This is a genomic window from Pseudomonas sp. JC1203 (assembly GCF_056175065.1).
The window spans coordinates 155,565-198,029 of sequence record NZ_JBWCAM010000016.1; the positions used below are offsets into that span (position 1 = coordinate 155,565).

39 protein-coding genes and 1 pseudogene are annotated in these 42,465 nt (G+C 62.6%); 18 read left to right on the top strand and 22 right to left on the bottom strand.

Going from position 1 to position 42,465, the window contains the following annotated elements; all coding sequences use genetic code 11:
- Positions 1 to 104: 104 nt before the first annotated feature.
- Complete coding sequence (locus tag AC0SZ7_RS22845) at positions 105 to 956, bottom strand: MurR/RpiR family transcriptional regulator (protein WP_475506528.1); 852 nt, start codon at positions 954 to 956, stop codon at positions 105 to 107.
- A gap of 213 nt (positions 957 to 1,169) precedes the next feature.
- Here AC0SZ7_RS22845 and zwf point away from each other — a divergent pair, with 213 nt between their 5' ends.
- Genes zwf through AC0SZ7_RS22860 form a run of 3 tightly spaced genes read left to right on the top strand, consistent with a single transcriptional unit; the run spans position 1,170 to position 4,034 of the window.
- A complete protein-coding gene (gene zwf / locus AC0SZ7_RS22850; RefSeq protein WP_475506488.1) occupies positions 1,170 to 2,639 on the top strand; it encodes a glucose-6-phosphate dehydrogenase in 1,470 nt (489 codons plus the stop codon).
- Positions 2,626 to 3,339 carry a 6-phosphogluconolactonase gene (pgl, locus tag AC0SZ7_RS22855; protein ID WP_475506489.1) on the top strand — a complete coding sequence of 238 codons (714 nt, stop codon included), beginning with the start codon at positions 2,626 to 2,628 and terminating at the stop codon, positions 3,337 to 3,339. The genes zwf and pgl overlap by 14 nt, the downstream gene beginning before the upstream one ends.
- Positions 3,340 to 3,356: 17 nt before the next feature.
- Positions 3,357 to 4,034: a bifunctional 4-hydroxy-2-oxoglutarate aldolase/2-dehydro-3-deoxy-phosphogluconate aldolase gene (locus tag AC0SZ7_RS22860; protein ID WP_416422676.1), complete on the top strand. Its 678-nt coding sequence runs from the start codon at positions 3,357 to 3,359 to the stop codon at positions 4,032 to 4,034.
- Between the two features lie 89 nt (positions 4,035 to 4,123).
- On the opposite strand, the gene AC0SZ7_RS22865 is transcribed toward AC0SZ7_RS22860, so the two are convergent.
- Positions 4,124 to 4,360 (bottom strand): DUF3820 family protein, encoded by a 237-nt coding sequence (locus AC0SZ7_RS22865; RefSeq protein ID WP_475506490.1) that lies wholly within the window; start codon positions 4,358 to 4,360, stop codon positions 4,124 to 4,126.
- Positions 4,361 to 4,564: 204 nt separating this feature from the next.
- Between AC0SZ7_RS22865 and AC0SZ7_RS22870 the strand changes: the two genes are divergently transcribed.
- Entirely contained in the window at positions 4,565 to 5,020 is a 456-nt protein-coding gene (locus AC0SZ7_RS22870; RefSeq protein ID WP_455922273.1) for a PA2169 family four-helix-bundle protein, read from the top strand.
- Positions 5,021 to 5,125: 105 nt separating this feature from the next.
- Here AC0SZ7_RS22870 and AC0SZ7_RS22875 read toward each other — a convergent pair whose 3' ends face one another.
- From AC0SZ7_RS22875 to AC0SZ7_RS22905, 7 genes are all read right to left on the bottom strand, one after another.
- Positions 5,126 to 6,631 (bottom strand): sensor domain-containing diguanylate cyclase, encoded by a 1,506-nt coding sequence (locus AC0SZ7_RS22875; RefSeq protein ID WP_475506491.1) that lies wholly within the window; start codon positions 6,629 to 6,631, stop codon positions 5,126 to 5,128.
- 241 nt (positions 6,632 to 6,872) lie between these two features.
- Positions 6,873 to 8,219 (bottom strand): OprD family porin, encoded by a 1,347-nt coding sequence (locus tag AC0SZ7_RS22880; RefSeq protein WP_475506492.1) that lies wholly within the window; start codon positions 8,217 to 8,219, stop codon positions 6,873 to 6,875.
- A gap of 205 nt (positions 8,220 to 8,424) precedes the next feature.
- Positions 8,425 to 8,646 carry a hypothetical protein gene (locus AC0SZ7_RS22885; RefSeq protein ID WP_475506493.1) on the bottom strand — a complete coding sequence of 74 codons (222 nt, stop codon included), beginning with the start codon at positions 8,644 to 8,646 and terminating at the stop codon, positions 8,425 to 8,427.
- Positions 8,647 to 8,769: 123 nt separating this feature from the next.
- Entirely contained in the window at positions 8,770 to 10,134 is a 1,365-nt protein-coding gene (locus tag AC0SZ7_RS22890) for a heavy metal sensor histidine kinase (protein WP_475506494.1), read from the bottom strand.
- Entirely contained in the window at positions 10,124 to 10,801 is a 678-nt protein-coding gene (locus AC0SZ7_RS22895) for a heavy metal response regulator transcription factor (RefSeq protein WP_475506495.1), read from the bottom strand. The genes AC0SZ7_RS22890 and AC0SZ7_RS22895 overlap by 11 nt, the downstream gene beginning before the upstream one ends.
- Before the next feature lie 9 nt (positions 10,802 to 10,810).
- Positions 10,811 to 13,912, bottom strand: coding sequence for a multidrug efflux RND transporter permease subunit (locus tag AC0SZ7_RS22900; RefSeq protein WP_475506496.1), 3,102 nt, complete (start codon positions 13,910 to 13,912; stop codon positions 10,811 to 10,813).
- Positions 13,909 to 15,072, bottom strand: coding sequence for an efflux RND transporter periplasmic adaptor subunit (locus AC0SZ7_RS22905; RefSeq protein ID WP_475506497.1), 1,164 nt, complete (start codon positions 15,070 to 15,072; stop codon positions 13,909 to 13,911). The genes AC0SZ7_RS22900 and AC0SZ7_RS22905 overlap by 4 nt, the downstream gene beginning before the upstream one ends.
- Positions 15,073 to 15,310: 238 nt before the next feature.
- Here AC0SZ7_RS22905 and AC0SZ7_RS22910 point away from each other — a divergent pair, with 238 nt between their 5' ends.
- On the top strand, positions 15,311 to 15,601 hold the full coding sequence (locus AC0SZ7_RS22910; RefSeq protein ID WP_475506498.1) for a hypothetical protein: 291 nt from the start codon (positions 15,311 to 15,313) through the stop codon (positions 15,599 to 15,601).
- A gap of 3 nt (positions 15,602 to 15,604) precedes the next feature.
- On the opposite strand, the gene AC0SZ7_RS22915 is transcribed toward AC0SZ7_RS22910, so the two are convergent.
- From AC0SZ7_RS22915 to norR, 4 genes are all read right to left on the bottom strand, one after another.
- Positions 15,605 to 15,928, bottom strand: coding sequence for a hypothetical protein (locus AC0SZ7_RS22915; protein ID WP_475506499.1), 324 nt, complete (start codon positions 15,926 to 15,928; stop codon positions 15,605 to 15,607).
- Positions 15,929 to 16,007: 79 nt separating this feature from the next.
- On the bottom strand, positions 16,008 to 16,472 hold the full coding sequence (locus AC0SZ7_RS22920) for a GNAT family N-acetyltransferase (protein ID WP_475506500.1): 465 nt from the start codon (positions 16,470 to 16,472) through the stop codon (positions 16,008 to 16,010).
- A gap of 6 nt (positions 16,473 to 16,478) precedes the next feature.
- Positions 16,479 to 17,378: a chemotaxis protein gene (locus AC0SZ7_RS22925; RefSeq protein ID WP_475506501.1), complete on the bottom strand. Its 900-nt coding sequence runs from the start codon at positions 17,376 to 17,378 to the stop codon at positions 16,479 to 16,481.
- A gap of 154 nt (positions 17,379 to 17,532) precedes the next feature.
- Complete coding sequence (gene norR, locus AC0SZ7_RS22930) at positions 17,533 to 19,074, bottom strand: nitric oxide reductase transcriptional regulator NorR (RefSeq protein WP_475506502.1); 1,542 nt, start codon at positions 19,072 to 19,074, stop codon at positions 17,533 to 17,535.
- 153 nt (positions 19,075 to 19,227) lie between these two features.
- Here norR and hmpA point away from each other — a divergent pair, with 153 nt between their 5' ends.
- The 8 genes from hmpA (at position 19,228) to alaC (ending at position 28,160) form a co-directional block, all read left to right on the top strand.
- Positions 19,228 to 20,397 (top strand): NO-inducible flavohemoprotein, encoded by a 1,170-nt coding sequence (hmpA, locus tag AC0SZ7_RS22935; protein WP_475506503.1) that lies wholly within the window; start codon positions 19,228 to 19,230, stop codon positions 20,395 to 20,397.
- 248 nt (positions 20,398 to 20,645) lie between these two features.
- Entirely contained in the window at positions 20,646 to 21,152 is a 507-nt protein-coding gene (locus tag AC0SZ7_RS22940) for a disulfide bond formation protein B (RefSeq protein WP_475506504.1), read from the top strand.
- A gap of 588 nt (positions 21,153 to 21,740) precedes the next feature.
- Positions 21,741 to 22,694: a ubiquinol oxidase subunit II gene (cyoA, locus tag AC0SZ7_RS22945; RefSeq protein WP_475506505.1), complete on the top strand. Its 954-nt coding sequence runs from the start codon at positions 21,741 to 21,743 to the stop codon at positions 22,692 to 22,694.
- 3 nt (positions 22,695 to 22,697) lie between these two features.
- A complete protein-coding gene (gene cyoB / locus AC0SZ7_RS22950) occupies positions 22,698 to 24,719 on the top strand; it encodes a cytochrome o ubiquinol oxidase subunit I (RefSeq protein WP_475506506.1) in 2,022 nt (673 codons plus the stop codon).
- Positions 24,720 to 24,722: 3 nt separating this feature from the next.
- Positions 24,723 to 25,352 (top strand): cytochrome o ubiquinol oxidase subunit III, encoded by a 630-nt coding sequence (gene cyoC, locus AC0SZ7_RS22955; RefSeq protein WP_475506507.1) that lies wholly within the window; start codon positions 24,723 to 24,725, stop codon positions 25,350 to 25,352.
- Entirely contained in the window at positions 25,352 to 25,681 is a 330-nt protein-coding gene (gene cyoD, locus AC0SZ7_RS22960; protein WP_455922289.1) for a cytochrome o ubiquinol oxidase subunit IV, read from the top strand. The genes cyoC and cyoD overlap by 1 nt, the downstream gene beginning before the upstream one ends.
- Before the next feature lie 10 nt (positions 25,682 to 25,691).
- Complete coding sequence (gene cyoE, locus AC0SZ7_RS22965) at positions 25,692 to 26,579, top strand: heme o synthase (protein WP_158154427.1); 888 nt, start codon at positions 25,692 to 25,694, stop codon at positions 26,577 to 26,579.
- A 348-nt stretch (positions 26,580 to 26,927) separates the two neighbouring features.
- Positions 26,928 to 28,160, top strand: coding sequence for an alanine transaminase (gene alaC, locus AC0SZ7_RS22970; RefSeq protein ID WP_475506508.1), 1,233 nt, complete (start codon positions 26,928 to 26,930; stop codon positions 28,158 to 28,160).
- Here alaC and AC0SZ7_RS22975 read toward each other — a convergent pair.
- From AC0SZ7_RS22975 to AC0SZ7_RS22985, 3 genes are all read right to left on the bottom strand, one after another.
- Positions 28,154 to 28,405 (bottom strand): hypothetical protein, encoded by a 252-nt coding sequence (locus AC0SZ7_RS22975; protein ID WP_475506509.1) that lies wholly within the window; start codon positions 28,403 to 28,405, stop codon positions 28,154 to 28,156. The two genes, alaC and AC0SZ7_RS22975, sit on opposite strands and share 7 nt — an antisense overlap.
- 118 nt (positions 28,406 to 28,523) lie before the next feature.
- On the bottom strand, positions 28,524 to 29,153 hold the full coding sequence (locus tag AC0SZ7_RS22980) for a DJ-1/PfpI family protein (protein ID WP_475506510.1): 630 nt from the start codon (positions 29,151 to 29,153) through the stop codon (positions 28,524 to 28,526).
- A 96-nt stretch (positions 29,154 to 29,249) separates the two neighbouring features.
- Positions 29,250 to 29,660, bottom strand: coding sequence for a DUF4087 domain-containing protein (locus AC0SZ7_RS22985; protein ID WP_475506511.1), 411 nt, complete (start codon positions 29,658 to 29,660; stop codon positions 29,250 to 29,252).
- Positions 29,661 to 29,929: 269 nt separating this feature from the next.
- Between AC0SZ7_RS22985 and AC0SZ7_RS22990 the strand changes: the two genes are divergently transcribed.
- The 3 genes from AC0SZ7_RS22990 to ppk2 all read left to right on the top strand — a co-directional run bounded on the left by AC0SZ7_RS22990 (position 29,930) and on the right by ppk2 (position 31,523).
- Positions 29,930 to 30,184 carry a type II toxin-antitoxin system HicA family toxin gene (locus AC0SZ7_RS22990; protein WP_475506512.1) on the top strand — a complete coding sequence of 85 codons (255 nt, stop codon included), beginning with the start codon at positions 29,930 to 29,932 and terminating at the stop codon, positions 30,182 to 30,184.
- Positions 30,181 to 30,513 carry a type II toxin-antitoxin system HicB family antitoxin gene (locus tag AC0SZ7_RS22995; RefSeq protein WP_475506513.1) on the top strand — a complete coding sequence of 111 codons (333 nt, stop codon included), beginning with the start codon at positions 30,181 to 30,183 and terminating at the stop codon, positions 30,511 to 30,513. The genes AC0SZ7_RS22990 and AC0SZ7_RS22995 overlap by 4 nt, the downstream gene beginning before the upstream one ends.
- Before the next feature lie 92 nt (positions 30,514 to 30,605).
- Positions 30,606 to 31,523 (top strand): polyphosphate kinase 2, encoded by a 918-nt coding sequence (ppk2, locus tag AC0SZ7_RS23000; protein ID WP_475506514.1) that lies wholly within the window; start codon positions 30,606 to 30,608, stop codon positions 31,521 to 31,523.
- Positions 31,524 to 31,529: 6 nt separating this feature from the next.
- Here the strand turns inward: ppk2 and AC0SZ7_RS23005 are convergent, their stop codons facing one another.
- From AC0SZ7_RS23005 to AC0SZ7_RS23020, 4 genes are all read right to left on the bottom strand, one after another.
- Positions 31,530 to 33,713, bottom strand: a complete 2,184-nt coding sequence (locus AC0SZ7_RS23005; protein WP_475506515.1) for a putative bifunctional diguanylate cyclase/phosphodiesterase — start codon at positions 33,711 to 33,713, stop codon at positions 31,530 to 31,532.
- A gap of 12 nt (positions 33,714 to 33,725) precedes the next feature.
- Positions 33,726 to 36,542 (bottom strand): chemotaxis protein CheB, encoded by a 2,817-nt coding sequence (locus AC0SZ7_RS23010; protein ID WP_475506516.1) that lies wholly within the window; start codon positions 36,540 to 36,542, stop codon positions 33,726 to 33,728.
- 101 nt (positions 36,543 to 36,643) lie between these two features.
- Positions 36,644 to 37,039, bottom strand: coding sequence for a lysozyme inhibitor LprI family protein (locus tag AC0SZ7_RS23015; protein WP_475506517.1), 396 nt, complete (start codon positions 37,037 to 37,039; stop codon positions 36,644 to 36,646).
- Positions 37,036 to 37,764 carry a class I SAM-dependent methyltransferase gene (locus AC0SZ7_RS23020; protein WP_475506518.1) on the bottom strand — a complete coding sequence of 243 codons (729 nt, stop codon included), beginning with the start codon at positions 37,762 to 37,764 and terminating at the stop codon, positions 37,036 to 37,038. Before AC0SZ7_RS23020 ends, AC0SZ7_RS23015 begins: the two co-directional genes overlap by 4 nt.
- 639 nt (positions 37,765 to 38,403) lie before the next feature.
- Here AC0SZ7_RS23020 and AC0SZ7_RS23025 point away from each other — a divergent pair.
- Positions 38,404 to 39,582 carry a GGDEF domain-containing protein gene (locus tag AC0SZ7_RS23025; protein ID WP_475506519.1) on the top strand — a complete coding sequence of 393 codons (1,179 nt, stop codon included), beginning with the start codon at positions 38,404 to 38,406 and terminating at the stop codon, positions 39,580 to 39,582.
- Between the two features lie 119 nt (positions 39,583 to 39,701).
- Entirely contained in the window at positions 39,702 to 40,535 is an 834-nt protein-coding gene (locus AC0SZ7_RS23030; protein WP_475506520.1) for an isocitrate lyase/PEP mutase family protein, read from the top strand.
- 112 nt (positions 40,536 to 40,647) lie between these two features.
- Here AC0SZ7_RS23030 and AC0SZ7_RS23035 read toward each other — a convergent pair whose 3' ends face one another.
- Both AC0SZ7_RS23035 and AC0SZ7_RS23040 read right to left on the bottom strand, forming a co-directional pair.
- Positions 40,648 to 41,724, bottom strand: coding sequence for an acyltransferase family protein (locus AC0SZ7_RS23035; protein WP_475506521.1), 1,077 nt, complete (start codon positions 41,722 to 41,724; stop codon positions 40,648 to 40,650).
- A gap of 641 nt (positions 41,725 to 42,365) precedes the next feature.
- Positions 42,366 to 42,465: pseudogene (locus AC0SZ7_RS23040) on the bottom strand (IS110 family transposase); the annotation flags it as partial.

Genomic DNA, 42,465 nt, shown 5'->3' on the forward strand with positions numbered 1-42,465 from the left:
GGCGCGCCTGCTCAACTGACGTAGCAGCTGTCTTGTGGGAGCTGGCTTGCCAGCGAGCTTTTAGGGCCTCAACAGCTCGCTGGCAAGCCAGCTCCCACACCAGGTTACTCATCCATGGGGTAGCGGCTGGCGTTCAGGCTTTCCTTGATCTTGCGCAGGTGCGGCTGGAAGTCTGCGCCGCGACGAAGGGTCATGCCGGTGGCCAGTACATCGAGTACGGTTAACTGAATGATCCGCGAGGTCATCGGCATATAGATGTCGGTATCCTCGGGCAAGGGAATGTTCAGGCTCATGCTGCAGGCCTTGGCCAACGGCGAGTCCTTGGCGGTAAGGCCCAGCACCGAGGCGCCGTTTTCCCGCGCCACGCGGGCCACCTCCACCAGCTCGCGGGTACGGCCGGTGTAGGAAATGATCACGAACAATTCACCGGTGTGCGCCACCGACGCCAGCATTCGCTGCATCAGCACATCGGCGTGCGCCGACACGGCCAGGTTGAAACGGAAAAACTTGTGCTGGGCGTCCAGCGCCACCGGCGCCGAGGCGCCCAGGCCGAAGAAATGGATCTGCCGGGCCTGGATCAACATGTCCACGGCGCGGCTGATCAACTGCGGATCCAGTTGCTGACAGGCGCTGTCCAATGATGCAATGGCACTGCCAAAAATCTTCTGCGTGTAGGCGGCCGGATCATCGTCGGCTTCCACCGCGCGGCTGACATAGGCGGCGCCGCTGGCAAGGCTCTGGGCCAATTGCAGTTTCAGCTCGGGGTAGCCGCTGACGCCGAATGAACGGCAGAACCGGTTGACCGTCGGTTCGCTGACCGAGGCGGCCTGGGCCAGTGCGGCAATGCTGAAGCGGGTGGCTTGCTGGGGGTTGAGCAGGATGACTTCGGCGACTTTGCGTTCAGCCTTGTTCAGCTCTTCGAGGCGGCCCTGGATCTGCTCCAGGAGATTGCGCACGCGGTCCATGTTATGTCCTTGGGTCGAGGATGCAGCCAGTACAGCTGTCTGGCGCGGCTGTATTCACGGGTGGCCTATCGTACTGAGGGCTTGGTGCGATCACCACTCGAATCTGATCTACCGGGAAAATGTTGTGTTTATTACTACATTTTCCCTTGAATGGTGCCTTGAAAAAAGGTATTTCTAGTCTAACTTGATAAAAGAACAAACATCATGCCTTCGACTTCCGTAGAACCGTGCACTTTTGCCTTGTTTGGCGCCTTGGGCGACCTGGCATTGCGCAAGCTGTTCCCGGCGCTCTACCAGCTTGATCGAGCCCAGTTGCTGCACGCTGACACACGCATCCTGGCGCTGGCCCGCGAGGCCGGCACGCCACAGCAGCACCTGGCCAATATCGAGGAACACCTGCGTCTTTTCGTTGCCAAGGCGCAGATCGAGGAAGAAACCCTGAGCCGCTTCCTGGCCCGGGTGACCTACGTGCATGTCGATTTCATGAACGAGGCTGACTACGTCAACCTCGCCGAACAGGTAGGCGCCAGCGAACAGCTGATCGCCTACTTCGCCACCCCCGCGGCCGTGTATGGCGCCATTTGCGAGAACCTGCACAAGGTAGGCCTGGCCGACCGTGCCCGCGCGGTGCTGGAAAAGCCCATTGGCCACGACCTGGCGTCGTCGCGCCGGGTGAACGATGCCGTGGCGCAGTTCTTCCCCGAGAACCGCATCTACCGCATCGACCACTACCTGGGCAAGGAAACGGTACAGAACCTGATTGCCCTGCGTTTCGCCAACAGCCTGTTCGAAACCCAGTGGAACCAGAACTACATTTCCCACGTGGAAATCACCGTGGCTGAAGAAGTCGGCATCGAAGGCCGTTGGGGCTATTTCGACCAGGCCGGCCAGTTGCGCGACATGATCCAGAACCACCTGCTGCAGCTGCTGTGCCTGATTGCCATGGACCCGCCCGCCGACCTGTCGGCCGACAGCATCCGTGACGAGAAGGTTAAAGTGCTGAAGGCGCTGGCGCCGATCAGCGCCGAAGGCCTCACCACCCAAGTGGTGCGTGGCCAGTACATCGCAGGCTACAGCCAGGGCAAGCCCGTGCCGGGCTACCTGGAAGAAGAAAACTCCAACACCCAGAGCGACACCGAAACGTTCGTCGCCCTGCGTGCCGATATTCGCAACTGGCGCTGGGCCGGCGTGCCGTTCTACCTGCGTACCGGCAAGCGCATGCCGCAGAAGCTGTCGCAGATCGTCATCCACTTCAAGGAACCGCAGCACTACATCTTCGCCCCCGAGCAGCGCCTGCAGATCAGCAACAAGCTGATCATCCGCCTGCAGCCGGACGAAGGTATTTCCTTGCGCGTGATGACCAAGGAGCAGGGCCTGGACAAAGGCATGCAACTGCGCAGCGGCCCGTTGCAACTGAACTTCTCCGACACCTACCGCAGCGCGCGCATCCCTGATGCCTACGAGCGGTTGTTGCTGGAGGTGATGCAGGGCAATCAGAACCTGTTTGTCCGTAAAGATGAAATCGAATATGCGTGGAAGTGGTGCGACCAGTTGATCGCCGGCTGGAAGAAGTCCGGTGATGCGCCCAAGCCGTACGCGGCGGGCTCCTGGGGGCCGATGAGCTCCATCGCACTGATTACCCGCGATGGGAGGTCCTGGTATGGCGATATCTGAACTCAAACTGCCAAGCGAAGTGGTCCCACGTGACTTCGCCAGCGCAGCGCTGCTGGCCGAAGGCCTGGCAGCCAATGTGGCCGAACAACTGCGCGGCGCCATCGAGCGCCAGGGTGTCGCGACCTTGGTGGTCTCGGGTGGCCGCAGCCCGGTGATGTTCTTCCAGTGCCTGGCGCGCCAGGCACTGGACTGGTCGAAAGTGGTCGTCAGCCTGGCTGACGAACGCTGGGTACCGGTGGAGCACGCCGACAGCAACGCCGGCCTGCTCAAGCGCTACCTGCTGGTAGGTGCGGTGGCCAAGGCGCGTTTCGTCAGCCTCTACAACCCGGCCCAGAACCTGGACCTGGCGGCAGAAGCCACCGACTCGCTGCTGGCCGAGCTGCCGCCGATCGACGTGCTGATTCTGGGCATGGGCGACGACGGCCACACCGCTTCGCTGTTCCCCAACAGCCCGAACCTGGCCCAGGCGCTGGAACCTGCCGGCGCCCGTCGCTGCCTGCCGATGCTGGCGCCGACCGTGCCGCACCAGCGCCTGACCATGACCCGCGCCCTGCTGGCCAGCGCCCGCTACACCGCGCTGTCGCTGCAAGGGGCAGGCAAATTGAACACGTTGCGCGACGCGCTGGCGGGCGACGACGTTGCCCAGATGCCGGTGCGCGCGTTCCTACACTCCCCACTGGATATCTACTGGTGCCCCTGAGCCAAGGATCAGCCGCTATGACGACACTCGAAAAACAACAACTGGTGCAAAACCGCATGGCGGACAAAGTCGCCCTGATCGACAAGCTGGCCGCCAAGGCGAAGATTCTTCCGGTGATTACCATCGCCCGTGAAGAAGACATTCTGCCGCTGGCGGACGCCTTGGCGGCCGGTGGCCTGACTGCACTGGAAGTGACCCTGCGTTCGGAATTGGGCCTCAAGGCCATTCAGATCCTGCGCCAGGAACGCCCCGAGTTGATCGTCGGCGCTGGCACCGTGCTGGACCGCCATATGCTGGCCGCTACCGAAGCTGCCGGTTCGCAGTTCACCGTGACCCCGGGCGTTACCCAGGACATGCTCGAAGCTGGCGTTGAAAGCCCGTTGCCGCTGCTGCCTGGCATCAGCAGCCCTTCGGAGCTGATGATGGGCTACGCCCTGGGCTACCGCCGCTTCAAGCTGTTCCCGGCGGAAGTCAGCGGCGGCGTGGCGGCTATCAAGGCCTTCGGCGGCCCGTTCCCGTCGGTGCGCTTCTGCCCCACCGGTGGCGTCGGCCCGGCCAACCTGAAGAACTACATGGCCCAGCCCAACGTAATGTGCGTGGGTGGTTCGTGGATGCTGGAAAGCGCCTGGATCAAGAACCGCGATTGGGCGCGCATCCAGGAGTGCACCGCCGAGGCGCTGGCCCTGTTCGACTGAATTTGTTGCTTGCTGTTGATTGTTTTACGGCTTTTGGGGGCGCTTGGTCGGCGCCCCTTTTTTTTGCCTGCGATTTTGTCTGGGGGCGGTCAGTGCCTTGGCGCAGGGCGGTTGTGTTTCTTGCGCAGTGGCTCCAACAGGTCGCTCAGGCCGTTGTGGTCGACCTCATGCATCAACGCCAGCAACCCGCCGAGCTCGCCGTTGGGAAAACCTTCACGGGCGAACCAGTTCAAGTATGGCCCGGGCAAGTCGGCGATGATCCGCCCCTTGTATTTGCCGTAGGGCATTTCGCGGGTAATCAATAATTCAAGTTTTTCCGGGTTCATGGGTAGCAAATACCGGGGTGCAAAACAACGGTGAACAGACTTGCATTCTGCATGAAGGCTAATTGATGTTTCATGCAGAACGCGGTGTAGTGAGATTTTAGATAATTTCTAATCTATTGATTTTAAACGATTTATTTTAATCGTGAAGCTGGCACGAAGTCTGCGATATACCTCTGTAACCTTTCAACCCAGAGGGAATCGAAAATGTCTAATCCAACCAAAGAAGTTATCTCGGTACTCAACGACCTGATTCAGACCAGCAAGGACGGCCAGGAAGGTTTCAAGACCTGCGCGGAAGATATCAAGAATCCTGAGCTGAAGGCATTGTTCGTCAAACGCTCCCTGGAATGCTCCGCTGCCGCAGGTGAGTTGCAACAGGAAGTGATCGCCTTGGGCGGTGACCCGGAAGACTCTACCAGTGTGGCCGGCGACCTGCACCGTCGTTGGGTGGACGTGAAGTCGCTGTTCACCGGCAAGGACGAGGAAGCGGTGCTGAATGAAGCCGAGCGCGGTGAAGACCATGCCATCAAGGCTTACAAGGAAGCGTTGGCCAAGCCGCTGCCGGCCAATGTGTACGCCATCATCGAACGCCAGTTCCATGGTGTGCAGCGTAACCATGACCAGGTCAAGGCACTGCGCAATATCGCGCGCGCCAGCTGATACCTGCCATGCCCAAAAACGCCGGCCCTGTGCCGGCGTTTTTTCGCGCCTGTAGCAGCAGCTCCCACAACAATGTTGTAGCAGCGGCCGCAAGGCCGCGTCCCCTCAGGCGACCACTTTCTCGCAGAAGCCCACCTGGTTGCGGCCATTGGCCTTGGCTTGGTACAGCGCCAGGTCTGCCGCAGCCAGCAGGTCTTCGAGCTTCATGCCCGCCCGCGTGCGCCGCGTGCCCACGCCAATGCTCACAGTCACCGGTCGTTCGTCATTGCCGAACGGCGCTTGGCCTTCGACTGCGTTGCGCAAGGTCTCGGCAATGATCAGCGCGCCGTTCAGGTCGGTCTCGGCCAGCACCACCATGAATTCCTCACCGCCGTAGCGCGCCACCAGGTCCGCGGGGCGGCGCACGCAACCATTGAGGACCTTGGCCACGCGCCGCAGCGCTTCATCGCCGCCGGGGTGGCCGTGGCGTTCGTTGAAGGCCTTGAAGTGGTCGACATCAATCATCAGCACCGACATGGGCTTGCCGTTGCGCAGCGAGCGCGCCCACTCGCTGCGCAACGTGCGGTCCAGGCTGCGACGGTTGGCAAGGCCGGTGAGGCTGTCGGTGGCGGCCAGGGTGGTCAGCTCGCGCTCGGCGCTGAGGCGGCGGCGCAGTTCGCGGCCCATCATCAGGCACAACCACGAAAGGGCGATGCACAGTGCCGCAGTGGCGGTGCCGACGAACATCACGGTGCGGCGCCAGGGCGCGTACACCTCTTCGGTGGACAGGGCGACGATCACCACCATGGGCAACTGGCCCACCTTGGCGAAGGTGTACAGGCGCTCCTTGTGGTCGAAGCTTGAAATGGACACGAAGCTGCCGCTGCCCTCGCGTACCACGCGCTTGAAGTTGGGGCGCTGGCTGAAGTCCTGGCCGGTCAGGTCCTGCCCAGGCACTTGCGGCTCGCGGGCGAGGAACAGCCCTTGCTCGCTGATCAGGTTGACGCTGCTGTCGCGGCCGATGGTCAGGCTGTTGAACAGCTCGGCGAAATAAGCCAGGCGCAAGGCACCCGACGCTACGCCCAGAAACTCGCCGTCGGGGCCGGAGATGCGCCTGGCGAAGCTGATGCACCAGCCCAGGTTGCCGATGCGGTCGTGGAACGGATCGCTGATCTGCAGGCCGGCATCGGGGTGGTCACGCAGGTACTGGAAGTTGGGGCGGTCGCTGAAGTTGGCCTTGCGCGGCGGGTAGGCGCGCGAGTCGGCAACGATATCGCCCTGGGGGCCCAGCCACAGGATGTTGCCGCGATAAGGCCCGGCCACTACCGCATCGAATAGCACGCGCTGGCGCAGGGTTTCCGGAATACGGCGAAAATCGGGATGCTGCGAAGCCTCTATAAGGCGCTTCAGCGACAGGTCATAGAGCTCGACGTTGCGCTGCACGTCGGTGTTGATCAGTTGCACGATGTTGTTGGCCGCCCGTGCGGCATCGCGCTCGGCGTTGGCGTGCTCGCGCGCCAGCAGGAACGTGACGATGGCAATGATTGCCACTATGGTCAGCCCGCAACCGATATTCAGATACCGTTGGGGGGCGCGGGACTGCGGCCGCAGGGGAGGATGGGAATGGCGCAAGGTGGCGAACTCTGATCATTATTGTCGCCACGGATACCGGCGTGGGGTGCGCGAGGCGGCGGTATTCTAGGGGTGTGTATCAGAGTGGACAACCCACCAAACCGAATGATGGCACTTTGCCAGATGAACGGTTTGACTGATCGATCAGTTTATTTTCGAGGTTTCTCAAGCCTTTCCGCAGGTTATGTGGAAAACAAAAAGCCGGCATCAAGTGCCGGCTTTTTTGCAAACAAACGTTTGATTAGAAGATGTTGATCGGGTAGTCGACGATTACACGGTATTCGTCGGCGTTGTGGTCGACAGTCTTGTAGCCGTCGCCGCCGCGGTTGGTGGCCCAGCGCAGGCGCACGCCCAGGTTTTTCGCCGGGCCTTCCTGCACCACGTACTTGAGATCGACGTCGCGTTCCCAGTGCTTGGCGTCCTTACCGTCGGCGTTGTAGTAGTTGTAGCCCGAATCCGCATTCTGTGTAGCTTTGGTCAGGTCCATGGTGCCGCGGGTGTAGGACACCGCCGATGTCAGGCCTGGCAGGCCCCAGCCGACGAAGTCATAGGCGTACTGCAGTTTCCAGGATTTCTCGCCCGGGGCGTTGAAGTCCGAGTATTGCTGCGAGTTGTCGAGGAAGATGCTGTCGCCGTCCTGGATGTAGTCGAACGGCGTGTTGCCGTTGACCTTCTGCATCGACGCGGTGACCGTCTGGTGGCCCACGGTGACGCCCAGGTGCAGGCTGAAGGTGTTGTTGTCGATCGGGCCCAGCAGCGCCTGGCCGCTGTCCTCGGTGTGGTAGTAGTGGAAGCCGGGGTTCAGGCTGACCAGGTCATTGAGCGCCCAGGTGTAGTCCAGGTCGTAGTAGTACTGGTTCCAGATGTCCTTGAGCTGCGAGGCGTAGAGGCTGGTGGTCACGCCCGGCAGGCCGGTGTAGGTGCCACCGGCCCAGTCCATGTGCTTGCTTTCCTTGCCGTCGGGCAGGGTGCCGTAGTAGGTGCCGATGCGGCCGTTGCCGCTCTGGTTGAACAGCTTGTCGAAGCTGACCTGGCCGGCATCGATGGTCAGGTGGTCAATGCTGGTGTTGGTCGCTTCCACGCCACGGAAGGTCATTGGCAGCAGGCGGGTGGAGCCGCCGGCGATTACCGGGTTGTTGAGGAACAGGTCACCGGCGCGGACGATGGTATTGAATGCACGCATTTTCACTGCGCCGCCGGCGGACGAGAAGGAGCCCGGAGCCTTGTCGTACAGGTTACCTTCCTTGTCGGTCGGCGAGGTGGGCAGGATGCTCGAACCGCTGGTGCCGCCACCACCGTCCAGTTTCAGGCCGAGCATGGCGTTGGCGTCGATACCAAAGCCCACGGTGCCCTCAGTGAAGCCCGACTGGAAGATGCCGATGAAACCCTGGCCCCATTCCTTGCTGTCATTCTGGCCGTTGTGCCGATCATGGTTGAAGTAGTAGTTCTTCAGGTCCAGGGTCAGGCTGGAGCCGGCGATGAAGCCGTCCTGGTTGTTGGCCGCTGGGGCGTCGTCTGCGAACGCGGCACCGGACATCGTTGCAGCCACTGCAACGAACAAAGGGCTGAAGCGGAAAGTGGATTTCACAGTTTCTAAACTCCTTGGTAAATGTTTTTTAACTTTGGCAGTTATTATTTTCATCGGCGCAGTTTTTTATTGTGGGTAAAATCATGAGTATCTGTGTGTTTTTATCAGACGAAAAAAAAGCCGCTGATAGCAGCGGCTTTAAGATCAATCGCTTGGATAACTATCATCTAAGCAACGTCGAGGGAAATGGGGTTCAATTCCAATTTCAGCTGTCCTTGGCGTCGCTCTGAGGCTTTGCAGCCTGCGCCTGCTGAATATTTTGATGTTGCTGGGCCTTGAGCGCCAAAGCCTCCTGGTGCTGTTCGAAGTTGGCCTGAATGGCCTCGTTCCGCGCCGCGAAAGCCGGCGATTCTTCCGCCATGGCCAGCGGGGACAACATCAAGGAAGACAGAATAATAGCGCCGGCAATACCCAATGATTTGGACATTTTGGAAAACCTTCTTGCGTCTGCAAGTTCGTTGGTGTGCAACAAATATATAAAGCGACGCGCCACGGAACAAGTGAAAATAAAGATAAGAGCCTTTACAAAACTTGTAACAGTGGCGCGCAATCAGGCGGGAAGGCTTATGCCAAAGGTGTTGGCGCCCTGTTCACTGCGCACGAAAACGCTGCCGCCGTGCATCAGGGCGATGGCCTTGACGATGGCCAGGCCCAGGCCATGGTTGGCGCCGCTGTTGCTGCGCGAGGCGTCCACGCGGTAGAAGCGTTCGAACAGTTTGGGCAGGTGTTCGGCGGCGATGCACGGGCCGGGGTTGCTGACCTCGATGTGCACCTGGTCGCCGTGGGGGGTGATGCGCACGTCAATCTGCTGGCCGGCAGCGGTGTGCTGCACGGCATTGTTCAGCAGGTTGATCAGCGCCCGGCGCAGGTGCGCGCGCTCGATGTGCACCTGGGCGTCGCCGCTGACATGCACGCTGATGTGTGCGTCCTCAAGGATGAATTCCAGGTAGTCGACGGTGGTAGCCACTTCTTCGGCCAGCGAGCTGGCGGTCAGTTGCGTGGCCTTGCTGCCCTGGTCGGCGCTGGCCAGGAACAGCATGTCGTTGATGATGCTGCGCAGGCGCTCCAGTTCTTCGAGGTTGGACTGCAGCACCTCGAAGTAATGTTCGGCCGAGCGGCCGCGGGTCAGCGCCACCTGGGTCTGGCCGATGAGGTTGGTAAGCGGCGAGCGCAGTTCATGGGCGACGTCGGCGTTGAACGCCTCCAGGCGCCCGTACGCCTGGTCCACCCGTTCCAGCGAGGAATTGAAGGCGCTGACGAACTCGTTCAGCTCGGGCGGCAGCGGCGACAGTTGCAGGCGCCCCGACAGGCGCGGCGGCGCCAGCTTCTGCGCCTCGCGGGACAGGCTGACCAGCGGCCGCAGCCCCACCCGCGCCACCCAGTAGCCCAGCCCGGAAGCCAGTAGCACGCCCAGGGCGGCGAAGCTGATCAGGGCAATCAGCAGGGTGTGCTGGGTTTGCGAAAAGGTGTCGGTCTCGATGCCGGCCAGGAAGCGCAGCGGTGGGCGCTGGTCTACCGCGGGCAGGGCGTTCACCAGCACCTTCAATGGGTAGGTGTGCTCGGGCAGCACCAGGTCGCGCTTGCCCGGCTTGCCCAAGGCGAAGTCGCGTATTGGCTGGCCGGGGTGGCCGTATTCAAACGCCGGGTTGCCGCTGACCACCCAGAAATGCAGGCGCCGGTCTTCCTCTTCCAGCAGGTGCAGCTTGGCGACGATCTTGGCCCAGCGCTCGGGCGAGCCGTCGCGGGTCAGCACCGATTCCAGCACGCTGTAGCGGGCGTCCAGTTCGGCCTCGGGCAACAGGCCCAGGCTTTTGTCGACCTGGCGGTACAGTGCCCAGCCAATCAACAGGAAGATCAACACCGCCACCAGGGTGAACAGCGCGCTCAGGCGTACGGCGATGGAGTTAGTACTCACGCCGGCTCTCCAGCACATAGCCCATGCCGCGGATGGTGTGCAGCAGTTTTTCCTCGAACGGCCCGTCGAGCTTGGCGCGCAGGCGCTTGATCGCCACTTCGACGACATTGGCGTCGCTGTCGAAGTTGATGTCCCACACCAGTTCGGCAATGGCGGTTTTCGACAGGATTTCGCCCTGGCGCCGGGCCAGTACGCTGAGCAGCGAGAATTCCTTGGCGGTCAAGTCCAGGCGCTGGCCGGCGCGGCTGGCCTTGCGGCTGATCAGGTCGATCCACAGGTCGGCGACGCTGATCTGCACGGGTTCGTGGCCGCCACTGCGGCGGGTCAGGGCCTGCAGGCGCGCCACCAGCTCCAGGAACGAGAAGGGCTTGCCCAGGTAATCGTCGGCACCTTCGCGCAGGCCGCGAATGCGGTCCTCCACGCGTTCACGGGCGGTGAGCATGATCACCGGGGTCTGCTTGCGCGCGCGCAGGGCGCGCAGCACGCCATAACCGTCGAGCCCGGGCAGCATCACGTCAAGGACGATCACCGCGTAGTCGCTTTCCAGTGCCAGGTGCAGCCCCTCGATGCCATCGGGGGCTACATCGACGGTGAACCCTTGTTCGGTGAGACCGCGGTACAGGTAGTCCGCCGTCTTTTCTTCGTCTTCGATAATCAGGATACGCATGGTCCGCTCTCAATGGCCGGCTGGCAGCGCCGTGGCAGGTGCTGCCTGGCGCCGATGGAACAGCCGCTCCAGCTGCAAGTATATGACCGGCGTGGTGAACAGTGTCAGCGCCTGGCTCACCAGCAGGCCGCCGACCACGGCCATGCCCAGCGGCTGGCGCAGTTCGGCGCCGGCGCCAAAGCCGAACATCAGCGGCAGGGCGCCGAGCAGCGCCGCAAGCGTGGTCATGATGATGGGCCGGAAGCGCGTGAGGCAGGCCTTGAAAATGGCGTCCTGTGGCGACAGCCCTTCCTGGCGCTGGGCCTCCAGGGCGAAGTCGACCATGAGGATGCCATTCTTCTTGACGATACCGATCAGCAGCACCAGGCCGATCAGCGCCATGATGGAAAAGTCCTGCCCGCACAGCCATAGCATGATCAGCGCGCCCAGGCCGGCCGAGGGCAGGGTGGAAATGATGGTCAGCGGGTGCACGAAGCTCTCGTACAGCACGCCCAGAATGATGTAAACCGCCACCAGCGCCGCAAGAATCAGCCACGGCTGGCTGGCCAGCGAGCTCTGGAACGCCTGGGCGGCGCCCTGGAAGTTGCCGGTGATGGAGGCCGGCATGCCGATCTCGCTCTGGGCGCGGTTGAGAATTTGCACGGCGTCACCCAGGGCCACGCCCGGCGCCAGGTTGAACGACAGGTTGGCGGCCGGGAACATGCCGTCGTGGGCAATGGACAGCGGGCCGATGCTGGGCGGGTCGACCCGGGCCAGCGCCGACAACGGCACCATTTCATTGGTCAGCGGCGAGCGCAGGTAGAAGAAGTTCAGGCTTTCGGCCTTGCCACGTTGGGCGGCGTCCAGTTCCAGCACCACCTTGTACTGGTTGGTCTCGGTCTGGAATTCGTTGATCTGCCGTTGGCCGAAGGCATCGTACAGGGCCTGGTCGACGTCGGCGGCGCTGAGGCCGAAGCGCGCGGCGGCGCTGCGGTCGATGCTGATGTGGGTGATGCTGCCGCCCAGTTGCAGGTCGTTGGACAGGTCGCGGAACGCGGGCAGCGAGCGCAGTTTTTCCGTGAGGCGCTGGGCCCACAGGTTCAGCGTGGGGCCGTCGTTGCTCTTGAGTACGTACTGGTACTGGGCACGGCTGGGGCCGGAACTGAGGTTGATGTCCTGGCCGGCACGCAGGTACAGCACGATGCCCGGCACCTTGGCCAGTTGCGGGCGCAGGCGGTCGATGAACTCGCTGGCCGACACGTCGCGGTCGCCTCGGTCCTTGAGGGCAATCCAGAAGCGGCCGTTGGCGATGGTCTGGTTGCTGCCGGTCACCCCCACCGAGTGGGAATAGGCCTGCACGGCCGGGTCGGCGCCGACGATCTTCGCCAACTCCAGGTGTTTCTTGATCATGTCCGGGTAGGAAACGTCCGCGGCTGCCTCGGTGGTACCGAGCATGAAGCCAGTGTCCTGGATAGGGAAGAAGCCCTTGGGAATGAAAATGTAGCCGCAGATGGCCAGGCCTACGGACAAGCTGAAGATGCCCAGCATCAGCCGCTGGTGGGCCAGGGCCTTGCGCAGGTAATGCTCATAGCCGGCCAGCAGCCGCTCGCCGAAGCCGGGCTTGGCGTCTGGGTGGTGCACCGGCGCGCGCATGAACATGGCTGCCAGGGTAGGCGCCAGGGTCAGCGATACCACCACCGAGATCAGGATGGTGGAGGTGGCCGTCAGGGCGAATTCCTTGAACAGCCGGCCCACCACGCCGCCCATGAACAGCAACGGAATAAAGGCTGCCACCAGCGAGAAACTGATGGAGACCACGGTGAAGCCGATCTCCCCCGCGCCCTTTACCGCCGCGTCGCGCATGCCTTCGCCGGCCTCCAGGTGGCGGTGGATGTTCTCCACCACGACGATGGCGTCGTCCACCACAAAGCCGACGGCCACCACGATGGCCACCAGGGTGAGGTTGTTGAGGCTGAAGCCCAGCGCGTACATCAGCGCGAAGCTGGCCACCAGCGACACCCCCAGCACGCTGGAAACAATCAGCGTGGCCGACCATTGGCGCAGGAACAGCGCCATCACCGCCACCACCAACAGCACGGCGATCAGCAGGGTGGTTTCCACTTCATGCAACGAAGCGCGGATGGTGCGGGTGCGGTCGATCAGCGTGGTGACTTTCACCGAGGCCGGCATCATTGCCTGCAACCCGGGCATGGCGGCCTGCACCCGTTCCACGGTGTCGACGATGTTGGCGCCGGGCTGGCGGGTGATCACCAGGTTCAGGCCTGGCTGGTCGCCGGACCAGGCTTGCACGTAGGCGTTTTCAGACCCGTTGATGACTTTCGCTACGTCGGTCAGGTGCACAGGGGCGCCATCCTTGTAGGAAATAATCACCTGGGAATAGTCGGCCGGCTCGAACAGTTGGTCGTTGGCGGCAAAGGTCGACACGCTGGAATCGCTGTACAGCGCGCCCTTGGCCAGGTTCAGGCTGGTGTTCTGCAGGGCTACGCGCACGTCGGCCAGGGTCAGGCCAATGGCGGCCAATTTGTCGGCCGAGGCCTGTACGCGGATGGCTGGACGTTGCTGGCCGGTGATGTTCACCAGGCCCACGCCTTCGATCTGGCTGATTTGCCGGGCCAGCAACGATTCGGCGTAGTCGCTCAATTCGGTGCCGGGCATCTGTGCCGAGCTGATGCTGTAGATAAGCACCGGGCTGTCGGCCGGGTTGACCTTCTTCCAGGTGGGCAGGGTGGGCATATCCTTGGGCAGCAGGCCGGCAGCAGTGTTGATGGCTGCCTGCACTTCCTGGGCAGCGGTGTCGATGCTCTTGTCCAGAGTGAACTGCAGAATCAGGTTGCTGGTGCCCAGGGCGCTGGTGGAGGTCATTTGGGTCATGCCCGGAATGGCGCTGAACTGCACCTCCAACGGCGTGGCCACCGATGAGGCCATGGTTTGCGGGCTGGCGCCGGGCAGCGCAGCGCTGACCTGGATGGTGGGGAATTCAGCCTCGGGCAGGGGCGCCACGGCCAGCCGCGGGAAGGCGATGCAGCCCAGCAGCACCAGGGCGAAAGTCAGCAGCAGGGTGGCCACCGGGTGGTCGATGCACCAGCCTGAAACGCCGCCGCGCACGCTCATGGCTGCGGCTCCACGCGGGTGTCGGCAACCGCCGGTTGCCGCTGCTTGACCACTTCGACAGTGCTGCCCGGCTTGAGCCGCGACTGGCCGTCACTGACCAGGGTGTCGCCGGCGGCCACGCCCTGGACAACCGTGAGTGCGCTGTCCTGGTACACGACTTTCACCGGAACCGACTCGACGCTGTCGCCTTTCACCCTGTAGACGTAGTGGTTGTCGACCCCGCGCTGCACCACCTGCGGCGGCACCACCAGGGCGTTGCGCAGCAGTTCGCTTTGCAGGCTGACGTTCACCAACTGGCCAGGCCACAGGGTCTGGCCCTGGTTGTCGAACTGCGCCTTGGCGCGGATGGTACCGGTGGTGGCCGACACCTGGTTGTCGATCAGGCTCAGATGGCCGGTGCCCAGCAGGGTGCCGTTGTCGCTGTCGCCATCGACGAAGGCTTTTACCTGCGCCGGCTGGTTGCCGTGCACCAGCGCCTGCAGGGTGGGCAGGCTTTGCTGCGGCAGGGCGAATTCCACGGCGATGGGGTCGATCTGGGTCACGGTGAACAGGCCCTGAGTGTCGGTCACGCGCAGGAAGTTGCCTTCGTCCACGGTCCGAATACCCACGCGGCCGGTGACAGGCGAGCGAATCTGCGTGTAGGACAGCTGCACCTGGGCGGCGGCGATGCTGGCCTGGTTACCTTCTATGGTGGCTTTCAGCTGGTCCACCAGCGCCTGCTGCTGGTCCAGGGTCTGGCGCGAGACGCCGTTGTCGGTGCTCAGGTCCTTGTAGCGCTTGAGGTTGACCCCGGCCACCTGCAGCTGCGCCTGGCTCTGGCCCAGTTGCGCGCGCGCCTGGTCGAGGCTGGCGCGAATGGCGCGGTCGTCGATGCTGGCCAACAGGTCACCCTGTTTCACCCACTGGCCTTCCTTTACCGCCAGTTTGGCGAGGATGCCGTCGATCTGCGGGCGTACGGTCACGCTTTGCAGCGATTGCACGGTGCCGATGCCAGTGAGGTACTTGGCCACATCCTGCTGCTGCACCTGCACCACGCGCACCGGTATGGCGGCTGCCGACGCCACCTTGTGCGCCGGCTTTTTCCAGTACCACAGGGCTGCACCCAACAGGGCAATGATGATCAGGCTCAACAACAGCTTTCTTGTCAGGGGTGTGCGCATGCGGGTGAGACGCCAGGGTCGTGAGCAGGGAAAGGGGTAGTGCTTCTCTTTATATAGCGGCAATCGGGTCGCGAGCATGACGCTTCGCTGTCAGTTTTGTCAGGAAGGCGGGTGCGGGTTTTCAGGCATTGCTCGTAATCTCGGCTTTTTCCTACAGGTAAAAGGGAAACGCCCAATAGCGGTAACTTTTTGATACCGAGACACTTGGTTACGTCTTCGCTGCCGGCAGAGGTTGCCCTTGAATCACCGAAACGCGGGTAAATGGTTGAAGCCCGTCGCGCTCCTGCTGCTGATGCCTTTGCTGCTGGTGGTGCTGCACCATGTGCCCGTCGCGCCGGGCAGCAAGGCCTGGCTGGCGACCCTGGGGGGGCTTGCCGTTTGCGTGGTAGCCCTGGTGCAGAACAACCCGTGGTTCAAGGCGTCGATGTTCGCCAGCCTGCTGGTCAACGTGTTGTGCCTGGCGCTGCTGGGCAAGCGCGATGGGCTGCAGCCGTGGTTGGACCTGGTTTACCGGTTCGTGTGGTTGTGAAGCTCAGGGCTTGCGCACGCTGATGATGGAGTCCCATTCGCTGACCTGGGCACGTTGCTGTTTTTTATCGAACAGGCACAGCTCACGGCCCATGCGGTTCTTCATGTGCGCCTGGGGATAGTGGCCCTGCAACAGCAGCGCGCTGTAGCCGACGCTGTCGTCGAATTCCGCTGGCCGCCCCACGGGCTGGCTGTCCTTGAGCTGGCTGGCGGCAACGCAGGTGTCGATCACTTGCTGGTCGTGGGCGGCCCAGGCGTCGTCGCTGGAAGCCTGGGCCGTGGCGCACAGGGCCAGCAGGGTGAATGCGGACAGGGTAGTGGTGTTCATCGGTGGCCTCACTGGCGAAAGCGCGAATTATGCCCCAGGGCCAAGCCCGGCTGGCGGCCGGCATTGTTACCGGATGGTGCTACTGACTATAGCGACGAACCTCGTGCATGCCCGCGCGCGCATATAAACGCAGGGCATCGGCGTTGTTGGCCAGCAGGGTGAGGTCGACGAAACCTTCGTCACGACGGCGGTAGGCATTGAACAGCTCGTTGAGCAACGCCAGGCCCAGGCCTTGCCGGCGCGCGGCGGGTTGCACGGCCAGGTGGCGGATGAAACTGCTGGTCCAGCCCATGGCGAACCCCGCCAGCCCGTGGGGGCCATAGGCCAGGCGGCACAGGCGCGGGTCGAACTCAGGGTCGCTGGCCAGTTGTTCGAGCCAGGCCTGGGGGGTGCTGGCAGGTTCCAGTTGTTGCACGCTGGCCAGCAGGGCGTGCACCGCCCCCGCTGCCGCAGGCTCCCAGGGCCGCAGTTGCAGGCCAGGCGGCCAGTGCACGGTGGCCTCGGCGATGCCCAGGGCCTTGCGCATCAGGATGCACTCGGCCACGGCGGCTCAGTGCGGCAGGCCGGCCACCGCGCGGGCGGCGCGGATCAGGCATTGGGTCAGCTCGGGCGACGAGAATTTGGTCAGCACGGCGTTGGCGCCGGCTGCCTGGGCCTTGTCGCTGTTCATCTTGCTGTCCAGCGAGGTGTGCAGCAGCACATAGAGGTCCTTGAAGTCGGGGGTTTCGCGCAGGGTACGGGTCAAAGCGTAGCCGTCCATTTCCGACATTTCGATGTCCGACACCAACACGTTGATCTGCTCGGCGGTGCCTTGCAGCTCCAGCAGCCGGTCGATGGCTTCGCGGGCGCTGCGCGCGGTGTGGCAGTCGATGCCCAGGTTGCGCAAGGTCAGCAGCGATTGCTGCAGGGCCACCTGGCTGTCATCCACCACCAGGATGTTGGCCTGGGCCAGCAGTTGCGCGTCGTCTTCGCTGAGTTGCTCGTGGCTGGCCTCGATGGGCGCCGGGGCGATGCCGTGGATGACCTTCTCGATGTCGAGCACCTGCACCAGCGCGCCGTCCACCTGGGTGACGCCGGTGATGAACGACTTGACCCCGGCGCCATAGGGCGGCGGGCGAATGTCGGTGGTCAGGCAGTGGATGATCTTGCTCACGCCCTGCACGTGCAGGCCCTGCTTGGAGCGGCTGATGTCAGTGACAATCAGGCAGCCGCCACTAGGGTCCAGCAACGGCATTTCGCCGATGGCGCGGCTCAGGTCGATGACCGACAACGAGGTGCCGCGCAAGGTGGCCACGCCTTTCACGTGCGGGTGCGACTCGGGCAGGCGGGTCAGCGGTGGGCAAGGAATGATTTCACTGACTTTCAACAGGTTGATCGCCATCAACTTGCCGCTGCGCAAAGTAAACAGCAGGAGCGAGAGTGAATCTGCGCGGGCATTCTTGGACGACATGGTGACCTTCTCTGTCAGACCGGTTTCAATTCGATGCCAGGTTTATCGACCTTTGCGGGGCAGGCTTTAGGCCGGTGGGCGGTTGTTTGTCATGTTGGGCGTGTGGGGTGGGCATGACGCGGCCTGGCGGCCGCTGCTACGGGGCGCGCGAGGGTTATTTCAAGCCCAGGCGGCGGGCCAGGCGGGACAGGTTGGCGCGGTCCAGGCCCAGTTCGCGGGCGGCGGCCGCCCAGTTCTGCTGGTGGCGCGCCAGGCAGGCCTGGATCTGCTGGCGCTGGAACAGGTCGGTGGCCTGGCGCAGGTCGATATCAGGCGCCAAGGCAGGCACAGGGGCGGTCGGCTCGGTGGCCGACACTGCGCGCAGGTCGAGGTCCACGGCTGTCAGCGTGAGAATGTCCGGGCGCTTGCCCTGTTGGCCCAGGGCCTTCAACGCGGCCCGGCCGATCAAGTGCTCCAGTTCGCGCACGTTGCCAGGCCAGGCGTAGGTCAGCAGGGCGGCCTGGGCGTCGGCGCTCAGGCGCAGGCTGGCCAGGCCGAGGCGCGAGCGGTTTTGTTCAAGGAAATAACCACTGAGCAGCAGAATGTCGTGGCCACGTTCGCGCAGTGCCGGCACCTGCAACGGGTAGACGCTGAGGCGGTGGTAGAAGTCGGCGCGGTAGCGGCCCTCGCGCACTTCTTCGGCGAGGTCACGGTTGGTGGCGGCGATCAGGCGTACGTCCACCTGGTGGTCGCGGTCCGAGCCCAGGCGCTGCAGCTGGCCGCTTTGCAGCACCCGAAGCAGTTTGGCCTGCACGCTCAGGGACAGTTCGCCCACCTCGTCGAGGAACAGCGTGCCGCCGTTGGCGAGCTCGAACTTGCCGCGGCGCTCGCTGGTGGCGCCGGTAAAAGCGCCGCGCACATGACCGAACAGTTCGCTTTCCACCAGGGTGTCGGGCAGCGCCGCGCAGTTGAGGCTGATCAACGGCTGCCTGGCGCGCGGCGATGCCTGGTGAATGGCCTGGGCCACCAACTCCTTGCCCACCCCGGTCTCGCCGGTGATCAGCACCGTCAGGTCGCTGCCGCCCACCAGGCGTATTTCGTCGGTAAGCCGCAGCAGCGCCGGGCTCTGGCCGATCATTTCCTGGGGGTGCTGGCCGCTGGCCTGCCGGTACACCTCGGCGCGCTGGTGTTCATCTTCGGCGCGAATGGCCAGTTGCTCCATGCGTTCGGCCACGGTGACCGTGGCTGCAGCCATGCTGGCGAACGCCTCGAGGGCGTCCAGGTCGAGGCTGTCGAAGCGCTGCGGGTCCAGTGCGTCGAGGGTCAGCAGGCCCCAGGGGCGCTCGTCGACGAACAGCGGGCAGCCCAGGCAATCGTGTACGTGCAGGTCTTCGTGCAGGCCGTCCACCAGCCCGTCGTACGGGTCGGGCAGGCTGGTATCGCTGTCGAAGCGGGTGGGCCCGGGGTTGCCCAGCAGGATTTCGAAGCGCGGGTGTTCGCTGACCTTGAAGCGCCGGCCCAGGGTGTCGGTGCTCAAACCGTCCACGGCCAAGGGCACCAGCCATTCGCCGTCAAGGCGCAGCAGGGCGGTGGCGTCGCACGGCAGCAGGGTGCGCAGGCTCTGCAGCAGGCGGCGGTAGCGCTCACGTTCAGGCAGGTCGCGGGACAGGTCGGAGACCAGGGGCAGCAAGGCGGTGAGCAGCGGTTTTGCAGTCATAATGACCTCAGGTAGTCATTATGACTTTAAATCAGTTTGGTCATTTTGACTTGTCTATATCTTAAGTGATTGATAAATAACTAAAAAATAGTTGGCACGAAGCGTGAAATACCTTGGGCAACCTCTTCAACTTACGGTTCAAGGAGTCACCCCATGCTCAGTGCCCAGGATCGCGCTATCGTCAAATCCACCGTCCCGCTGCTGGAAAGCGGGGGCGAAGCGCTCATCACTCATTTCTACCGCACCTTGCTGGAAGAAAACCCCAGTGTGCGCCCGCTGTTCAACCAGGCCAACCAGGCCAGTGGCGACCAGCCCCGCGCCCTGGCCAACGGCGTGCTGATGTATGCGCGCCATATCGACCAGCTTGACCAACTGGGCGGTCTGCTGGCGCGCATCATCAACAAGCACGTGGCGTTGCAGATCCAGGCCGAGCATTACCCTATCGTCGGCGCCTGCCTGCTGCGCGCCATCGAGGAAGTGCTGGGCAGCGACATCGCCACCCCGCCAGTGCTCGCGGCCTGGGGCAATGCCTACCAGCAATTGGCCGACATCCTGATTGCTGCCGAGGCCGAGGTATACCAGCAGAAGGCCGATGCCCCGGGCGGCTGGCGTGGTGGCCGCGACTTCAAGCTGGCGGCGCGGGTGCAGGAGAGCAGCGAAATTGTGTCTTTCTACTTCGAGCCCGTGGACGGCCAGGCCATTCTCGATTTCAGCGCCGGCCAGTACATCGGCATCAAGCTGCTGATCGATGGCGAGGAGCACCGCCGCAACTACTCCCTGTCGGCCCTGGCGAAGCTGGGCCAGTACCGCATCAGCGTCAAGCGCGAGGAGGGCGGCAAGGTCTCCAACTTCCTGCATGAACACCTGCAGGTGGGCGACCAGGTGCAGTTGTTCCCGCCAGCCGGCGAGTTCGTGCTGCACGCCGGCAGCAAGCCGCTGGTGTTGATCAGTGGGGGCGTGGGCATCACTCCGACCCTGGCGATGCTGGAGGCAGCGTTGCCCAGCCAGCGGCCTATCTACTTCATCCATTGCGCGCGCAACGCCGCGGTGCATGGTTTCCGCGACTGGGTGGACAACCTGGCGGCGCGCCACCCGCAACTCAAGCGCTTCTATTGCTACGCCGAGGCGGGTGGAGCTGCAGATGCCGTGGGGCTGCTGGACCAGGCGCTGTTGAACCGCTGGTTACCCGCCGAGCGTGACCTCGACGCCTACTTCCTGGGGCCCAAGGGGTTCCTGAAGGCGGTGAAGGGTAACCTCAAGGCGCTGGGTGTGCCGGAAGGGCAGGCGCACTACGAGTTCTTCGGGCCGGCTGCCGAGATCTGAACCTCGTTGCAGCGGCGCAAGGCCGCTTCAGGGCCCGTTTGGTGCCTGGGACGCGGCCTTTGGCCGCTGCTACGCGAGGAGGGGGTGCGTTGGGGGAGGGGGTTAACGCAGGGTTAATTTCGCTGCGGTTTACTCTGTGGTCCCGCGCCAGTTTCGGAACCTTCCTGTTTTTTCAAGGTCTTGGTGAGCGTGTAGACTGGCGGGCGAAACGGCACGACAGCCTACCCATACCTATGAAGGGACAAGCAATGAGTGATGTGAAATCGCAGCTGAACCGCGAGAAGCGTTTCCTAGTCTTGCTGGGCATCATCTGCCTGGCGCTGATCGGCGGTGCGCTGTACATGCAGGTGGTGCTGCAAGAGGCGCCATGCCCGCTGTGCATCCTGCAACGCTACGCGCTGCTGTTCATTGCCTTGTTCGCCTTCATCGGTGCCGCCATGCCCGGCAAGCGCAGCCTCACGGTATTCGAGGGGCTGGTAGTGCTCAGCGCCATCGGCGGCATGGTAGCGGCCGGCAATCACGTCTACGTGCTGGCCAACCCTTCCTCAAGCTGCGGCGTCGATGTGCTGCAGCCCTTCGTCGACGGCCTGCCCCTGGCCGACGCCCTGCCCATGGTGTTCCAGGTCAGCGGCTTCTGCACCACGCCTTATCCACCCGTGTTGGGGCTGTCGCTGGCACAGTGGGCTCTGGTAGCCTTCGCGCTGACGTTCGTCCTGGTGCCGCTGGGCATCTACCGCAACCGCAAAAAAGGCTGAATCCGGGTTCGCCGAGGTCAAGTTACAAATCATTAATCGTGCCGATCTGGCCGGCGAATCGAGGCGTGACGGATAAGCACAGACCTTTTGTAAGGGCTTTATCCCTAGCAAATGCGGGCTTTCGAGGGTGCGGCAGGGGGTGCGACATCGTGTCGCAATCCCTTGAAAGTGAGGTTCATTGTTACACTAGCAGAAACTTATTGTTGCTAAATAAGCCATAGTCAATGAAACCTGAGGTATCTACAATCCCCGCAAAATCCGCTGGGCCAGGCTTTGCGAGACGCTGGAAAGGACGCAGAAATTGCTTCCCACAGGTGCTCCAAGCCACGTCAGGCGCGGGGTTGAGAGCCCACCTTGTGTTTCCGCACCCAAATGGATTTGGTCTGCAGACAGGCTATTGCCGACTAACCGACACTTAGCCTGCAAAGGCACAATAAGAAATTACCGTACCACACAGGTCTGCCAAACAGCAGCAGCTGATCTCTAGGCATGCCCGTATCCAACTCGATAAATGCTGACGCTTGGCAGGACGAAGTGTTGGCGATCAAAACACAATTGCACTGATGCAAGCTGCTTAGAGGTCGTGAGATGAGCAAAAAGCGTTACCCCAGACTGTTTGGCATATTGCCCTTTTTCGGCATGCTTTTTCTCGGTGGATGCAAGTGGACCCTGCTTGACCCGAAAGGGCCGATCGGTCTCGACGAGAGAAACCTGATCATTATCGCTACCCTGCTGATGCTGCTGGTAGTGATCCCCGTGATCGTCATGACCGTCGTGTTCGCGTGGAAATACCGCGCTACCAACACCTCGGCCAAGTACACGCCGGACTGGAGCCACTCCAACAAGATCGAAGCGGTCATCTGGGGTGTTCCCCTGTGCCTGCTGATCGTGCTTGGCGTGATCACCTACAAGTCCACCCACGCTCTCGACCCGTATCGCCCGATCGAGTCCGACGTCAAGCCAATCACCATCCAGGTGGTGTCGCTGGACTGGAAGTGGCTGTTCATCTACCCGGACCAGGGTATCGCCACTGTGAACAAGGTCGTGTTCCCGGCCAACACTCCGGTCAACTTCCGCATTACATCTGATTCGGTGATGAACTCCTTCTTCATCCCGGGCCTGGGCGGCCAGATCTACTCGATGGCCGGCATGACTACCCAGCTGCACCTGCTGGCCAGTCAGCCACACGAATTCGATGGTATCTCCGCCAACTACAGCGGCGAAGGTTTCACCGGCATGAAGTTCAAGGCACTCGCCACCACCCAGGCGGATTTCGATGCATGGGTCAGCGAAGTCAAGAATTCACCTAAACAGCTTGATTCGGCTGAGTACGCTGCCCTGGCCAAACCAAGCGAGAAAAATCCTGTCGCGCTCTACTCCGCATACGCGCCAAACCTGTTCCAGACCATCATCAACAAGTATGAAGGCATGAACCCAGGTCACGTCGCGCATGAAGGCAAAGAAGTCGCCGGCATGGAAGGTATGGAAGGTATGGAAGGTATGGACATGGGTTCGCATTCAGCTGCTGGGGCAGAGGAGTAAACGATGTTTGGTAAATTAACTTTGGAAGCGATCCCCTTCCATGTGCCGATAGTCATGGTGACGCTTGCCGTCATCGCGCTAGGCGGCATTGCGTTGGTCGGGGCGATCACTTACTTCAAGAAATGGTCCTACCTGTGGACCGAATGGCTGACTTCGGTTGACCACAAGAAAATCGGCGTGATGTACGTCGTCGTTGCCATGGTCATGCTGATTCGTGGTTTTGCCGACGCCATCATGATGCGTTCGCAGTTGGCGCTGGCCGCCAACGGCGGCGAAGGCTACCTGCCGCCTGAACACTATGACCAGATCTTCACCGCCCACGGTGTGATCATGATCATCTTCATGGCGATGCCTTTCTTCACCGGCCTGATGAACCTGGCTCTGCCCCTGCAGATCGGTGCCCGTGACGTTGCGTTCCCGTTCCTGAACTCCCTGAGCTTCTGGCTGCTGGTATCCGGTGTGGTACTGATCAACCTGTCGCTGGGCGTCGGTGAATTCGCACGTACCGGTTGGGTTGCCTATCCACCGCTGTCGGAACTGGGCTACAGCCCGGGCGTGGGTGTGGACTACTACATCTGGGCACTGCAGCTGTCGGGTATCGGTACGACCCTGACCGGTGTGAACTTCCTGGTGACCGTGCTGAAAATGCGCACCCCTGGCATGAAACTGATGGACATGCCTATCTTCACCTGGACCTGCACCTGGGCTAACGTCCTGATCGTGGCTTCGTTCCCGATCCTGGCCGCTACCATGGCACTGCTGACCCTCGACCGTTACCTGGACTTCCACATCTTCACGAACGAGTTGGGTGGTAACCCGATGATGTACGTGAACCTGTTCTGGGCATGGGGTCACCCCGAGGTGTACATCCTGATCCTGCCGGCCTTCGGCGTGTTCTCGGAAGTTATCTCCACGTTCTCCGGCAAGCGTCTGTTCGGCCACGTGTCGATGATTCTGGCATCGGGCTGCATCGCGGTACTGGGCTTCATGGTTTGGCTGCACCACTTCTTCACCATGGGTTCGGGCGCCAGCGTCAACTCCTTCTTCGGGTTGGCAACGATGCTTATTGCAATCCCGACGGGTGTGAAGCTGTTCAACTGGCTGTTCACCATCTACCAGGGCCGCCTGCGCTTCACCGCGCCGGTAATGTGGACCCTGGGCTTCATGATCACCTTCTCGATCGGCGGCATGACCGGCGTACTGCTGGCCATTCCTGGTGCTGACTTCGTTCTGCACAACAGCCTGTTCGTCGTGGCTCACTTCCACAACGTGATCATCGGTGGTGCTGTATTCGGTTACATCGCAGGCTTCGGCTTCTGGTTCCCGAAAGCGTTCGGTTTCACCCTGGACGAGAAGTGGGGCAAGCGCTCCTTCTGGTTCTGGATCTCGGGCTTCTACGTTGCATTCATGCCGCTGTACGCCCTGGGCTTCATGGGCATGACCCGTCGCCTGAACCACACCGACAACCCTGACTGGACCCCGTACCTGTACGTGGCCATGGGCGGTGCGGTACTGATCCTGTTCGGTATCCTGTGCCAGCTGATCCAGATCTTCGTTTCGATCCGCGACCGCGAGAAAAACCGCGACGTGACCGGCGACCCATGGAACGGCCACACCCTGGAATGGCAGACTTCGTCGCCACCTCCGTTCTACAACTTCGCTACCCTGCCGGTTGTAAACGACATCGACGCATTCACCGCTGCCAAGCGCAATGGTACCGCCTACTCGGTTCCGGCCAAGTACTCGGATATCCACATGCCTAACAACACCGCCAGCGGCCTGGTTATCAGCGCCTTCCTGACTGTGTTCGGTTTCGCCATGATCTGGCACATCTTCTGGCTGGCCGCCGTTGGCCTGGCCGGTGCAGTGATCTACTTCATCATCCACGCCGCGCGTGATGATCAAGGCTACATGGTCCCTGCAGCAGAAGTGGCTCGCATCGAAGGCGAACGTCAACAAACCTTGGCGAAAGCAAACGTGGCCGGTGTCTCCAAGACCCCAGTCAACGCGCTTGAACAGGCTTAAACAATGTCGAACATAGTATTGAACGCTGGAACTGCCCATGGTCACGACCATGGGCACGACGACCACGAACACCACGATGCGGGTCCGATGACCGTATTTGGTTTCTGGATCTACCTGATGACGGACTGCATTCTGTTCGCATCGATCTTCGCTGCCTACGCCGTACTGTCGGGCAACGTTGCCGGTGGGCCGTCGGGTCACGACATCTTCGAACTGCCGTACGTACTGGGCGAAACCGCCTGCCTGCTGCTCAGCTCGATTACCTACGGCTTCGCGATGCTGTCGCTGCACAAGGGTAACAAGGGCGGCGTGCTGGGCTGGCTGTTCATCACCTTCCTGTTCGGCCTGGGCTTCATCGGCATGGAAGTGAACGAGTTCCACAAGCTGATCGCCGAGGGCTTCGGCCCGTCGCGCAGCGGCTTCCTGTCGGGCTTCTTCACCCTGGTCGGTACTCACGGCGCGCACGTTACCAGCGGTCTGCTGTGGATGGCGGTGATGATGTACCAGGTCTCGAAACACGGCCTGACCCCGACCAACAACACTCGTCTGAGCTGCCTGAGCCTGTTCTGGCACTTCCTGGACGTGGTCTGGATCTGCGTGTTCACCGTTGTCTACTTGATGGGGACTCTGTAATGGCTAACGCTCATTCCCACGACACTGGCAGCCACGGCAGCTTCAAGTCGTACATGATCGGTTTCGTACTGTCGATCATCCTGACCGCGATTCCATTCGGTCTGGTGATGTACCCGACGTTCTCCAAGTCCGCCACCCTGGTGCTGGTCCTGGCGTTCGCCGTGATCCAGGTGCTGGTGCACCTGGTGTACTTCCTGCACCTGGACCGTAGCGAAGCACAGCGCAACAACGTGATCGCCTTCGTGTTCGCCGGCATCGTCATCGCGCTTCTGGTTGGTCTGGCGCTGTGGATCATGTTCAGCATCCATACCATCATGATGGCGCACTGAGGAAAACTGCATGTCCGTTAAGCACTTTATCCAAATCACCAAACCGGGGATCATTTTCGGTAACGTGCTTTCTGTGGCAGGCGGCTTTTTCCTGGCCTCGCAAGGGCATGTAGATTTCGCCCTTTTCCTGGCCACGGTGATTGGTACTTCACTGGTGGTGGCGTCGGGTTGTGCATTCAACAACTGCATTGACCGCGACATCGACGTGAAGATGGAACGCACCAAGAACCGCGCGCTGGTCCAGGGCCTGATCTCGTTGAAGGTCGCCCTGGCCTACGCCACCCTGTTGGGTGTGGCGGGCCTGGCCATGCTGTACAAGATGGCCAACCCGCTGGCGGCCTTGGGCGGCCTGATCGGCTTCATCATCTACGTGGGTTTCTACAGCCTGTACCTGAAGCGCAAATCGGTACACGGTACCCTGGTCGGCAGCCTCTCCGGAGCCATGCCGCCCGTCATCGGGTACGTGGCCGTCAGCGGTCACTTCGACATGGCTGCGTTGACCCTGCTGGTGATGTTCAGCCTCTGGCAGATGCCGCATTCCTATGCCATCGCGATCTTCCGCTTCAACGACTACCTGGCCGCATCGATTCCGGTGCTGCCAGTCAAGCGTGGCATCGTTGTAGCCAAGAAACACATCCTGCTCTACATCCTGGCGTTCCTGCTGGCCACCCTCATGCTGACCCTTGGTGGTTACGCAGGCATGAGCTACCTGGCAGTGGCGGCAGCGATGGGCATGTACTGGTTGTACATGGCCTGGACCGGCTACAAGGCAGTTGATGACAAGGTGTGGGCACGCAAGCTGTTCGTGTTCTCCATCTTCACCATCACGGCCCTGAGCGTGATGATGTCCCTGGACTTCAAGGCGCCGACGGAGCTGCTGCTGACCTACGCTCACTGAGTGTAGGAAGGCGATTCGATCGCTGTCCTGCTACACCGAAAACGCCCCGCACCGAAAGGTCCGGGGCGTTTTTGCATTCTGGAACGGTTGTAGCAGCGGCCGGCAGGCCGCGTCATGGCGCCGTGACGCAGCCTTCGGCAGCTGCTACGTGGATTTTTGTTTTTTAGGGGTATTCACTGAATAGTGTTTTGTTTTGAGGTGAAATATCTGGTTTTAACGTAAATAATTCAAATATCCCTGAATGGGGGCTGGACAGCCTTTGTTCCCCAGGCTTATTGTTGCCCCCAGGCCAGCGCACTGGCCGCGTCGCTCGGACGGTTCCGGGCGCTTACGTTTCGAGGTTTCAACATGGCTGACAACGCTTCTTCGCCGCGCCGCTTTTCGCGTATCGATCGTCTCCCCCCTTACGTCTTCAACATCACCGCCGAGCTCAAGATGGCTGCCCGCCGCCGTGGCGAGGACATCATCGACCTGAGCATGGGCAACCCCGACGGCGCCACCCCGCCACACATCGTGGAAAAAATGGTCAGCGTCGCCCAGCGTGAAGACACCCACGGCTACTCGACTTCGCGTGGCATCCCCCGTCTGCGTCGCGCCATTTCGCGCTGGTACGCCGACCGTTACCAGGTCGAGATCGACCCGGAAAGCGAAGCCATCGTCACCATCGGCTCCAAGGAGGGCCTGGCGCACCTGATGCTGGCCACCCTGGACCAGGGCGACACGGTGCTGGTGCCCAACCCCAGCTACCCGATCCATATCTACGGTGCCGTGATTGCCGGCGCCCAGGTAAGGTCGGTGCCGCTGGTGCCGGGCGTGGACTTCTTCGCCGAGCTGGAGCAGGCCATTCGCGGCTCCATTCCCAAGCCGAAGATGATGATCCTGGGCTTCCCCTCCAACCCCACCGCCCAGTGCGTGGAGCTGGACTTCTTCGAGCGCGTGGTGGCCCTGGCCAAGCAGTATGACGTGCTGGTGGTGCACGACCTGGCCTACGCCGACATCGTCTACGACGGCTGGAAGGCCCCGTCGATCATGCAGGTGCCGGGCGCCAAGGACATCGCAGTGGAGTTCTTCACCCTGTCCAAGAGCTACAACATGGCGGGTTGGCGCATTGGTTTCATGGTCGGCAACCCGGAACTGGTGAACGCCTTGGCGCGCATCAAGAGCTACCACGACTACGGTACCTTCACGCCGCTGCAGGTGGCGGCCATCGCTGCGCTGGAAGGTGACCAGCAGTGCGTGCTGGACATTGCCGAGCAGTACCGCCAGCGCCGCAACGTGCTGGTCAAGGGCCTGCACGAACTGGGCTGGATGGTCGAGAACCCCAAGGCGTCGATGTACGTGTGGGCGAAAATCCCCGAGCAGTACGCGCACCTCGGTTCGTTGGAGTTCGCCAAGAAGATGCTGGCCGAGGCCAAGGTGTGCGTGTCACCGGGCATCGGCTTTGGCGAGTATGGCGATGACCACGTGCGCTTCGCCCTGATCGAGAACCAGGACCGTATCCGCCAGGCGGTACGCGGTATTCGCCAGATGTTCCGCGCCGATGGTTTCGAAGGCCAGGGCAAGGCGCGCAAGCCTCAGTAGACCTGCACAGTCACCAGGGTGAGCCCGTCCTGCGGCTCGCCCACGGTTTCCATCTTCAATTCGCCGACCCTTCCTATGCCGGTGCACCCAGGGCTTTCGCTTTCAAGGCTGCCTGATGGGGCCACCGGGCAGGTGGGCGTGGTGACGGCGCCGCTGAACTGGAGCGTGCCATCGCTGGCCAAGGCTCCGAACGTTGCCGTAGCCAACAGCGTGATAAGTATGGCGCGGCTGCTGAGTGGGGGCATTGTCACCAACCGTTACTGAGTGTGGAGCGGTATTATCCGGGCGCCGTGCCATCACCGTAACCGGATGCTTCCAGTAGCACCTCGGAGCTTTCCCAAAACAACGTGGGAAATTTCTCCTTCATTCCCGGTCCTGCCATTCGTATTGCATCTGCCGCGCCGTACGCGCCGCCGTTTCGCCGCCGAGCAGGCGTGCTACCAGGTGCAGGCTCATGTCGATGCCGGCCGAGATGCCCGCCGACGTCACCAGGTTGCCCAGGTCGACGTAGGGTACATCCGCGACCACGGTAAGCGCGGGGAAGTCACGCTGCAGCAGTTCTATGTCATCCCAGTGGGTGGTGACCTTCTGGTTTGTCAGCACGCCGGCCTTGGCCAGCACGAAGGCGCCTGTGCATACCGAGGTCACTAGTGGCGTGCGCGCGGCGGCTGCGGCTACCCACGCCAGGGTGCGGGCATCGCCCAGGGGGTGGTCGACCACGCCGCCTGGCACTATCAAAATGTCGCAAGGGTTGGCGCTTTCCAGGCTGGCGTCGGCCTGCACGCGCAGGTTGTAGCGGGCGTGCACCAGGCCTGTCTCGGCTGCAACGGTGTGCACGCGAAACGCCGGGTGTGCCAGCACGCCATCGCGCAGCGCTACGCGGCTGGCGACGCTGAACACCTCAAAGGGGCCGGCGAAGTCGAGAATCTCGACGTCGGGGTAGAGCAGCAGGTTGATGTCGAGCGGGCGTTGGCGAATCAGTTCGGTGAGCATGATGGCTTCCACTATTCCACGAAGGGCGTGAAGCCATCATCCTCTGGCTGGGGTTTGGCGGGAATGACAACGAGCGCACATATCCTGCCAAATGCATTACATCACGATGGCCCCGACCACGTTCTTGCCCTTCAGCTCCGACGGTTCCCGAAGGCTGGCGTCCGAGCGGCATGCAGACAGGGTGCGCGCGGTGGCGGTAGCGATGGCGTTGACTGTGTGGGTCTGTTCATCAATGTCGCCGGACAGGCAAGCGCAGCCATAGCCGTAATCGCCATTGGTGCGAATCCACTGGCTGGCGCGGAAGATCGGCTTCTGCCCAGGGGCGCTGTAACCGTCGGCGGTAGCCACTTTCCAGCTGCCTTCGTGGTCGATCAGGTTGATCACCCGCGGCGTGGGGTTTTCATACCAGCCACACAGGCGTTCCGGAGTGGCGTCCTCGGCGTGGGCCAGTGGCATCAGGGAAACAACCAGCAGCGCAACGCTGCCTGAAATGCGAGAAAGGCGCATAAGACCTCCGTGTCTTGGGCGTGCCGCCTGTGAGGCGCGCAGCCAGATGAACAATGAGAATGGGATTGGCTTCCCAATAACCATATTATTAGTAACATTATTTTGACGGTTTTTGGTGTCAAAAATGTAGCGTCGTGAGTACGTTTGATGGCGTTGTGCTTAAAATGACGAGGCGGTCACAATTTTCATGATGGCGTTTTGAGCTGTATTTTACGGTTGGTAACACTCCAATTTGCGGTGGTGCTATCATAAAGTGATAGCTTGTTTCGATGAATAATCGATACCGTAAAACGCTGGTGTCCATCTGGCGCCAGCCCACGAGTGCCACTATCGTCTTCGCCGACATCGAGGCGCTTGTAGGCTATTTGGGCGGGACGATCCACGAGCGTGAAGGCTCCAGGATCAGGCTGAGCTTGAATGGGGAAACATGGCGTTGCCACAGGCCCCACCCAGGTAAAGAGGCGAAACGGTACCAAGTGGAACAAGCTCGGGAGTTCTTCAGCCGAGCAGGAGTGGACGCATGAATTGCATGACTTACAAAGGCTACACCGCACGGGTTGAGTTCGATCAGCGCGATGATATTTTCGTCGGGCGCCTGCTTGGCGTTCGCGACATCATCAGCTTCCACGCCCATTCAGTTGTCGAGTTGCATAGCGAACTTGCGCTAGCAGTTGATGATTACCTGGAAGACTGCGCCGAGCGCGGAGTGACCCCGGAGAAACCGGCTTCCGGTAAGGTCATGTTGCGAATCCGTCCTGAGGTTCACGCTGCTGCAACTATTGCTGCTCAAGTCGCTGGGAAAAGCCTCAATCAGTGGGCAGATGAAGTCTTCGAGCGTGCAGCCCACGGCTGACCCCGGCAGCGCAAGCGATCGAGCCTTAACCACCCGGTCACAAATTCTCCCTACCATCTCGGAAACGTCCGACATCCACGGGAGAATCCATCATGCACGCCAGCGCCGATACCCTGATGCACCGCATTCACCGCGAGCTGGTCGACCACGGTGACGAAGAGCTTGAACTCGAGTTGCTGGACGATGGCTTCGACTTCGATGCGCTGTTCGACAACAACATTCCCGAAAGCCCGGAAAAACACGCCCGCCGCCAGTATTTCGCCGAGCTGTTCCGCCTGCAGGGCGAGTTGGTGAAGCTGCAGAGTTGGGTGGTGAAGACCGGCCACAAGGTGGTGATTCTGTTCGAAGGCCGCGACGCAGCGGGCAAGGGCGGGGTGATCAAGCGCATCACCCAGCGGCTCAACCCGCGGGTGTGCCGGGTAGCGGCGCTGCCGGCGCCCAACGACCGCGAGCGCACCCAGTGGTATTTCCAGCGCTACGTGTCGCACCTGCCGGCGGCCGGCGAGATCGTGCTGTTCGACCGCAGCTGGTACAACCGCGCCGGCGTCGAGAAGGTGATGGGCTTCTGCAACGACGAGCAGTACGAGGAGTTTTTCCGCAGCGTGCCGGAGTTCGAGCGCATGCTGGCGCGGTCCGGCGTGCAGTTGATCAAGTACTGGTTCTCGATCTCCGACCAGGAGCAGCACCTGCGCTTCCTCAGCCGTATCCACGACCCGCTCAAGCAGTGGAAGCTCAGCCCTATGGACCTGGAGTCGCGGCGCCGTTGGGAAGCCTACACCAAGGCCAAGGAAGTGATGCTGCAGCGCACCCACATAAGCGAGGCACCGTGGTGGATCGTGCAGGCCGATGACAAGAAGAAGGCCCGGCTCAATTGCATCAGCCACCTGCTGTCGCAAATGCCCTACGAGGAAGTGCAGCAGCCGGCCATCGAGTTGCCCCAGCGCGAACGTCAACTTGACTACACGCGCAGCCCGGTGCCGGAAGAGCTGATCGTGCCGCAGGTGTATTGAACCGCGCTACCAGCGAGCCGTGGCGTGCCAGTGCTCGATCCAGCCCAGCACCGCATCGGCGGGCATGGGCTGGGCGATGCCGAAACCCTGGGCCAGCTCGCAGCCCATCTGCACCAGGCGCTGGGCCTGGGCGGCGTTATCCACGCCTTCGGCGATGATCTCCCGGCCAAAGGCGCTGGCCAGGCCAAGGATGGCCTGCAGGATGGAGATGTCCTGCGGCGCGTCGAGCATGCCCCGAATGAATGACTGGTCTATTTTCAACTGCGCCACCGGCAGCCGTTTCAGGTAGCTGAGCGACGAGTAGCCGGTGCCGAAGTCGTCCAGTGCGAAGCGCACGCCCATGGCCGAACAGGTGCGCAACGTCTGCGAAACGCCCTCGATATCTTCCAGTGCGCTGGTTTCCAGAATCTCGATCATCAGCATGCTCGGGTCGACGTCCGGGTGCGCGGCCAGGCGCTCCATCAGGTTGGCGACGAAGTCGGGGTGCTGCAGTTGCCGGGCGCCGACATTGACGCTGACCGGCACCTTCGCCCCTTGCTGCTGCCACGCCTGGATCTGCTTCAGGGCGCTGTCCAGCACCCAGTCGCCGATCACCTCCGACAAGGCATTGCTCTCCACCAGCGGCAGGAAACTGTCGGGCAGCAACAGGCCTTTTTCCGGGTGCTCCCAGCGCAGCAGCGCCTCGGTACCCACCACGGCGCCGGTGCGCAGGTTCACTTTCGGTTGGAAGTACAGGCGCAGTTCCTGCTCGCGGATGGCACGGTCGATGCGGTCGAGTCGCGCGTTGTGGCCACGCAGGTCGAGATCGTGCTGGGCGTCGAAGACGTGGAAGCGGTTCTTGCCGGCCAGCTTGGCCTGGTACATGGCCTGGTCGGCCTGGCGCAGCAACTGGTCGGCGCTGACCTCGCCCTCCTGGGGGTAATAGCTGACGCCGATGCTGGCGGACAGCTCGATGGGCAGCGCACCCACCTGCACCACCTCGCTGGCGGCGGCCAGCAGGCGTTCGAGCATCAGCGCGCTGTCGCAGACATGGTCGAGGTCGACGATCAGCGCCACGAACTCATCGCCGCCCAGGCGCGCCAGGGTGCAGGCGTCGCGCAGGGTGTGTTTCATGCGCCGGGCGACGGTGGTCAGCACGCGGTCGCCGGCTTCGTGGCCATGCACGTCATTGATGGCCTTGAAACCGTCCAGGTCCAGGTACGCCAGCGCCAGCTTGCTGCCTGCCTGCAAGGCCCGGGTCATGGCCTGTTGCAGGCGGCTGGCGAGCAGCACGCGGTTGGGCAGGTGGGTCAGCGGGTCGTAGTGGGCCACGTATTCCAGCTGCCGCTGGTGCTCATGCACCTCGGTGACGTCGGTGAACAGCGACACATAATGCTGCACCTGCCCATGGGCATCCTGGATGGCGGTGATGGTCTGGCGGGTGGCAAAGGTTTCGCCGTTGCTGCGCCGGTTCCACAGGTCGCCCTGCCAGTGATGCTCATCGCGCAGGCAGCGCCACAGCTCGGCGTACAGGGCCGGCTCGGTCAGGCCCGAGCCCAGGAAACTCGGGTTGCGGCCCACGGCATCTGCGCGGGCGTAGCCGGTGATGGTGCTGAAGGCGTCGTTGACCTCGACGATAGTGCCGGTGGCGTCGGTGATCATGATGCCCTCGCGGGCATGGGTGAATACGCTGGCGGCCAGGCTCAGGCGGCTTTCCAGCTGCTGGCGGGCGGTGAGGTCGGTGATGCTCACCCGCACGCTGGGCGGCTGGCTGGGGTGCTGCACGCAGTTCAGGCGTGCCAGCCACAGGCTGCCATCGGCGCGCCGCAGGGTAAGCTCGCACTCTTCGGGCTGGGCGCCGCGGCACATGCGCACGAATACTTGTTGCCAGCGGTCGCGGTCATGGCTGGCTACGCGGCTGGCGAAGCGGCGTTGCAGCAGGCGCTCGCGCGAGCAACCCAGCAGCGTCTCGCCGGTGCGGTTCACCGCCTCGATCACCCCTTGGGTGGATAGGGTCAGGTAGCCCACCGGCGCATGCTCGTACAGGTCCAGGTACAGGTCGCGGGAGGTTTCCAGGGCCAGGTGGGCGTTGCGCAGCTCCTCGTTCTGCATCTGCAACTCGACCTGGTGCATTTGCAGGTCGTACAGCAGCTGCGTGTTGCCGGCCTGCGCAGTGTGGGGGGAAGCCTGTGCAGGTGTCGGCAACTTCATGGAGCAGACCCTCTAGGTTTTCGACGGTTGGAGTTGCATGGCCAGCAGAATCAGGTGCGGCCGCGCGCCGCTGCCTGCGACACGGCGGGCGTTGAGGGTAATGGTGTGTGGACCGGCGCCGGCCAGCACTTGTTCAACCACAAAGCCATCGAAGCTGGTGTTGTCCTGCAGAATGGTGCCTAACTGATTGCGCAATGCCACGATATCCCATTGGCCGTTGCCCAACTCATATAGCCGACGGCCAGCAGTTTGCGCCGGCCCGGTGTGGAATTCACGATAGTACGAGCGGCTGGCGGTCACCACCCGCAGGTCGTGATCCAGCAGCAAAAGCGGCTCGATGACCGTGTCCACCATGGCTTCGGCCAGCTCGCGGGCGGCCTGGATGGCCTGTTCGTTGGCCACCCGGGCGTTGATGTCGTGGAACGTCATGACCACGCCGTCGATCACGTTGTCCAGGGTGCGGTAGGGCAGCAGGCGCGCCATGAACCAGTCGCCGGCCGTGGTGCACAGCTCTATCTCGCGGGGTATCAGGGTGTCGAGCACCTGTTGCGCGGGCACCAGCAGGTCCAGGTTGTCCAGGTAGGACGTAATGTCTGCCAGCGGCCGCCCGACGTCCTTGGGAATCAGCCGGTAGATTTTCACCGCATCGCGGGTGAAGCGCCGAATGGCCAGGTGGGTATCGAGGAAGATGGTGCCGATGTTGATGCTGTCCAGCAGGTTCTTCATGTCGTTCTGCATGTCGCCCAGCTGCTCGATCTTGGCTTGCAGCTCGGCGTTGACGGTCACCAGCTCCTCGTTCACCGACTGCAGTTCCTCGCGCGACGTCTCCAGCTCCTCGTTGGAGGACTGCAACTCTTCGTTGGTGGACTGCATTTCCTCGTTGGCCGAACTCAGCTCTTCATTGGCGTCCTGCAGCTCATCAATGGTGGCCTGCAGGTTGGCGCGGGTGTAGGCCAGGTCGCGCTCCAGCCGCGTGACGTTTTCGGGGCTCGGCTGGCTCAGCGCTTCGCTGCTGGTGACAGGTGCGCCGGGCAGGTCCTGGAACGTTATCAGCAGCAGGCGTTCGCCCTGGGCGCTGTCGGCCAGGCGCCGGGCGCTGACCTGAACCTGGCGGTTGATGCCGTCGGTGGTGACAGTCAGCGGTTGCGTCAGGCTGCCGTCGGCCGCTTGTTGCACGGCATTGCGCACCGCCAGTTGCAGGCCTTCGCGGGCCATGTCGATGACGCTCAGGCTGGGTTGGCCAGGCGCCGGGCGCAGGTAGTTGCCGGTGTCGCCGTGGATGTAGAGGATGGTGCCGCTCAGGTCGGTGACCACCGACGCGGGGCCGAAATCCTGCAACAGGGCGCGGCGGGTCAGTTCGGCGATATTGCTTTCACGGGTCATTTTCGCGGGGTGTTCCGGTAGTTTGGCGATCCGTTCGGGCACCCAGGACAGGCTGCGGTTCAACGGCATGGAGGCGGGCATCGTCCCCTTGATGGCCCGGTACAGTTTCCACTTGCGGTGCAGGGGCGAGAACAGCGTGGCATGGCCGCCGATGCTCTCGCTGGGGGACAGGAACAGCACGCCGCCCGGCTTGAGCGCGTAATGGAAGCTGGGCACCAGGCGGTTCTGCAGGGCGTGGCCGAGGTAGATCATCAGGTTGCGACAGCACAGCAGGTCGAGGCGGGTAAAGGGCGGGTCCTTGATGACGTTCTGCACCGCGAACACGATCATCTCGCGGATTTCCTTGCGTACCCGGTAGCCAGCTTCCTCCTGGCTGAAGTAGCGCTGCAGGCGATGAGCGCCAACGTCCTCGGCAATGCTGGCCGGGTACAGCCCGGCCCGTGCGGTGGCAATGGCGTCGGCGTCAAGGTCGGTGGCGAAGAACTGCACGGTCAGTGGCTGGTCGCGGCCTTGCAGCAGTTCGTGCAGCAGAATCGCCAGCGAATAGGCTTCCTCGCCGCTGGCGCAGCCGGCCACCCAGATGCGCAACACCTCGTCGCGGCCCTTGGCTGCCAGCATGGGCTCCAGCACCTGTGCCTGCATCACCTGGAACGCCAGCGGGTCGCGAAAGAACTGGGTGACGTTGATCAGCAGTTCGTTGAACAGCAGCTGCGCCTCGCTGGCGCTGGTTTCCAGCAGTTTCACGTAGTCGGCTTCGCTGGCCACCTGTTGCACCTGCATGCGCCGTTCGATGCGCCGGGCAATGGTGCTTTTCTTGTACTGGGTAAAATCGTGGCCGGTGCTTTGCCGCAAGTGCAGCAGGATGTGCTGCAGGGCTGTATTGGCCACCGGCAGGGGCTCGCTGAACAGCGCGCCGGCCATCTGCGCCACGGTCAGTACCTGGGTGGCGTTGCCGGCCTGGATCACGCTGTCGGGCATGCCGCTGTAGGCTGCTTCCTCCGGGGATTGCACCAGCGTCCTGCCGCCGTGGTCGAGGATGGCCCGGCAACCGCGGGTGCCATCGCTGCCGGTGCCGGACAGCACGATGCCCACGGTCCGTGCGCCGTGCTGCTCGGCCAGGGAGGTGAAGCAGGTGTCGATCGGCAGGTGTTGCCCCGTCGCCGGCCGCGGGCCCAGCGCCAGCCGTTTGCCGGCCAGGCGCAGGTCATGGTTGGGCGGTATGACGTACACCGTGTTGGCCAGCAGGCGCGCGCCGTCGCTGGCTTCCAGCACGGTCAGGGTGGTGGCGCGGCCAAGTATTTCGGCCAGCAGGCTGGGGTGGTCCGGGTCCAGATGTTGAATCACCAGGAAGCAGGCGCCGGAGTCTGCCGGCATCAGGCGCAGAAAGCCTTCCAGCGGCCCCAGGCCACCGGCGGAAGCGCCGAGGGCGACGATGAGTGATGACACGATGGGGCCTGCGGTGGCGGGGGAGGAGGGTATCTTAGCGGGTTTGATACGTGTGCGCGGCAAACCTGTAACCGCTGCCGAAGACTGCTGCTAACGGGTGGTCACGGCCCCAGGTAAGCCTGCAACTCTTTGGTGCGCTGCTCGGCGTGGGCCCGCTTGCAGCCCAGCGCAGCCAGCCCACGAATACTGCCCGAGGCGTTCACCTGGTACACCGCGTCGCAGTCGGCGTCGCGGAACTTGATCCACGCGCGCTGGGCTGCCTGCAGTTTCTGGCGCATGAGGCTGAATTTGTCCGTGGCGCTGTCGGGCTGGCCAAGCCGTTTCAGCAACTGCTGATAGGCCGCGTTCAATTGCGCCTCGGCGGCATCTGCGTCCAGCGCCGCACATTGGGTCATCTGCACCGTGGTCAGCGCATTGGCGCAGTCGGGCTTCGGTTCGCTGGCGGCGAAAGCACCTGTGGTCAAGGTGCCAAGCAGCAGGAGTACAAATGTTCTCATCGGTGTGCCCCCACCAACAGCAGCATCGGCCGCTCCACCTCATCGGCCAGCGCTGGCACCGCCGCCAGCTGTTGCGCGGTCGGCCCCCAGTCCTCGATATGCGCCAGGGTAAAGCCGGCGCCCATGACCGCATTCAACAACGTGCCGAGGGTGCGGTGCTGTTTCACCACGCCGTCGGCCAGCCAGTTGGTGACCCGCGCCCCTTCACGCTGGTAGCTGTCCACCGGCCACACTTTGCGGCCGTCAGCCGTGGTTATCCAGTCTGCCTGGCGCGACGCCATGAAAATCGGGTGCTCGATGGAAAACACCAGGTGGCCGCCGGGGACCAGCGCCCTGTGCGCGGCAGCCAGCAGGCCGGGCAGGTCCTTGAGGTAATGCAGGGTCAGCGAGCTGTAGACCAGGTCGACGCTGCATTCGGGCAGTTCCAGCTGTTCCAGGTCGGCCTGGGCGTAGCGGATGCGCTCGTCGCTGGTGGTGGCGCGGGCGCGTTCCAGCATCATCTGCGACACGTCCAGCCCCAGCACGCTGCGCGCGCCCTGTTCGGCGGCCCAGCGGCAGAACCAGCCATACCCGCAACCCAGGTCCACCACCCGCACGCCGTGCATGATCGGCAACATGGCCTGCAACGCCGGCCACTCGGCGGCGCCGTCCAGGCCGTGCACTGAACGCCCCAGTTGGGCGTAATTGGCGAAGAAGTGCGGGTTGTCGTAGATGTTCTGGGTCATGGGCAGCGGTCCTTGGCGTTTCCCCAAGCCTACTAGGGTCTGTATGAAATGTGTTCCAGCGAAGGCCAGGCAAGGCGAAAACAGGCGAGGAAGCGGAGTTTACGGGTTGTAAATGAGCATTCCGAGCCTGTTTTCAACGCAGCATGGGCGAGCTGGGATACATTTCGTACAGAGCCTACAGCCCGGCGGGTGCGACGGAACCTATAGTGTAATAGCCAATGTCTTACACGCCGTGCTCCCAATCGCCTCTATGGGAAACTCGCCCGTGGCCTTAATCTACGTCCAACAGCTGAGGCAAAGGAGTTGCCCGGCGTCAGGATGACAGGCCACGAAAGGATTCACTTCGACAGGGAGTTGAATGGGCCAAAACAAAAAACCCGCTTCGGCGGGTTTTTTGTTGGGCGCGATTCAACCCTGGGGTCATATCATCCGCCTATATCCTCTGCGGACAAACTTTGACCGCAACCGCCGAAAATTACCCGCCCGATCAATAAAGATTCCGCCCGCGCCGCCGATGGCACAGGCGACAGCGTGTCGCACAAGGCCGTCATCCGAAAACTTGACCAAGCTCTCCGAAAAAGCGCCTTGAGCGCTTACAATCCGCTCACCGAAATTGAACCGCACAGGCCCCGTCAGAACATGGCGCTCGACCCACCCACAATGTTGACGATCACCATCGCCCTGGCTGCCGCCGCCGCGCTGTACCTGGCGGTAGAGTGGGCCAGCGTGCGTTCGCCGTCACTGCTGCTGTGGAGTGCCGGTTTCGGCATCATCACCATTGGTTCCACCCTGGCGCTGCTGCGCGGCAGCGGCTTGCTGGTGGTGGGCATCTGGTTCGCCAATGGCCTGCTGGTGACCGCCCACTGGTTGTTCCTGCTGGGGGTGGCGCGCTTTACCGAGGCACGGCTGTCCAGGGCCTGGTACCTGATTATCGCGGTCTGGCTGGGCATGCTGTTCCTGCCCGACGGGCCTTGGTGGTCCAAGGTCATGATGGCCACGCAATCGAGCATGATCGGCCTGGTCACCCTGCGCGCCAGCTTCCTGCTGCGCCCCCACGGCAAGTCCTTGAGCGTGGGCGCGGTGCAGTTGCGCTACGTGCTGTTGCTGCACGGCCTGTTCTACTTCGCCAAGGCGCTGTCGGTGGTGCTGCCCGGCGCCCTCATCGACCTGGCGGCGTTCCGCGGCGAAATCATCCAGATCTCCCTGGTGGAGGGCGCCATGGCGATCATGCTCATCGCCCTGTCCATGACCGGCACCGAGCGCTACCGGCGCGAACGGCAGATCGCCCGCCTGGCGGCCCGCGACCCGCTCACCGCCCTGTACAACCGCCGCGCCCTGGAGCAGCGGGCGCCGCGCCTGCTGCAGGATGTCTCCAGCGCCCGGCCCGGCGCCTTGCTGCTGATCGACATCGACAACTTCAAGTTGGTCAACGACCTGCACGGCCATACGGCCGGCGACCGCCTGCTGATTGCGCTCAGCGAGATGATCCGCGCGGTGCTGCCGGAAAACTCCCTGGCTGCGCGGCTGGGCGGCGACGAATTCGTCATTCTGGTGAGCAATGCCACGCGCGAGGCTATCGTGGAACTGGGCAGCGCGTTGCGCGACCGCTTCCACAGCGCCGCCGCGGATGCCTTCGCTACCCCCGAAGCCGTGACGCTCAGCATCGGCGCCAACCTGTTCGACCAGCCGCCTGCCAGCCTGGCGGAGTTGATCGAGCTGGGCGATGCGGCGTTGTACGAGTCCAAGCGCGGCGGCCGCGACAGCATCCGCCTGGTGGACTGGACCTGCGCGGGCGGCGAGCCGGTGCGCGAGCAGTGACTGGCCGTTCGGTGTAGCCGCTGCCGGCTGGCTGCGCTGGGCATCGGCAACATCAGGGAACGTCGTGTTGTTCGCGATCTGCTACAACTTAAACCTCTCCACTATTGGCGAGGCCTCCCATGCAAACCCTCGACAAAGCCCTGGCCTTCCAGGCCCTGCACACCCAGCCCAAGCTCTTTATCCTGCCCAACGCCTGGGACGCCGGCAGCGCGAAAATCCTCGAATCCCTGGGCTACCAGGCCCTGGCCACCACCAGCGCCGGCCTTGCTTTCAGCCTGGGCCGCCGCGATGGTGAAGGGGCCGTGTCGCGCAGTGAAACCCTGGCCAATGCCCAGGCTATCGTGCAGGCCACCGACCTGCCGGTCAGCGCCGACCTGGAAAACGGCTTCGGCGATAGCCCCGACGCCGTCGCCACCACCATCCGCATGGCGGGCGAGATCGGCCTGGTGGGTGGCTCCATCGAAGACGCCACCGGTAACGCTGCGGCGCCCATCTATGACTTCAACCACGCCCTGGAGCGGGTAATCGCTGGCGTCGAAGCCGCGCGCAGTCTGCCGTTTCCGTTCACCTTCGTGGCCCGTGCGGAAAACTTCAGCCATGGCCGCCTGGACCTCGACGACACCATTCACCGCCTGGTGGCTTTCGAACGGGCTGGCGCCGATGTGCTGTTTGCGCCGTCGTTGCCCAACCTTGAGGCCATTCGCCAGGTGTGTGCGGCGCTGGGTAATCCGGTGAATGTGGTGATGGGGCTGGCGGGGTCGAAGCTCACTGCCAGTGAACTGGAAGGGGCAGGAGTGCGCAGGGTCAGCCTGGGCAGTTCGTTTGCCCGCGCGGCGCTGGGGGCGTTATTGCGGGCGGCGCGGGAGGTGAGGGACGGCGGCACGTTTGAGTTTGCCGATGAGGCGCTTGGGTTTCGCGAGGCGAATGGGGTGATGGGGGGGAGCCCAGAATAGAGGTCCTGAAGCCCGGTCTTACAGCTCCGATTGCGCGGATTGTGGTGCGCCCCGGGCAAATCGCAGGCACAAAAAAACCGACTCAAGGCCGGTTTCTCTGCTGCGACCCCAATCATGGCCGATTGCCGGCTTCCTGAGGCACCTGCAATTCAGCAATGAGTGGCATGGGCACAGGCGTTTTGCCGTTGAGGCGTTTGCTCAGTTGCATGAACGGCAACTCGACGTAGCGATAACTCACATGGGCTGCCAGGAACGCAAGGCCGGTAGCCACCAGCGCCAGCAAGGTGGACGGCTTGGCACTGCCCAGCCAGTAACCCGCCAGCAACGCCATGCTGGGGTGCAGCAAGTACAGCGAGTAACTCCGGGTGCCCAGCCACAGCAGCAGTGGTTGCTGCAGGCGTACACGCTGGGTCAGCAGCAGGAAGCTGCCGATGGCCAGTGCATAGGTGAACAGATAGCGCACCCAGTACTCGCCCAGGCCGGTGTCGAAGCTGTAGGAGGCGTAGAAGGTCGGCGGCAGCAGCACGCAGTAGGCCCCGAGTAGGGCGACAGCGCAGCGTTTGGTCGTGGCGTTGGCCTGCCCTAGAATCCAGTCGCGCCAGATCGAGCCGAACAGCATCAATGAAAGCCCCAGCGGCAAGGCTACCGGCAACTTGCGGTGAAGCAGCATGCGGGCCATGCCCATTGCCAGCGCGACCAACAGCAGCCCCAACGCGCAAAGGGCGCGGAACGCCGTGTCGTGGAGCTTGCTCATCAACATCAAGCCCAGGCAAAGGGCGTAGAACACCCATTCGATGAACAGTGTCCAGTACAGCCCCACCACGTCGTCGAAACCGGCAGCTGCCTGCAGCATGGTCAGGTTGGCGATGATGGTGCGGCCACTCGGCAGCTCTGCGCCGGTCAGCGCCAGCATGGCGACGAACACCGCCATCGATAGCCAATAGGTGGGATACAGCCGCAGCCCCCGCGACACGATAAAGCGTCGCGCACCGCCGGGGCCTGGCTGCAGGCTGAACGGGATGACCACCCCGCTGAGCAGGAAGAACCAGATGACCCCCATCTTGCCGATGTCGAGCAGGAAGTGGTCAGGCAGCGACCACGCCCCCAGCGAGGGTAGCCAGAGGTGGGTAACGACGACCAGGATTGCAGCAATGCCCCGGAGGGAGTCGAGGTAGGCGAGCCGGCTCATGGCTGCACCCCGCTGTGGTCCTGGGCCAGGAATCGCGCGTTGATGACTGTCATGGGAAGTTCCTTTTTAAAGAAGAAACCACACGCGCTCCGGGCAGGGCGGAGGCAAATCAGTGGGTGTGCAAGCCGAGGGGTGGCCTGACCTGATGAAGTTGGGAAAAACGGAAGGACTGCGCACGGAAAGGGTGGGGCACGCTACCGCCACAGGCGACGTCGGCGCAGGTATGCAACTATCGGAAAGGACTGTCGAAACCGGAGCGGTTTCGTATTACCTAGGCAAGGCTTGGCGGGGATCTATTGACGATTGATGGGGATATATAAGGTGTTACCAAATGCGTCGTCAACAGGTTTTGTCAAAGATGCGACGGAAAGGCCGATGTAAAAAATTGTGGATATTTAACTGATTGATTCGTAAGCAATCGATCAGGCTGGCAACGCCGATCCACCAGGCCATGGCAGATCTTGTGGGAGCTGGCTTGCCAGCGAGCTTTTAAGGCCCCAACAGCTCGCCCAGTACGTAGCAGCTGCCGAAGGCTGCGTCCGGCGGCGGTCCTGCGTTGCTCCAGGACGCGGCCTGCGGCCGCTGCTACAGGTGCGATGTGCGCAAAACCTCGTGTAGCAGCAACTGTCTTGCCCAGTTAATTACGTCCGCCATGCTGTGCCCTCGCGCAGCATGGCGTTAAGCCGGATCAGCAGCACCCGCATGCACGCCACCAGCGCCACTTTTGCGCACTTGCCTTTA

Coding starts and splice junctions, on each gene's coding strand:
- zwf (WP_475506488.1), top strand. CDS start 1,170: ATGCCTTCGACTTCCGTAGAACCGTGCACTTTTGCCTTGTTTGGCGCC.
- pgl (WP_475506489.1), top strand. CDS start 2,626: ATGGCGATATCTGAACTCAAACTGCCAAGCGAAGTGGTCCCACGTGAC.
- AC0SZ7_RS22860 (WP_416422676.1), top strand. CDS start 3,357: ATGACGACACTCGAAAAACAACAACTGGTGCAAAACCGCATGGCGGAC.
- AC0SZ7_RS22865 (WP_475506490.1), bottom strand. CDS start 4,360: ATGAACCCGGAAAAACTTGAATTATTGATTACCCGCGAAATGCCCTAC.
- AC0SZ7_RS22870 (WP_455922273.1), top strand. CDS start 4,565: ATGTCTAATCCAACCAAAGAAGTTATCTCGGTACTCAACGACCTGATT.
- AC0SZ7_RS22885 (WP_475506493.1), bottom strand. CDS start 8,646: ATGTCCAAATCATTGGGTATTGCCGGCGCTATTATTCTGTCTTCCTTG.
- AC0SZ7_RS22895 (WP_475506495.1), bottom strand. CDS start 10,801: ATGCGTATCCTGATTATCGAAGACGAAGAAAAGACGGCGGACTACCTG.
- AC0SZ7_RS22900 (WP_475506496.1), bottom strand. CDS start 13,912: ATGAGCGTGCGCGGCGGCGTTTCAGGCTGGTGCATCGACCACCCGGTG.
- AC0SZ7_RS22905 (WP_475506497.1), bottom strand. CDS start 15,072: ATGCGCACACCCCTGACAAGAAAGCTGTTGTTGAGCCTGATCATCATT.
- AC0SZ7_RS22915 (WP_475506499.1), bottom strand. CDS start 15,928: ATGAACACCACTACCCTGTCCGCATTCACCCTGCTGGCCCTGTGCGCC.
- AC0SZ7_RS22925 (WP_475506501.1), bottom strand. CDS start 17,378: ATGTCGTCCAAGAATGCCCGCGCAGATTCACTCTCGCTCCTGCTGTTT.
- norR (WP_475506502.1), bottom strand. CDS start 19,074: ATGACTGCAAAACCGCTGCTCACCGCCTTGCTGCCCCTGGTCTCCGAC.
- hmpA (WP_475506503.1), top strand. CDS start 19,228: ATGCTCAGTGCCCAGGATCGCGCTATCGTCAAATCCACCGTCCCGCTG.
- AC0SZ7_RS22940 (WP_475506504.1), top strand. CDS start 20,646: ATGAGTGATGTGAAATCGCAGCTGAACCGCGAGAAGCGTTTCCTAGTC.
- cyoA (WP_475506505.1), top strand. CDS start 21,741: ATGAGCAAAAAGCGTTACCCCAGACTGTTTGGCATATTGCCCTTTTTC.
- cyoB (WP_475506506.1), top strand. CDS start 22,698: ATGTTTGGTAAATTAACTTTGGAAGCGATCCCCTTCCATGTGCCGATA.
- cyoC (WP_475506507.1), top strand. CDS start 24,723: ATGTCGAACATAGTATTGAACGCTGGAACTGCCCATGGTCACGACCAT.
- cyoD (WP_455922289.1), top strand. CDS start 25,352: ATGGCTAACGCTCATTCCCACGACACTGGCAGCCACGGCAGCTTCAAG.
- cyoE (WP_158154427.1), top strand. CDS start 25,692: ATGTCCGTTAAGCACTTTATCCAAATCACCAAACCGGGGATCATTTTC.
- alaC (WP_475506508.1), top strand. CDS start 26,928: ATGGCTGACAACGCTTCTTCGCCGCGCCGCTTTTCGCGTATCGATCGT.
- AC0SZ7_RS22975 (WP_475506509.1), bottom strand. CDS start 28,405: ATGCCCCCACTCAGCAGCCGCGCCATACTTATCACGCTGTTGGCTACG.
- AC0SZ7_RS22980 (WP_475506510.1), bottom strand. CDS start 29,153: ATGCTCACCGAACTGATTCGCCAACGCCCGCTCGACATCAACCTGCTG.
- AC0SZ7_RS22985 (WP_475506511.1), bottom strand. CDS start 29,660: ATGCGCCTTTCTCGCATTTCAGGCAGCGTTGCGCTGCTGGTTGTTTCC.
- AC0SZ7_RS22990 (WP_475506512.1), top strand. CDS start 29,930: ATGAATAATCGATACCGTAAAACGCTGGTGTCCATCTGGCGCCAGCCC.
- AC0SZ7_RS22995 (WP_475506513.1), top strand. CDS start 30,181: ATGAATTGCATGACTTACAAAGGCTACACCGCACGGGTTGAGTTCGAT.
- ppk2 (WP_475506514.1), top strand. CDS start 30,606: ATGCACGCCAGCGCCGATACCCTGATGCACCGCATTCACCGCGAGCTG.
- AC0SZ7_RS23005 (WP_475506515.1), bottom strand. CDS start 33,713: ATGAAGTTGCCGACACCTGCACAGGCTTCCCCCCACACTGCGCAGGCC.
- AC0SZ7_RS23015 (WP_475506517.1), bottom strand. CDS start 37,039: ATGAGAACATTTGTACTCCTGCTGCTTGGCACCTTGACCACAGGTGCT.
- AC0SZ7_RS23020 (WP_475506518.1), bottom strand. CDS start 37,764: ATGACCCAGAACATCTACGACAACCCGCACTTCTTCGCCAATTACGCC.
- AC0SZ7_RS23025 (WP_475506519.1), top strand. CDS start 38,404: ATGGCGCTCGACCCACCCACAATGTTGACGATCACCATCGCCCTGGCT.
- AC0SZ7_RS23030 (WP_475506520.1), top strand. CDS start 39,702: ATGCAAACCCTCGACAAAGCCCTGGCCTTCCAGGCCCTGCACACCCAG.
- AC0SZ7_RS23035 (WP_475506521.1), bottom strand. CDS start 41,724: ATGAGCCGGCTCGCCTACCTCGACTCCCTCCGGGGCATTGCTGCAATC.